This window comes from Dactylosporangium sp. McL0621 (genome assembly GCF_049995355.1).
Taxonomy (GTDB): Bacteria; Actinomycetota; Actinomycetes; order Mycobacteriales; family Micromonosporaceae; genus Dactylosporangium.
Genome location: NZ_CP188259.1, coordinates 9,710,238 through 9,765,387, shown reverse-complemented (window position 1 = coordinate 9,765,387; position 55,150 = coordinate 9,710,238). Strand labels below are relative to the sequence as shown.

Genomic DNA, 55,150 nt, shown 5'->3' with positions numbered 1-55,150 from the left:
AAGAACTTCGCGACGCCGTACGGCGAGTACAACGCGACGGTGCTCGCCAAGACCAAGCTGTACTACCGCTCGCACCGCTCCACCGACGAGGGGTACAACACCAAGGACAGCACCGACGTCTACAACATCAAGGTGCAGAACATCCTCGACACCACGACCCCGGCCCAGGTCGGGCTGTGGATCGACCAGGCGCTGCGGGACAAGTCGTGGCTGGTGCTGGTGTACCACGAGGTCGACGCGACCGCCGAGGACCCGACCTACGCCGTCTCGCCCGCCAACCTCGAGGCCGAGCTGAAGCTGATCCAGCAGAAGGCCATCACGGTGAAGACGGTGGACCAGGCCCTCGACGAGGTGGTACCGCAACTGGCATAGCATGACCGTCGTGGGGTGGATCGCGCGCGGCCTGTGGGGGCTCATCGCCGCCAAGGATCCCGCGGTCCACCCCAGGACCCGGCTCGGCCGTTCGCTGCCGCTCATCGGCGCGATCGGCGGGCTGCTGTCGGGGCTGCTGGCGTTCCAGTACTACAACGGCAACGTCCCCGAGGCCGGCAGCCGCCACTGGATGCAGGTCATCACCTGCTCGGTGCTCGTCGGCGCCCCGATCGGGCTGGTCGCCACCCGGCCGCTGCTGGCCTGGCGCCTCGCGTTCCTCTCGGCCATCTACACCAGCCTCGCCCTGCAGATCCAGCAGGGCACCCCGTGGCCGTTCCAGCCGGTGCAGATCCTCAGCTACCCGCTCATCCTCGCGGTCGTGGCGATCCGGCACCCCCGCGCGATCGTCGTCTGGGTCGGCGTCAGCGCGTTCCTGCTGGTCGTCGTCTACGTCAACCCCGCCAACGTCGCCGGGCTCCTGCTGCTCGTGCTGGCCATCCTCGTCATCGGCGACCAGATCCGCCGCCGCCGCGAGGTGCAGCGCGAGCTCGCGGCCGAGGCCGAGCGCACCGAGATCGCCCAGGCCCGGCGCACCGTCGCCGAGGAGCGCAACCGCATCGCCCGCGAGATGCACGACATCGTCGCCCACCACATGTCGCTGATCGCGGTGCGGGCCGAGACCGCCGTCTACCGCATCGAGGGCGTGCCGCCGGCCGTGGCGGAAGAGCTTCAGGCCATCGCCGGTACCTCGCGCGAGGCCCTCACCGAGATGCGCCGCCTGCTCGGCGTGCTGCGAGACGACTCCGTCCCGCTCACCGAGCCCCAGCCGACCATGGACGAGCTCTCCGGGCTGGTCCGGGAGGCGCGCGCGGCCGGGGTGCAGATCGAGTACTCGCCGGCGCCCGGCATCGAGGTGCCGCCCGGCGTCGGGCTGGCCGCCTACCGCATCGTGCAGGAGGCGTTGTCCAACGCCCGCCGGCACGCGGCCGGGGCGCCCGTCGCCATCGTCATCTTCCGCGACAAGGAAGAGCTGCGGGTCTTCGTGCGCAACGAGCCCACCGGCGGCCCGCCCGCCCCGGAGGGCAAGGGCGGCCACGGGCTCATCGGCATGCAGGAACGCGCCGCCGCCATCGGCGGGACCCTGCGCGCCGGCCCGGCCGCCGACGGCGGCTACGAGGTCGTCGCCACGCTGCCCCTGGGAGAGGCATGATCAAGATTCTCATCGTCGACGACCAGGCGATGGTCCGGCAGGGCTTCGCCGCGCTGCTGGCCGCCCAGCCCGACTTCACCGTCGTCGGCGACGCCCCCGACGGCGAGCAGGGCGTGACCCTGGCCCGGGAGCGGGCGCCCGACGTGGTCCTCATGGACATCCGCATGCCGGTCCTCGACGGGCTGCAGGCCACCCGCCGCATCCTCGGCGTCGGCCCCGGCCTGCACCGGCCCCGGGTGCTCATCCTCACCACGTTCGACCTCGACGACTACGTCTTCGAGGCGCTGCGCGCCGGCGCGTCGGGCTTCCTGCTCAAGGACGCCCCCGCGGCCGAGCTCGTCAACGCGGTCCGGGTGGTGGCGGCCGGCGACGGGCTGCTCGCGCCCTCGGTGACCCGCAAGCTCATCGAGGAGTTCGCGGCCCGCCCCCGCGCGGTCACCCACCAGCCGGCCCGGCTGCGGGAGCTGACCCCGCGCGAGGTCGAGGTGCTGCGGCTGATCGCCCGCGGCCAGTCCAACGCCGAGATCGCCGAGACCCTCGTCGTGGCCGAGCAGACCGTGAAGACCCACGTGAGCCGCGTGCTGCAGAAGCTCGACCTGCGCGACCGCGCCCAGGCCGTCGTCTTCGCCTACGAGGCCGGGGTCGTGACCGCGGGGGAGTAGTACCCCGGTACCCCCGGCCCCTGGCTCCGCGGAGTGACGACCGGGCCGGGTCCGCGGCTCTAGCTTGCGCGCATGTACTCCGTCGAGACGATCATCGCCTGGTACCGCGAGCACGCCGACGCCCTGCGCGCCGCCCGCGAGGAGCAGCGCGAGCTGCTCGCGGCCCGCCCGATGCGCCCGAAGCTGGACGACATCGAGGCCGAGATCAGCTACCTCACCGTGCGGGCGCTGCGCCCGCACACCGTGGTCGAGATCGGTTCGTACCACGGCTGGTCCACGTCGTGGCTGCTGCGCGCCCTGCGCGACAACGGCGACGGCGTGCTGCACACCTACGACCGGGTCGACCACGCCGCGCGCAGCCTGCCCGACGAGCTGACCCGCACCCGCTGGCGGTTCGTGCGCGGCGACGTGCGCGCGGCCGAGCTGCCCGGCGACCCCGGCTTCGTGTTCGTCGACGCCCTGCACACGGCCGGGTTCGCCCGCTGGTACACCGCCGGGCTCTTCGACCATCTCAAGCCGGGCGTGGCCGTGGCCGTGCACGACGTGTACCACGGCCGCCGCCCCTGGCCCGGCAGCGAGGGCGCGGTGCTGCTGCGCTGGCTGCGGGAGCGCGGCATCGCGCACCTCACCGCGTCCCGGCACGGCGACCCGGACCTGCGCGACCACCTGACCGGCGTGAAGCGCCGGCTACGCATGGCGGCCCCCGTGCACGCCGGCACCCATGACCCGATGGCCTTCTTCAGTACCGTGGAGCCAGGCGAATAACGGCTCCGCGGTATGACGATCCGGCCCCGTTCGCATTCCTACCTTCCTCGGCATGAAGCCCAACGGTGCTCAGCTGCCGCCCAAGGCGTTGTCATTGAGAACGCTGCTGCTGCTCCCGGTCGTCGCCGCCGCCCTGACCGTCTTCGGCCCCACGCACGCCCCGGCGACGCCGGCCCCGCTGCCGATCCAGAGCGTCCGGCTCGCCGACGGCCGCGCCCTGGAGATCGTGGGCGACCTGGGCCGCGCGCACACCGTCGTGGTGCTCGTCCCCGGCGTGGACACGACCGCGGCGAACTTCGACCGCGGGCTCGGCGGCGTGCAGCGGCGCGCGCCCGCGTGGCAGGCGCACCAGCTGTACGACGCGATCGGGGACCCGCGCGTCGCCGTCGTGGCCTGGCTCGGCTACCACCCGCCGCACGGCGTCGGGCTCGACGCGGCCCGCGAGGATCTCGCCTCGGCCGGCGCGGCCGCGCTGCGGGAGTTCGTGTCGCGGCTGCCCGGCGAGCGGATCGTGGTCGTCGGGCACAGCTACGGCTCGACCGTCGCCGGGCTCGCCGCGCACCGGCTCGACCCGCGGGTCACCGACATCGTCGCGCTGGGCAGCCCCGGCATGGGCGTCGAGCGGGCCGCGGACCTGCACACCACCGCGCACGTCTGGGCCGGCACCGCGGCCAGCGACTGGACCCGGCGCATCCCGGGCGTGCGCATCGCCGGGGCCGGGCACGGCGCGCACCCCTACGAGGCCGCGTTCGGCGCCACCGCGATCCCGGTCGGCGGCGTCGACGGGCACGACGGGTACTTCGTGCCCGGCACCGAGAGCCTGTCCGCGCTCGCCGGCGTCGTCGAAGGTACCGACGCCGCGGCTCAGCGTTTGTAGCCCTTGAGGGCCGCCTCCAGCCGCGCCTTCGCGTCGGCCGGGAGCTGGCCGCCGTCGGCGAGGGCGGCGCGGACGACCGCGCGGAAGGTCTCGGAGAACTGCGCGTAGTGCGGGGTCACCGGGCGGGTGTGGGCCAAGCGGATCGCCTCGAGCAGCGTCGGGGCGTACCGGTAGCGCCGCACCACCTGGGCGTCGCGGTACACGATCTCCCGGGTGGCCGCGAAACCGCCGCGCTCGAACAGGATCTGCTGGCTGCGCTCGCTGGTGAGGAACTCGATGAGCTGCCGGGCCGCGTTCGGGTGCCGGCTGTGGGCCGACACCGCGAGGTTCTGCCCGCCCAGCGCGCTCGGCCCGGGCAGCCGGGTCACCTCGAACCGGACCGCCGGGCGGGTGTCGGAGGCGCTCGGCGCGGGGCTCGCCGCCGTCGACGGCCGGGACGCGGCCAGGTCGGCCGGCGGGTCCAGGGCCCGGTGGGCGACCGGCCAGTTGCGCATGAACAGCACCTTGCCCTCGGCGAACGCCTGGGTCGCGGCCTGCTCGTCGAAGCTCACCGACTCCGGCAGGATCACCTGCGGCGACGACCGGCTCAGGCCGGCCGCGAGCCGGTTCAGGCCGTCCTGGGCCTCCTTGGAGTCGATGACGACGTTGCCGTCGCCGTCGACCACGTCGCCGCCCGCGCCCCAGATCGCCTCCAGCGCGTTGACGGTCAGGCCCTCGTAGTCGGCGAGCTGGCCGGTGTACCCGGCGCCCGGGCGCGCGCCGCCGCCGGACAGCGCGCCGAAGCCGGTCAGCACCGACTGGGCCGCGGCGACCAGCTGGGGCCAGCTCGTCGGCGGGGTGCCCACGTAGTCGTCGCGGTAGTACAGCAGCCCGGCGTCGGTGTTGAACGGCAGCGCCCAGAGCTTGCCGTCGTAGCGGCACGTGGCCAGCGGCGCCCCCAGAAAGCCCGTCGTGTCGGCGTCCAGTTCGCGGATGTACCCCTGGGAGGCGAACTCCGCCGTCCAGGTCACGTCGAGGTTGTAGATGTCGGCGTCGCCCCGGCCGCCGCCCTGGGCCCGGGCGACCATCTCGCTGCGCTGGGCGTCGGCGACCGCGGCGAGCTCCTCGATGCGGGCCGGGCTGCGCGGGTGCAGCGCGTTCCACTGGTCGACCAGGGCCTGGCGCTGGTTGCCGTACCCGTCGTCGCGCCCGCTGAGGATGACGAGCTCCCCGTCCTCGGCCGCGCCGTCGCCGGTGAACCACGGCACCACGAACGCGCTGACGAGCAGCGTGACGACGACGCCGGCGGCGATGCCGAGGGCGACGAGCTCGGCCCGGGGCCGCCGCTTCGGCCACGCGGGCCGCCACCTCGGCTTCTTGTCCACTATGGACGCTGCGGATCCGTCAACCGCCATTCGCGGGCTCACCTCCCCAGAGCAGGCCGAACAGGTCCTGCAGGATGTCGCCGATCGAGCCGGTCGCGGCGTCGTAGCACGCGCCGCCGGTGTGCGCGGTGATGTCGCGCAGCCCGAACGCGCCGCAGCTCGCCTCGCCGATCGCGATGACGAACACGCGCACGCCCTTGCCGCGCACGAGGGCGTCGACCCCCGCCGGGTCCACGCCGCTGGTGTCGTTGCCGTCGGTCAGCACGACCAGCCCGGCGATCTGCTCGTCGAGGCCGCGGGCGGCGTCGTCCACCCCGCCGGCGATGGTCTGCAGCAGCGGCGTGTCGCCGCCGGGCTTCACCTGGGCGAGCGCGTCGACGGCGGCCTTGGCCCGCGGTACACCGGCGATGGGCACGTCGGCCCGGCCGAGCGGCACGATGTCGCGGGTGTTCGGGAACACCCGCAGCCCGAACTCGTCGCGGCCGCTCATCAGGTCGAGGGCCCGCCCGACGCCGGCCGAGGCCACCTGGAAGCGCGTCTGGCGGCCGTCGGCGAGGGTCTGCATGGAGCCGGACACGTCCATGGCGAGCAGGACCCGGCCCGGGCGCCGGGCCTGGGAGTACCGCTGCAGCGTCGTCCGGACGGTGTCGGGCGGCGGCGGGCGGCGCTCGAACGCGACCCCGGCGTGCGCGCCGAAGCGGTCCGTGAGCGGGTCGGCCACGTCGAACAGCGGCGGCGGCCGCAGCGCCGAGCGGACCAGCGCGCGCTTGCCGTCGTCGCGGCCCAGCCAGCCCTCGAGGTCGCGGACCGCGGCGGTGGTCGCGGCCGCGGTGGTGTCCCAGCCGAGGCGCACGAGCGGATGGTCGGCGCCGACCGTGTCGGCCGGGTAGAAGGCGACGAGGGCCTGGTCGCGGTCGGGCGGGCCCTGGTCGAGCCCGCACCCGAGGCCCTGGTTGAACCGGACCAGGGCCTGCTCGGTGGTGAGCACCGCGGCCCGGTGCGGGTCGCCGGCACGCTTGCGGCACAGCAGCTCGGTGCTGTCGCCGAGCGGGAAGCCGCCCGCGTCGAGGGAGCGCTCGATGCGCTGCTCGATCGCGCGGGCGCCCGGGGCGTCGGCCTTCGTCCGGTCGTACAGCACCGTCGTGGCCAGCGCCCCCGCCCCCGACACCGACGGGTCCGGTCGCAGCACGTCCCAGCCGCGGCGCACCACCTCGTCCCACAGCTGCTTCCAGGTCAGCTCCGCGCGCCGCTCGACGAGGTCGTCGGGCAGCGCGGCCGCGGGCACCCCGAGCACCACGGGGGAGGCGGCGACGACCCGCTGCTCGGCGATCGGCACCGGCACCGCGAAGCGCGCGGCCGCGTCCCGGGCCGCGTCCACGTCGGCGGTGGAGTCGGGCAGCCACACGTCGGGCCGCGGCCCGATCTGCCCCAGAGCGTCGTTGCTCCAGCCGCTGCCGATCGCCTCGCGGGCGTCGTCGGGGCGGGCCGCGAACACGTACAGCTCGGCGGTCGGGCACCCGTGGTTCGCCGCCGCCGTGGCCGACTCGTAGGCGTCGGCGAGCTGGCGTACCGCATCCAGCTGCTCCTGCGAGGTGAGCACCCGCACCGCGGCGGGCCGCTCGCAGCCGCGCCACCAGCGCTTGGCGAAGTCGACGGCCGGCGGCACGACGTAGCCGACGGCCAGCGCGGTGAGGCACAGCCCGCCGACGAAGGCCAGCACCCGCGGCCGCAGCAGCGTGCCCAGCTTCTGCAGCACGTCGCCGGACCAGTGCAGCAGCGACTCGAACAGGCCGGCGGCGAAGAGCCCGCCGAGGCCGCCGATGATCGAGCCGCCGATGAGCATCGCCCAGCGCGTGAACGACGCCGGCTGGCCCGTGGACAGCTGCTGCAGCGCGATCCCGGCCCCGGTGAACAGCGCGACCAGGATCGACACCAGCGGCCGGGCGGACTCACGGCCGTTCCCGTCGTCCCCCGAGCCGGCCATGGTCTCCATCATGCCCCTCGATGCCCAACCGCGCCGTCTATGCTTCGGCGGTGGTCGACTTCGACGTGCTGGTGCTGGGGGGAGCGGGCGTGGACACCATCGTCCGCGTGCCCGAGCTCGCCCTGCCCGACAGCGACAACCTGCCGGTGCCGCCGATCCGCGACTACGTCGCCCACTCCGGCAACGGCGTGGCGCTCGGGTTCCACGCGCTGGGCCTGCGCACCCGGTTCGCCGACGTGCTCGGCGACGACGAGCAGGGCGCGCTGATCCGGGCCCGCCACGCGGTGCTCGGCCTCGACGGTGTCTTCATCCCGGCGCCGAACGGCACCCCGCGCAGCGTGAACCTCGTCGACGCGGCCGGGCGCCGGTTCTCCTTCTTCGACGGGCGCCACCCGGACGGGTACGTCTTCCCGGAGGACTTCTACCTCCCGCTGGTCGAGAGGGCGGCCCACGTGCACGTCGCCACCCAGCGCACGCCCGCCGTCTGGGCGGCCGCCCGCGAGCTGGGCATCTCGACCTCGACGGACGTGCACGCCTGGGACGGCGAGGCCGGCTGGGCGTGGCCGATGGCGGGCGAGGCGGACCTCGTGTTCCTCTCCTCGGCGGCGGTACCCGACCGGATCGACGACGTCATGCGCCGCATCCTCACCGAGGGCCGCGCCTCGGTCGTGGTGGCCACCGAGGGCGAGGCCGGATGCCGGGTGCTCGCCGAGTGGTCGGGCCCGGCGCCGCTGCGCTTCCCCGTCGCGGCGCTGGAGCGGCCCGCCGTCGACTCCAACGGCGCCGGCGACGCGTTCAGCACCGCCTTCATGAGCCGCTGGCTGCACGGGCGCCCGCTGCCCGAGTGCGCGCTCGCGGGCGCCGTGTCCGGCGCGTTCGCCTGCGGCGCCGAGGGCACCCACCAGGAGCTCATCGCCGAGGCCGACCTGGCCGCCGCGATGGCCCGGGCGGCGCCGTCCTGGGGCCCGCGCTTGTCGGATTAGCGTCGTTCTGTTGGAATTCCGCGGGTGAACGCGATCCTCGGGGGAATGTGGCGGGCATATCTGCGGCGTGTGGTGCGGCTGGGGTTCGCGGCGGCGATCGTGGTCGGCGTCCTGACGGCCGAGAGCAGCATGTGGCTGCGGACGGCGGCCGACGGGCACATCTTCACCGTCGCCGACGTGCCGGCGGCCCCGGTCGTCATGGTGCTCGGCGCCCAGGTGTACGACGACGGGACGCCCTCGCCCTTCCTGGAGGCGCGGCTGGAGCTCGCGCGGCAGCTGTACGCCGCGGGCAAGGTCAAGGCGATCCTGGTCTCCGGCGACCACATGGACTGGGGGTACGACGAGCCCGGCAACATGTGGCTGTGGCTCAACGCCCACGGCGTCCCGGCCGGCCGGATCATCGAGGACCACGCGGGCTTCGACACGTACGACTCCTGCGCCCGGGCCAAGCGCGTCTTCGGCGTCGACAAGATGATCATCGTCACCCAGGCGTTCCACCTGGAGCGCGCCGTGACGCTGTGCCGCCATCTCGGCGTGGACGCGACGGGCGTGGGCGACACGACGATGGCCCGCTTCCGGGCGCCGTGGCTGCAGGCCTCGGCGCGCGAGTACGGCGCGGCGGACAAGGCCGCGTGGGACGTGCTGTCGGGGCGCGACCCGGTGTTCCTCGGCCGGCCCGAGACCTCGGTGCGGGAAGCCCTCGACCAGGGCTGATCCGTGCCCGGTTTCGCCCCCGTCTTCGGGGTTCGCCGCCGACAGGGGATGATCGGGGGCATGACCTCGTTGCTGGGCGTTGCCTCACCCGTGATCGCCGCCCCCATGGCCGGCGGCCCGACGACCACGGCCCTGGTGACGGCGGCCGCCCGCGCCGACAGCCTGGGTTTCCTGGCCGCGGGCTACCGGACCGCGGCGGACCTGGCCGCCCAGCTGGACGAGGTGGACGGGCCTTACGGCGTGAACGTCTTCGCCCCGAACCCGGTCCCGGTCGACCCCGCCGAGTTCCGCGCCTACGCCCGGATCCTGCAGCGCGAGGCCGACGCCTACGGCCTGGACCTGGCGAACGCCGAGATCACCGAGCACGACGACGACTGGTCGGCGAAGATCGACCTGCTCCTGTCCCGCCCGGTCCCGCTGGTCTCCTTCACGTTCGCCCTGCCCCCGGCGGCCACGGTGGCCGCACTGCGCCGGGCCGGCACCGTGGTCCTGCAGACCGTGACGTCCACCGCGGAGGCCCGCGCCGCCGCCGAGCTGGGCTTCGACGGCCTGATCGTGCAGTCCTCGGAGGCCGGCGCGCACTCGGGCACCTTCACGCCGACGATCATCCCGCGCGACGTGCCGCTCACGGACCTGGTGCGCGCCGTCCAGGGCGTGGTCGACCTCCCCGTGATCGCCGCGGGCGGCGTGGGCACCGCCGACGACGTGGTCGCCACCCTGGAGGCGGGCGCCGAGGCCGTGATGGTCGGCACCGCCCTGCTGCGCACGGACGAGAGCGGCGCGTCGGCGGTACACAAGGCGACGCTGGCCGAGGCGGCCACCCGCGCCGTCCGCGCCGAGGCCGGCGACGAGAGCGCCCGGGACGACGCCGGCGACGGGCTCGTCGGGACGGGGATCTGGTCCACCGTGGACACCGTGATCACGCGGGCGTTCAGCGGCCGGCCCGCGCGGGCCCTGCGCAACGGCTTCGTCGACCGCCACGACGGCGAGGCGCCCTCGGGCTACCCCGCGGTGCACTACCTCACGACCCCGCTGCGCCGGGCCGCCGCGCGGGCGAACGACGCCGACCGGGTCAACCTGTGGGCCGGGACCGGCTTCCGCTTCGCCACGGACGGTCCCGCCGCCGACGTCCTCCGGCGGCTCGCCAGCCGGGCCTGACCGTCACGAGGCCAGGCCGCGCTCGAAGGCGTAGCGGACGGCCTGGGCGCGGTCGCGCACGCCGATCTTCGCGAACAGGCGGTTGATGTGCGACTTCACCGTGACCTCGGTGACGTACAGGCGCTCGGCGATCTCGCGGTTCGACAGGCCCGCGGCGATCAGGCTCAGCACCTCGGTCTCGCGGGCGGTCAGGCCCTCCGCGACGGGCGGGGGCGGGGCCGCGGACGAGGACTGCACGGCCGCGGCCAGGAGGCGCTGCTGCACCTTCGGGTCCAGCACCGACTGGCCCGCCGCGGCTGCGCGGATGGCCTGGGCGATCTGGACCCGGCCCGCGTCCTTCGTCAGGTAGCCCAGGGCGCCCGCCTGCAGGGCCGTCAGGATGTCGTCGTCGTCGGCGAACGTCGTCAGGACCACCACCCGGGTCTCGGGGTGCGCGGCGCGGATCGCGCCCGTGGCCGCCACGCCATCCATGCGCGGCATGCGCAGGTCCATCAGCACCACGTCCGGGCTGTGCCGCGCCACCAGCTCCAGCGCCGTCTCGCCGTCCGCGGCCTCGCCCACCACCTCGACGTCGTCGAGCAGGCTCAGCATCAGGGCCAGCCCCTCCCGCACGGCGGTCTGATCGTCGGCCACCACAACCCGGATGCTCATCCGGGCATCCTCACATCCACCAGCCAGCCGTCGTCCGACGGCCCGGCCGCGAACGCCCCGCCGGCGAGCTCGGCGCGCTCGCGCAGGCCGGTCAGGCCGTACCCGGACGACAACCCCGTCGTCGGCGGCCCGGCCGGGCCGTGGTTGCGCACGGTGAGGCGGATCTCGGTCTTGCCGTACTCGAGCCGGACGTCGACCGAGCTGCCCGGCGCGTGCTTGCGGACGTTCGTGAGCGCCTCCTGCGCGGAACGGTACAGCGCCAGGCCCGTCTCGGCGGTCACGTCGCGCGGCTCGCCCAGCAGCGCGAAGTCCGCGTCGGCGGTGAGCTCGCGCAGCAGCTCCGGCAGCGGCACGGGATCGCCGCGCAGGGCGCTCACGGCGCGCCGCGTCTCGGTGAGGCCGTCGCGGGCCAGGCGACCGGCGCGGTCGACGATCACCGCGGCGTCCGCGGCCCGGTCGCGCTCCAGCAGCGCGGCCGCCGTCTCCAGCTGCAGGGACAGGGCGGAGAGGGAGTGGGCGAGCACGTCGTGGATCTCGCGGGCCAGCCTCGCCCGCTCGGCCAGCGCGGCCGCCTTGGCCTGCTCGCCGGCCAGGAGCTCGTTCTGCTCGGCGCGGGCCTCGCGCTCGCGGCGGACGTTGCCCAGCAGGAACAGCAGGAGCATCGCGCCGGCCCAGATGACTATCGACTCCAGCGGGGAGCCGGCGATCGTGTGCGCGACGACCAGCAGGACCGCGCCGGCGCCGGTGAGCACCGCGGCGGTCGTCAGCGGCAGCGACGCGCACGCGATGGTGACCCCGGCGAGGGCGAAGACGGCGCCGTAGCCGCCCGGGCGGGCCAGGGTCAGCTCGAACCCGGCCAGCATGGAGGCGGCGATGGTGTACGGCTGCCAGCGCGGGGCCCCGAACCGCAGCGTCATCGCGGTCCACGCCGCCCCGCCGAACACGATGCCGGCGAGCAGGGCGAGGCCCCGGCCGGAGAGCCCGGGCCGGGGTTCGTCCTGGAACATCGCGATGACCACGATCGTCAGGATGATCAGGGAGCGCAGCTGGCGGTACCGGGCGACGCGGCGCGCGGTGACGAACTCGAACACCGGACCAGTCTGCGCCATGCTCAGACCCGGCCGATGAAGTCACCGCGGCGGGCGGCCCGCCGGGCGCCCTGCGGTGCGAACGGGGCGCCGGTGGCGATGGCGCGCCGGCCGACGATCGCGGCCTCGCCGAGGAAGCTCAGGCCGAGCACGAGCAGCAGGCCGGCCGAGAGCACCGCGGCGTCGGCGTGCAGGGAGCGCCCGGCGAGCGTCTGGCCGACCCGCAGCACGATGAGGGCGACCCACACGCCGATGGTGACGAGCGTGTAGCGGTACCACACGTGGCCCTGCTGCACGAACACCTTCACGGTCAGGCCCCGCACGATGCCGCCGATCACCGCGAGCACCGCCCCGGCGCCGAGCACCGCGCCGTCGATGACCGGGTGCTTGGCCGCGGTGGCGAAGTCGACCTGCGCGAGGGTGTAGCCGCCGGCGACGATGAGCAGCAGCGGCGGGACGATCAGGCGCCGGGCCTCGAGCGGCTCCCCGATGTACCGGCGGACCATGAGCAGGACGATGACGGCGACGGCGATCAGCAGCGTGGTCGTGTTCATGGCGAGAACGGTATTGATCGGCGTCCGCGAGCGCCGCCACCCACGGGTGGAGCCCCGGGTGGAGATTAGTATCCAACCCGTGGCGGAGTGGATCATCCAGGAGCGGCCGTGGGACGACCCGGCCGGGGCGGCCCTGCGGGCCGAGCAGGTGGCGGAGCTCGACGCGCGGTACGGCGGCGAGGAGCACGAACCCGGCGCCGCCCCGAGCGCGGACGACGTCGACGTCTTCCTGGTCGCCGAGCGCGACGGCGCGCCGGTCGGCTGCGGGGCGCTGCGGCGGCTGGACGGTTCCAGCGCCGAGATCAAGCGGATGTACGTCACCCCGCCCGCCCGCGGCACCGGTGTCGCCACGGCGCTGCTGCGCGCCCTCGAACGCCACGCGGCCGGGCGCGGCTGGCCGCGGCTGCGCCTGGAGACCGGCACCGAGCAGCCCGACGCGCGGCGGTTCTACGAGCGGGAGGGGTACCGCCAGATCCCGCTCTTCGGGGTTTACCAGGGCTCCGAGCTGTCCGTCTGTTACGAGCGCACGATCAGCTGAGCCCGGGCCAGCGCGCGGGCGTGGTGCAGCTCGCCGGCCCGCCGCAGCGCCGCATCGGCCCAGGTGGTGTCGCCGGTCGCCAGGGCCCGCAGGCGGAGCAGGTCCGGCTCGGCGAACGCGCTCTGCCCGGTCAGCCCGGCCTCGAGCGCGGCGGTCGCGACCGCGGCGGCCTCGTCGCGCCGGTCGAGCGCGAGCAGGGCGTCGGCGTAGAGGGCCTCGAGCCGCCCGAAGCGGCGCATGGCGTCGCCGAGGTGCTCGCGCGCGGCGGCCATCCGCGCGAGCCCGGCCGGGTCGCCGGTGCGCACCTCCGCCCAGCCCAGCACCAGCCCGGCGAGGCTGCGGTACTCCCGGTGCCCGCCCCGCTCCGCCAGCCCGAGGGTGTCCCGGGCCGCCGCCGCGGCCGCCTCGGGATCGTCGCGGTCGGCGGCCACGACGGCGGTGAAATGCGCGACGTACATGTCCAGGAACAGCTCGCCGACCCGCGCCGCCCGCGCCCGGGCCGCGCGGAGGTGGGCCTGGGCCGTGTCGTCGTCGCCGAGCATGCCGCAGGCGATCGCGGCCGGGGCCAGCGCGCCGATGACCGGGTCCCAGTTGACGATCGGGAACACCGGCAGGTCGCCGCCGGGCAGCGCGTCGAGCGCGTTCTCGAAGTGCGCGTAGGCCCGCGGCAGGTCCGGCACGGTCAGCGCGGCGTGGCCCTCGTGCACCTCGGCGACGACCGCGGCCCACGGGTCGGCGGGGCCGTGCGCGGGGGAGCGGGCGACCGACACGGCCCGCCGGACATCGCCGGCGGCGGTGTGGAAGGAGGCGTACCCCCACAGCGCCGGCAGCACGTCGAGCACCGGCCGTCCCCGCAGGCGCAGCAGCAGCGGCTCCATGGCGGCGTACTGCTCGGCGGCGACCGGCGCCAGGTACCCGTCGCTGGCCTGGCGCATGTACGCCAGCCGGATGCGCAGGTCGAGCTCGGCGACGTCGCGCCGCTCGCCCGCCGGGGCGCGGCGCAACAGCTCCAGGCCCTCGTCGAGCAGCTCCGAGGCCTGCTCGTGCGCGGTGCGGTCGTACGCCTCGCGGGCCGCCGCGGCCAGGGCCGGCACCACGTCGTAGGGCGAGAGCACCGGCAGCGCGGCCCGCAGGTGCCCGGCCAGCTGGGCCGCGGTGCCGAGGCCGGTGTCGCGCAGCGCCTGGGCGGCCCGGGCGTGCAGCCGGGCCCGGCGCAGCGGCCCCTGGTCCTGGTACGCGGTCTGGCGCACCAGATCGTGGGAGAACCGCAGCAGGCCGGGGTCGTCGGTGGCGGTCAGCAGCCCGGCGACGACGGCGGTGTCGAGCGTGTCGAACAGGTCCAGCTCGTCGATCTGCACGACGTCGCGCAGCACCGGCACGGCCACGTCGCGCCCGAGCACCGCGGCGACCGCGAGCACGGCGTTTACCTGGCCGGGGAGCTTCGCCAGCCGGCGGCGGAGCACCTCCTGGACCCGCACCGGCACGTGCTCGGGCGACAGGGTGTGCTCGGCGACGAGCACGCGCAGCAGCTCGACGACGAAGAACGGGTTGCCGCCGGTGCGGTCGGCCAGCATGTCGACGGTCGCCTCGGGTACCTCGCCGCCGGTGACCGAGCGCGCCAGCGCGGCGATGCCGTCGGGGCCGAGGCCGTCCAGCGGCATCCGGACCGCGGCCGGGCCGGCGACCAGCTCGGCGAGCACGCCGGCGAGGGGCGCGTCGGGGGCCAGCTCGGCCTCCCGGTACCCGACGGCCAGCAGCACCCGGCGGCCCCGCAGCGCCTTGGCGAACATGGTGAGCAGCACCGTGGAGGGCGCGTCGAGCCAGTGGGCGTCGTCGAGTACCAGCACCAGCGGCACGTTCCCGGCGAGCCGGCCGAGGCCGTCGACGATGCCGCGCAGCAGCCGGGAGCGCGCCATCTCGGGGTCGGCGATCCGCTCGGCGGCCGGCAGGGCCAGCACGTCGGCGAGGGTGGGGTCGAGGACGGCGGGCAGGTTGCCGTAGGGCGCGAAGGCCTCGGCCAGGGCGGCGGCCGCGGGCTCGCTGCTCGCGATGGCGCACAGGATCTGGGCCCAGGGCAGGAACACGGGCGGCGCCTCGCCGTCGACGCCGGAGCCGGCGCCGACGAAGCCCCGGGCGCGGGCGGCGACCTCGCGCAGCAGGGCCGACTTGCCGATGCCGGGGCTGCCGGAGACGAGGAGCAGCCGGCCGTGGCCCGCGGCGGCCTCGGCGAGGAGGCGGTCGACGGTGCGCAGCTCGGGGTCGCGGCCGACGAGCTCGTCATCGTCGTCGATTTCTGACATGCTCCGCGTATCGGAAATGTCCGTAACGCCCGGAGGAAAGGGCGACGCGGTGAGGGGTTCCGCGGTGGCGATGGCGGTGACGGCAGGAGTGGTGGTGGGCGCGGCTGGGGCTGCGGCGGGAGCGGTGGTGGCGGCGGAGGGCGGGGTGGCGAAGGTGGCGGGCGCGGCGGCGGGTGCCGTGGAGGTGGCGGTGGCCGAGGCGGTCGGCGCGGCGGTGGGTGCCGCAGCGGATGGCGTGGCCGCCGCGGTGGGTGCCGCAGTGGGTGGCGTGGCCGCCGCGGTGGTGGGTGCCGCTTCCAGGTGCGGGGCCTGGCGCAGGATCTCCTGGGCCAGCTGCTGCAGCGCCGGCCCGGGCTCGATGCCCAGCTCCTCCGTGAGGCCGCGGCGCGCGCGGGCGTACGCCGACATCGCGTCCGCCTGCCGGCCGCCGCGGTACAGCGCCAGCATGAGCTGCCCCCACAGCCGCTCCCGGTAGGGGGCCTCGGCCAGGGCGGACTCGGTGCGGTACACCACCTCGGGCGCGCGGCCGAGGGCGAGCAGGGCGTCCGAGTGCCGTTCGATCGCGGTCAGCCGCAGTTCGACCAGGCGGCTGCGTTCGGCGCGGGCCAGGGCCGACTCGCCGAGCTCCGGCAGCGGGTCGCCGCGCCAGAGGTCCAGGGCCTCGCTCAGCGCCGGCAGGACCTCCGCGGGCTCGCCGGTGCGCTCCACGGCGGCGGCGAAGCGGGCGGCGTCGACGGACTCGGCCGGCACCTGCAGCACGTAGCCGGGCGAGCGGCTGACCAGCACCGCCGAGCGGTCCCGGGCGGTGCGGCCGGGCTCGAGGGCGCGGCGCAGGCGGGAGACGTACGCCTGCAGGGACGCGATCGCGCGCTCCGGCGGCTCGTCGGCCCACAGTTCGTCGATGAGGCGCTGCACGGAGACGACCCGGCCGGGCTGGGTGGCGAGCATCGCCAGCACGGCGCGCTGCTTCGGGGTGCCGGTGTCGACCGGGGCGCCGGCGTTTTCGACCTCGAGCGGGCCCAGGATGCGGAACTGCAGCATGCGGGCCCCCGATCCTGACGTGCGCCGCGCCGAGCCTACGGGCCGGTCCGGCGCACGGGGAGCCCGCGGGCTCGATGAGCACCTGAACGGCGCGGCCGCGGCGCCCACCCGGCGCGGCAAGTCCAACCAAACGGGGTGTTGCAGAATGGGCGGCGTGAAGGTGCTCGGCACGACGATGCACTGCCTGGACACCGGTGGGGACGGCCCGCCCGTGCTCTTCCTGCACGGCAACCCGACCTCGTCGCAGCTGTGGAGCGGGGTGCTCGAGCACGCCGACCTCGGCGGGCGGCGGGCGGTGGCGCCCGACCTGATCGGCATGGGGCGGTCCGGCCGGCCCGACCTGGAGTACCGCCTCGCCGACCACGTCGAGCACGTCGACGCGCTGCTCGACGCGCTCGGGCTCGAGCGGCCGGTGCTGGTCGGGCACGACTGGGGCGTGGCGATCGGCATGGAGCTGCTGCGGCGCCGGCCGCAGGAGATCCGGGGCTTCGCGTTCATGGAGGGCCACCTGCGCCCGCTCGCCGGGTGGGAGGAGTTCGACGAGGGCGGCCGGGAGGTGTTCCGCCGGCTGCGCACCCGGGGCGAGGGCGAGCGGATGGTGCTCGACGAGAACTTCTTCATCGAGGCCGTCGCGCCGCAGTACGGCGAGCACTACCCGGACGCGCGCTCCCGCCGGCCGCTGCTGCAGTGGGCCCGGGAGATCCCGATCGCGGGCGAGCCCGCCGACACGGTCGCGCTCATGGCCGCCGGCTGGGCGCACCTGCGGGAGAGCCCGGTGCCGAAGCTGCTCGTGCACGGCTCGCCGGGCGTGGTCGTGACCGCCGAGCGGGTCGCGCTGTGCCGGGCCGAGCTGCCCGCGCTCACCGTCGCCGGCGTGGGCGACGCGGGGCACTTCCTGCCCGCGGACGCGCCGGAGGCGGTTGCCCGGGCGCTGGGCGACTGGCTCCGTACATTTGACGAATGAGCGCAGTGGAAGAGATCGGGCGGGCCGGCTACGTCCGCCTGACCACGTATCGCAAGGACGGCACTCCGGTCGCGACGCCGGTGTGGCACGCGCTGCACGACGGCGAGGTGTTCATCGTGTCCAACCTCGACGCCTGGAAGGTCAAGCGCATCCGCAACAACGGGCAGGTCGAGCTCACCCCGTGCAACGTGCGCGGCACGGTGAAGCCGGGGGCGCCGACGGCGTCCGGCACCGCGCGGCTGCTCGACGAGGCGGGCACGGCGCAGGCGCGGCGGTACATCGCCGGGAAGTATTTCCTGTCCCGGGCCGGCAACTTCTTCGCGCGGGTGCTGCGCCTGCGCAAGCCGCCGGTCATCGGGATCGCGGTGACGATATGAAGAAGGGCCCGGGCGACGCGCGGCCCGGGCCCCTCCTTCAGAGACTGCTCAGCTCAGCGTGACGGCCGTGTCGTCGATGACGAACGAGGTCTGCAGCGAGGAGTCCTCGGTGCCGCTGAACTTGATCGTGACCGTCTGGCCCGCCAGAGCGCTGATGCTGTAGCTCTTGAGCTGGTAGCCGGAGGCCTTGTTGAGGTTCGACAGCGTGGCCACGGTCGTCGAGCCGGCCGTGATGGTCAGCTTGTCGTAGGCCACACTGGTGGTCGTCTCGGCCGTGTCGATGTGGACGTAGAACGAGAGCGTCGCTGTACATCCGGCCGGGATGGTCACCGATTGCTGAATCGCCTCGGTGTGGGTCGAGCCGTACCCGTCGAGCCACGAGCTGTAGGTGCCGCCGTGCGCGGCCTCGCCCGAGCTGGCCCACTGGCCGATGCTGCCCGTGGTGCCGGTCCACGACGTCGCGCCGGACTCGAAGCCGGGGTTCGCCAGCTTCTGGCCGGAGCAGCCGCCGGTGGGCGGCGTGGTGGTCGGACCACCGGTGGTGGGCGGCGGCGTGGTGCCGCCGGTGCAGGTCGGGTCGGCCGACTGCGCCGGCACGGACACCGCGTCCCACGCGGCCTTGACCGTGTTGAACTGGGTGCAGCTGCCCGGGAACAGGTTCTTCGCCGCGGTCAGCGTCCAGGTGCGGTACTTCAGGTACGACGACGACGAGGTCTTCATCAGCATCGCGTTGTACATGATCTTGATGGCGTTCTGGATGCCCAGCGGGTTGGTGACCGTCGAGCCGTTGCAGGTCGAGCTCGCGGGCTGACCGTTGCCGGACGAACCCTGCGCCATCAGGTAGAACCAGTGGTTACCCGGGCCGGCGGCCGCGTGGACCTCCTCCGACGGGATGCTGCTGGAGTAGCAGTTGTCGTCGCCGAGGGCCGACGGGTTGTACATGTTGCGGATCGGGCCGCTGCCGACGAGGTTGACCTCCTCGCCGACCAGGTAGTCCGGCGGGTCGTTCGGGTTGTTCGCGAACCACTCGGTGGCCGCGCCGAACGTGTCCGCGACGAACTCCTGGGTGTTGCCGTTCGAGATACCGCCCGGCGTGTGGTCGTCGATGCCGTGGCCGTTCTCGTGGCCGACGACGTCGGCGGAGGCGATCCACTGACCGGCGGTGTTCTTGCCGATCTGGACCTGGGTGCCGTCGTAGTACGCGTTCTGGTCGTTCAGGCCGACACGCAGCGGCCAGCCGCCGCCGGAGCCGTCGAAGCCGTTGCGGCCGAGCCACGAGGACAGCATCGAGATTTCCTTCTGCGCGACGTAGAGCGCGTCGACGCAGCCGGTCTCCCGGTTGGTGCCGGTCCCGTTGCCCCACACGTCGTCGGTGCCGGAGAACGTGGTGTTGTTCGCCGCGTCCTGACACGACAGGCCCGTGATGGACGGGTCCTTCATGCTGTACGTGCTGCCCGACTGCGTGGTGTTGATCGTCACGGAGCCGTTGATCCAGCCGGTGCCGGTGCCGTCGACCACGTGCTCGGTGGACTTGAGCAGGGCGCCGGTGTTGGCGTCGACGTCGACGGTGAGCCGGCTGGCCCCCTCGGCGCCCGTGCCGGACAGCGTGGTCTCGTAGGCGAGCTTCGCCGACCCGTCGAGCGTGTACACGACCAGGCTGGTGCCCTCGACGTTGTTGACCGTCTTGAGCTGCTGCCGGGCGACCTTCTCGGCGGAGGCCGAGGTGATCGACGGGGTCGTCGAGATGTTGCCGATCGCCTTGGTCTGCGACACGGACGTGTACTGCGTCGCGCCGGCCTTGTCGGTGACGACGACGAAGTCACCGCCCCTGACGTGCAGGCCCTTGTAGGTACGGTCGTACGAGATGTACTTGGCGTTGCCCGAGGCCGTCACCGAGTTCTGCACGTAGCTTTCGTCGGAGCTGGGCTGGATCACGCTCGGCTTGCTCTTGACATACGAGTCGACCGACTGGGCGGCGGCGGCGTTGGACACCTCGACGGCGTCCGTGGAGGCCGAGGCGTTGGTGGCTTGAATGGCCGCGGCCGTGCCGGCTGTGACCAGCCCGACCGCGAACACACCGGCCGCTGTAGCGAACCGTGGGGAGAGCTTCAAGGGTGCCTTCTTTCAGCAACGACCCAAACCCACCGGGGAATGTTTGACGGGGCAGGCCGGAACCAATGGAGGTCACGCCGCGTCGAAGCGTCTGAGGGCCGGTGTGCGCGCCGTACGGAGGCCCGCGTCGACATCGACTTGCGGCGATGCGAGGACGATCACACACTTCGGAAGAGTTGGACAAGGGTCGATGCCCTTTCGGCACCCTCGCCCCCACCCTGTACTTCGGGCAGCGAAACATCCCGGAAATCTCGCGCTCCGTAGATCGAACGCGGGCTTTACCGCTACTGCGGGTTAACTTTTAACTGTCTAACCGGATGGTAGGGTGCCCCGGTGGAGCCGGAGCCGATCGACGCGGTGGCCGCCGTCGTCTCGGCATCCGGGATCGCGAGCCGCCGATTGCGCGATCTGATCATGGCGCTCGCCGGCGGGCCCGCCACCCTCGACGACCTCGTCCGCGATCATGCCGTCCCCCGCCGCACCGCCGAGGCGCTCCTGCGTGCGGCCGGCGCGGACCTGCGCAGCGAGCGCGGCAGGGTGTCCCTGGAGCCGTCGATCCGGCAGCGGTACCACGAACGCTTCGCCGTCGCCGCCGAGGCCGACGTCACCGGGATGGCCGAGCTCATCGCCGGCGCGCCCCGTCCCGACCAGGCCCTCGACCACGTCTCCGCCACCGCCGCCACCGCCGAGCGCCGCGCCCGGTGGCTGGCCCGCACCTATGACCTGGCCGGCGCCCGGCTCGTGTGCATCGGCGACCACGACCTCACCTCGCTCGCCGTGCGCAAGGCGCTGCCCGGCACCGAGGTCACCGTCGTCGACGTCGACGAGCGGCTCCTCGAGTACATCGACGGCCAGGGCGCGGGCATCGCCTGCTACCACGCCGACCTGCGCTTCGGCCTGCCGCCGGCGGTCGCCGGCACCGCCGACGTCGTCTTCACCGACCCGCCGTACACGCCCGAGGGCGTGCAGCTCTTCCTCGGCCGCGGCGCCCAGGCGCTGCGCGACCGCACCAACGGGCGGCTCGTCATGGCGTACGGCTTCAGCCCCCTGACCCCCGCCCTCGGCCTGAAGGTGCAGCGGGCCGTGCTCGACCTCGACCTGGTCATCGAGGCGATGCTGCCGGCCTTCAACCGGTACCACGGCGCCCAGGCCGTCGGCAGCGCCAGCGATCTCTACGTCTGCCGCCCGACCACGCACACCTGGCAGGTCCTCGACCGCCGCCTCGACAAGCTCGCCGGCTCGGCCAACATCTACACCCACGGCGAGCAGTCGCTCGAGGGGGCGGCGGCCCGGGGCCCGGCCCGCATCCTCGGCGGCGGCCCGCTCCAGGCGGACGAGCTCACCGTCGACCTCGCCGGCGACCCCGGCCCGTGGCTGGCCCGGGTGCTGCTCGCGCTGAACGTCCCGCGGGTCACGCTGCTCGTCGCCAACAACCACCCCGACCTGCGCGACGAGTCGGCCCAGGCCGCGCTGCGGGAACTGGTCGGGGCCAAGTACGACCTGCGCCTGCGCCGCAGCACGCCCGGCCCGAAGCAGGCGATCGTGGAGGCGGAACTGCGCCCGGCCGGGGGCGTCGCCGGATGGCTGCTCACGCACGTCCATGGCAAGATCGGCAATGTGCTGCGCGACGCGCTGATCCGTGCCGACCCGAGTCTGACCAGGGCCGCCGCCCAGGAGCGGGCGGCCGAGCTCGTCGGGCGCCCCGAGTACCTCGACGCGCGGCTGATCGACCTGCCCCGCCACCTGATCGTGCCGCTCTTGGCGTGAGTGGTCCGGAGCGGAGGGGCCACTCACCGTGGGCACAGGGTTGTCGCGCTGGCGCCGGAGCTTGCGGAGGCGTCGGCGTGAGTGGTCCGGAGCGCAGCGGAGGGGCCACTCACCGTGGGCACAGGGTTGTCGCGCTGGCGCCGGAGCTTGCGGAGGCGTCGGCGTGAGCGATGCCCTCTGGCGGAGCCGCGACTTCGCCGTGTTCATGGGCGTGCAGACGCTGTCGGCGTTCGGCGACGCGTGCACGTTCGCGGCCGTCCCGCTGCTCATGCGCACCGGGACCGTCTCGATCACCGACCTCGGCTGGATTCGCGCCCTGTCGGCGGTGGCGACCCTGCTCGCCGGCGTCTTCGCGGGCGTGATCGCCGACCGCTTCGACCGGCGCCGCGTGCTGCGCCGGTGCGACCTGGCCCGGTTCGTGCTGCTCGGCGCCGTCCCGCTCGCGTGGCTGGCCGGGCCGCAACCGTGGCTGCTGTACCTCGTCCTGCCCGCCGCCGCCGTGTTCTCGATGGTCTTCCAGGTCACCTACGTGGCCGTGGTACCCGCACTGGTGCCCGCCGACCGCATCGCCGAGGCCAACGGGCTGCTGTACGGGGCGTACTCGGTCGCGTACCTGGCCGGCCCCGCCGTCGCCGGCCTCGTCTCCCAGGGCGCCGGCCCGGTCTACGCGATCGGCCTCGACGCGATCTCCTTCGCGCTCTCCGCGGCCGGGCTGTTCCTGGTGAAGCTGCGGGGGCCCGGATCCGCGGGCCCCGAGCGCGGCCTCGGCGCGGGGGTGCGGTTCATCCGCCGCCACCCGGTGATGCTGCCGCTGACCGTGCTCCTCGCGGTGCTGATCTTCTTCACGTCGAGCCTCAACGACGTGATCGTGTACCACCTCATGAGCGGGCTCGGGCAGCCGGACGCGGTCATCGGCCTGGTGCTGACGGCGGGGGTGCTCGGCTCCACGTTCGCCTCCGCCGCGGTCGCCCCGCTGCGCCGCCGGGCCGGCTTCGGGGCCACCTGGATCGGCGCGTTCGGCCTGTGCGGGCTGGTCGTGGCCGGGATCGGCCTCGCGACCGACGTGCCGCTCATCGCCGTGCTCGCGGCCGCGGTGACGCTGTGCACGGGCATCGCCGGGATCTCCTCGGTGTCGCTGCGCCAGGAGGTCAGCCCGGGCCACCTGCTCGGCCGGGTCACGGCGGCGTTCTGGACGCTGCAGCTCGTGCTCGCCCCGGCCGGCGACGCGGCGCTCACCTTCTCGGCGAAGCATCTCGGCGTACCGGTGACGCTCGGGGTGGCCGGCGCCGCCGTCACGGTGACCGCCCTGGCGGCCCTGTTCACCCCGATAGGCCGGCGAACAGCCGCTCCGCCGCCGCCCGCCACATAGCGACCAGGTCCGTGCCCGCCGGGTCGCGCAGCCACTGCAGCTGCAGCCCGTCCATCGTCGCCATGATCTGGTGGGCGAGCGCCTCCGGGTCGGCGCAGACCGGCGCGGCCAGCGCGGCGAGGGAGTCGAGCACGGTGCGCTGGCGGGCGGCGAAGTAGTCGTGCGCGGGATGGTCCGGGGCGAGGGACTCCGCGGCCAGCACCGCGAACAGGCGCACGATCTCCGGCTGGCCGGCGTTGCGGCGCACCAGCGCGGCGCACAGCTCGCGCAGGTCGCGCGGGTGCGGCTCGCCCACCTGGGCGGCGCCCGGGTCGCGCGGGTGCGGCTCGCCCACCTGGGCGGCGCCCGGGTCGCGCGGGTGCGGCTCGCCCACCTGGGCGGCGCCCGGGTCGCGCGGGTGCGGCTCGCCCACCTGGGCGGCGCCCGGGTCGCGCGGGTGCGGCTCGCCCACCTGGGCGGCGCCCGGGTCGCGCGGGTGCGGCTCGCCCACCTGGGCGGCGCCCGCGTCGCGCCGGTGCGGCTCGCCCACCGAGCGGGCGTCCTCGGCGTCGCGGTGCTCCAGCACGGCGACGAGCAGGCCGTCCTTCGAGCCGACGTGGTGCAGCAGCCCCGGCACGGTCAGCCCGCACTCGTCGGCCACGTCCTGCATCGACAGGCCCCAGAAGCCGCGTTCGGCGACCAGCGCCGTCGCCGCGGCGATGATCTGCTCGCGCCGCTGCCCGGCCGGCAGCCGCGAGCGCTCGCGCCGTGCCAACTCCCGCCACCTCCCTTGTCGCCCGGGGTCGTCCGGTCTACGTTACGCCTTAATTACTACTTACTAGGTACTCAGTAAGGGGTCGACATGGAGATCGAGGAGCAGGCCGCGCTCACCAGCGGCGCCGACTTCTGGCACACCACGGCCGTGCCCGGCGTACCCGCGATCATGGTCAGCGACGGCCCGCACGGCGTGCGCAAGCAGGTCTTCGGCGAGGGGCACGGGCTGCTGGACAGCGAGCCGTCCACCTGCTTCCCGCCCGCGGTCGCGCTCGGCTCCACCTGGGACGCGGACCTCGCCCGGCGGGTGGGGGAAGCGCTCGCCGCGGAGTGCCTGGCCAAGGACGTGGCCGTGCTGCTCGGCCCCGGCATCAACCTCAAGCGCGCCCCGCTCGGCGGCCGCAACTTCGAGTACTTCTCCGAGGACCCGATCCTCACCGGCGTGCTGGCCACCGAGTGGGTCGCGGGCCTGCAGAGCCGCGGCGTGGGCGCCTCGCTGAAGCACTTCGCGATCAACAGCCAGGAGACCGACCGCATGCGGGTCAGCGCCGACGTCGACGAGCGCACCCTGCGGGAGATGTACCTGCGCGCCTTCCAGCGGGTCGTCGAGCGGGCGCGGCCGTGGACGGTGATGTGCTCCTACAACCGGATCAACGGGGTGTACGCCAGCCAGCACCAGTGGCTGCTCACCGAGGTGCTGCGCGGTGAGTGGGGCTACGAGGGCGTGCTCGTCTCCGACTGGGGCGCGGTCGTCGACCGGGTCGAGGCGGTCCGCGCGGGCCTCGACCTGACCATGCCCGGCCCCGACGACGCCGGCGACCGGGCGCTCGCGGCCGCGGTACACGACGGAACCCTGCCCGCCCCGGCGCTCTCCACCGCCGCCGGGCGGGTCGAGGCCCTCGTGCGCAAGGCCCTCGCGGCCGCCCGTCCGGGCGCGACCTTCGACGCCGCCGAGCACCACGCGCTCGCGCGGGAGGTCGCGAGCCGCGGCATCGTCCTGCTGCGCAACGAGGGCGGCCTGTTGCCGCTGGCGCCGGGCGAGGCCGCGATCGCGGTGCTCGGGGAGCCGGCGCGCAGCCCGCGGTACCAGGGCGGCGGCTCTTCGCTCATCAACCCGACGCGGCTGGACAACGCGCTGGACGCCATCACCGCGCTGGCCGGGGCGCCGGTGCACTTCGCGCCCGGCTACGACGACGTCGACGCGGCCGTGGCGCTGGCCCGCGCGGCGTCGGTCGCGATCGTGTTCGCCGGCACCGAGGAGGAGACCGAGGGCTCCGACCGCACGGGCCTGGAGCTGCCGGCCCGGCACCTCGAGCTGATCGAGCGCGTCGCGGCGGCCAACCCGCGCACCGTCGTCGTGCTCTCCAACGGCGCCGTCGTACGCACGGCGCCGTGGGACGCGGCCGTGCCCGCGCTCGTCGAGGGCTGGCTGCTCGGCCAGGCCGGCGGCGCCGCGCTCGCGGACGTGCTCTTCGGCGTGGTGAACCCGTCCGGGCGGCTGACCGAGACCATCCCGCAGCGGCTGGAGGACCACCCGGCGTACCTGGACTTCCCGGGCGAGCAGGGCCACGTGCGCTACGGCGAGGGGGTGCACGTCGGGTACCGCGGCTTCGACGCCCGCGACCAGGACGTCGCCTACCCGTTCGGGTTCGGGCTGTCCTACACGACGTTCGCGTACTCCGGCCTGGCGGTGTCCACCGTGGACGGTGCGCTGGAGGTGCGCCTGACGGTCGCCAACACCGGGGACCGCGACGGCCGCGAGGTCGTGCAGGTGTACACGTCCCTGGGCGCCTCCCGCGTGCGCCGCGCGGCGCGCGAGCTGAAGGCCTTCGCATCGGTACCCGTGGCGGCCGGCGCCGCGGCCGAGGTCGTCCTCCGGGTCGAGCTCGCCGACCTGGCCTACTGGGACGTCGAGGTCGGGCGGTGGGTCGTGGAGGCGGGGGAGTACACCATCGCCGCCGGCTCCTCCTCGCGCGACCTCCGGCTCTCCGCCACGGTCGCGGTGGACGGCGACGACGAGCGCCGGGTACTCACGGCCGAGTCGACGATCGCCGAGTGGTTCGCCGACCCGCGCGGGGCCGCGGCCCTGGGGGAGGCGTTCGCGGCGATGGCGGCGGGGGGCGGCGACACGATGGCCCAGGGAATGGCCGACCCGGCGATGTTCACGCTCATGGCGAGCATGCCGCTGGCCCGGGTGGCCGCCTTCGCCGGGGACGCGTTCGGCCCGGACACCATGGCGGCCCTGCTCAAGGCCGCGAACTGAAGTTCCGCACGTACCGCCGCTGCCACGGGGTCTCGACGGCGCGCGGGTGGTAGAGCCGGCGGACGTAGGCCACGGCCTCGTCCGCCGGCACGCCGTCGAGGATCGCGATGCACGCCAGGGCCGTCCCGGTCCGGCCGCGCCCGCCCCCGCAGGCGACCTCGACCCGCTCGTCCCCCGAGCGCCGCAGCGCCGCGGCGAACGCGGCCGCGGCCGCCGCCCGGTCCGCCGGCAGCCGGAAGTCGGGCCAGCGCACCCAGGTCGCGTCCCACCCGACCACCGGTGGCTTCGCGACCAGGTAGAGCCCGAACTCCGGCGCCGTGGCGGGCGGCCCGTGGCGCAGCCCCCGCCCGCGGATCGCCCGGCCGGAGGGCAGCCGCAGCAGACCCTCCGCGCCTTCGCTCCAGGCCGTCACGGCTTCGGGCGGAAGCTCGCGAAGACGATGTCGAGGTCGGACCGGGCGCTGCCCCAGTCGCTCTCGGAGGTCGACCACCAGATGCCGTACGCCTGGTGGTCCGACGTCACCACGCCGCGGTTGTTCACGTGCTGGCGGCCGTTGCTGCCGTAGGTGAACTCCCAGTCGGCGGCGACCACGAAGTAGTTGGGGACGCTGTCGATGTGCACGCGCGTGTAGTTCTTGTAGTAGCTGCCGCCCCGCTCGCCCTCCTGCGCCGTCCAGTCGGCGACGGGGTCCATCTTCGGGTGGCTGGACTGGTCGATGCCGAGCAGGCGGCCGTTGCCCTTGAAGTACACGATCGAGCCGTCCTGCGACTTGCTCCAGCCCTGCGGCACGTACACGGAGAAGCCCGTCGGGTCGTGGTAGTCCGTCCAGCCCTGGGGCAGCGGCGGGAGCGTGCCCGAGGCCGTCCCCGCCTTCGCCGGCTGCTCCGTCGGGCCGGCCCCGTTCCCGTCGTTGCCCGCGGGCGCCGAGCTGCCCTGGCCGGTCCCGGCCGCGGACGTGCCCGCGGCGGCGCTGGGCCCGGGGGCGGCGCCGGCCGCGGTGGTCTGGGTGGCGCCGGTGCCCTGGGTCCCGGGGTCGCCGTCGTCGCTGCGCACGGTGAACCAGACCAGCGCCGCCACCACCAGCACGGCGGCGGCGCCGCCGAGGAGGAGGCCGGTGCGCCGCTGCTCGGACTCGGTACGCGGGGGCGGCGCCACCACGGCCGCGGACCCGGCCGCGCGCGGGGGGACGGGGTCGGCCTTGGCCGGCGCGGACGCTCCGACGGGGATTCGGCGCTCCTCGACCTTGGTCGGCGCGAACGTCTCGGATTCCGGCTCGGGCTCGGCCTCCGCTTTTGCTTCCGCCGTTTCTTCCGCTACCGCCTCGGTCTCCGGCTCTTCCTCGACCTCCGCGGCCGGTTCTGCTTCCGTGGCCGGCTCGACTACTGCGGTCGGGTCTTCGGTCGGCTCGTGATCCGTCGCCACCGGTACCCAGGTCGCGGCCTCCGGTGCGTCGACGTCCGGTTCCGGGTGCTCGTCCTCCGCCGCGGTGCCGAACACCGGGCCCTCGACCACGCCGGATTTATCGGAAACGCCGGTATCGACCGGCTGCTCCGCTTGCTCCTGCACCACGGGCTCGGCGGCCAGAGCGGCGGCGACGGGCGCCGCGGCAGCGGCTGCCGGCGTGGCGGCCGGGGCGGCGGCGGGCGCGGCGGATGGGGAGGCGGCGGCGGGCGCGGGCGCGGAGGCGGGCGCGGACGCGGAGGCGGGCGCGGGCGCGGAGGCGGGCGCGGACGCGGAGGCGGCGGCGGGCGCGGCGGACGCGGGCGCCTCGGACGCGGACGCGGCGGCCGGGGGAGTGGCCGCGGCGGGGGGCGTGGCGCGGGTGGCGGGGCGGGCCGGGGGCGTGCGCTGCGCGGGTACGACCGGTGCCGGCGTCTCCGCACGGCCCCACCCGCCCAGCCACGAGCGCTTCTTCCGCGGCGGCTCCGGCGGCAGCAGGGCCCGGCGCAGCAGCTCGTCGGTCTGGGCGAAGTCGGCCCGCGCCCGCGGGTCCTTGCGCAGCAGCGCGCGCAGCACCGGGACGAGCGGGCCCGCCCGCAGCGGCGGGTCGGCCTCCTCGGACGCGAGGGCGGTCAGCGTCTCCATGGCCGAGCCGCGGCCGAACGGGGAGCGGCCCTCGACCGCGGCGTACAGGGTGGCGCCGAGCGACCAGAGATCGCTCGCCGGGCCGGCGATGCCCTCGCGGGCCCGCTCGGGCGCGATGAACTCCGGCGAGCCGAGCACGAGGCCGGTGCGGGTCACGTGGCCCTCGCCCTCGACGCGGGCGATGCCGAAGTCGGTGAGGACCACGCGGCCGTCCTCGGCGAGCAGCACGTTGCCGGGCTTGATGTCGCGGTGGTCGACCCCGACCCGCTGGGCCGCGCGCAGCGCGTCGAGCACCGCGAGGCCGATCTCGGCGACCCGCCGCGGGGGCAGCGGCCCGTCCTCGCGGATGACCTGGTCGAGGGAGCGGGACTTGACGTACTCCATCACGAGCCACGGCTGCCCCTCGGCCGCCAGCACGTCGTAGACCCGCACCACGTTGGGGTGGCTCAGCCGCGCCGCCGCCCGCGCCTCGCGCAGCGTGCGCTCCATGGCCACGTCCCGGGCGCTGTCGAGCAGCTCGGGGGGCAGGACGATCTGTTTGACCGCGACGTCGCGGTGGAGAGTCTCGTCCCGGGCGCGCCAGACCCGCCCCATACCACCGACTCCCAGGGGTTCAAGGATTCGGTAACGGTTGGCGACAACGGGGGGCGCGGCGGTCATGCAACATTGTGTACCCGAAGGATCTCCGGAGCACGCGCACCCCTCGCCGGTGTGTGGCGCCGGACAGATATCCGTCCCCTCATGAGCCGGGGCCTCGGGCCGATCTGCTGACAGTGCGCGTCCGGATGCTCGCCTACCGTGGTTGCAGATCGGTTGCTCGCAGGTCATGGAGGGGTGTTCGGGTGGAGCTCATGCTCTTGGCGTACGGCATCGGCGGTCTCGCCGTGTTCGGGGCGGCCTTCCTGCCGGGCAACACGCCGCTGTACCGCGTGGTCTGCCTGATCCTCGGCGCGGTGATGACGGCCTGGGCGGCCAAGGTCGTGCTGCTCGGCGGCCTCGTCCACGTCAACGCGTTCGTGCTGCTCGCCCCGCTCGTCCTGCTGATCCGCGGCGGCATTGGCACCGTGCGCTACGCCATCGCCCGCCCGGCCCGCCCCGGCCACCTGCCCGCGCCGCGCCCGCACCCGGCGGCACGCCAGTTCGGCGGCGCCGGCTCCTACCAGCCGCACCCGCCGACCGCGTATGCCGCCTACCCGGCGGCCCCGGCCGCTGGCACGGCCGAGCCCGTCTACGCCGCCTACCCCGCGGCCCCGGCCGCCGAGCCGGCCGCTCGCAGTGCCGTGCCCGTCTACGCCGCCTACCCCGCGGCCCCGGCCGCCGAGCCGGCCGCTCGCAGTGCCGTGCCCGTCTACGCCGCCTACCCCGCGGCCCCGGCCGCCGAGCCGGCCGCTCGCAGTGCCGTGCCCGTCTACGCCGCCTACCCCGCGGCCCCGGCCGCCACGCGCGCCGCCGAGCCCGTCTACGCCCGCGCGGCCTTCGCCAGCGAACCGGTCTACGCGTCCCCGATGGAGAACCCGCAATTCGCGCAGCCCATGCGGCCCGGCGCGCACGCGGCGCAGCCGGCCGGTCACGTTCCGCGCCAATCCGGGCCCCGCGTGCTCGAATCGGTGGATCCGTCCGCCGGAAGGGCCCGGCACCGGGCGTCCTGATCGGGGCAAAGGCCGTATAAAGATCGGCATGACCCCGATGCGGGAGCCGACCTTCCTGATCCTGACCGCCCTCGCGGCGCGGCCGCTGCACGGGTACGCCGTGATCCAGGAGGTCGAGCAGCTCTCGGCCGGCCGGGTGCAGCTGCCGGCCGGCACGCTGTACGCCGCCCTCGACCGCCTGACCGCCGAGGGTCTGGTCGCGCCCGAGGGCTCGGAGATCGTCGCCGGGCGGCACCGGCGCTACTACCGGCTTACCGAAAGCGGCGCCGCGGCGCTGGCGGCCGATGCCGAGCGCCAGCGCCGGAACGCCGCGGCGGCCGCGAAGCGGCTGCGTCTGCGGGCGGCTGATGCCCGCTGACGCGGGTCCCGTCAACGGGTCGGGCCGGCCCATTGGTTGCGCATTGTGTCCATCCTCTCGGTTCTCGCATGCCGGACGGTGCGAGGCGTGGTCCGCCGACCCGTACCTTCGCCCAGCCCCCTGACGCCGCGCTGAAACCACGACACCGGCCCGCCGTCAGTGACTCCGACAAATACGAAGTGTCGGATATGTCGCGGCGCGCCAGCGCCCGACATATCCGGAAAACCCGAGATACCAGAGAAACCTCGAGGTACCAGAGAAACCCCGAGGTACCAGAGAGACCTTGAGATACCAGAAAAACCCGAGGTGCCGGAAGAAGCGGTGTGCGGGCCAGGTGAACCCCGGCCCGCACACCGAACGACAGAACCTCAGACCGCCGCGGCCAGCGTCACCGAGAAGCGGGCCCCCTCGTCCGTCCACCAGTCGCGGACCGCGAACCCGGCCGCCGCCAGCTCCGCGGCCAGCCCCTCGCGCCGGAACTTCGCCGACACCTCGGTGCGCAGCTCCTCCCCGGCCGCGAACGTGATCTCGAGGTCGAGCGCCCGCAGCCGTACCGTCATGGGCGCGAGCGCTCGCAGGCGCATCTCGATCCACTCGTGCTCCGCGTCCCACACGGCCACGTGCGCGAACGCGTCCGGGTCGAAGTCGGCGTCCAGCTCGCGGTTGAGTACGTGCAGGACGTTGCGGTTGAACTCGGCCGTCACGCCCGCGGCGTCGTCGTAGGCCGGGACGAGCACCGCCGGGTCCTTCACCAGGTCGGCGCCGAGCAGCAGGAACTCGCCCGGGGCCAGCCGGGCGCGCAGGGCGGCCAGGAACGGGGCCCGCTCGGTCGGCGTGAAGTTGCCGATCGTGCCGCCCAGGAACGCGACCAGCCGCGTCCCGGCCTCGGGCAGCACCTCCAGGTGGCGCACGAAGTCGGCGACGATCCCGTGCAGGTGCAGGTCGGGGTACTCGCGGCGCAGGTCGGCGAGGGCCTGGCGCAGCGCCGCCCCGGACACGTCCAGAGGGGTGAAGGAGCCGAGCGTGCCGTGCTCGCGCAGCGCGTCGAGCAGCAGGCGCGTCTTCTCCGAGGAGCCCGAGCCGAGCTCGATGAGCGTCTTGGCGCCGGTGATGCGCGCGACCGCACCGGCCCGTTCGGCCAGGATCTCGCGCTCGGCGCGCGTCGGGTAGTACTCCGGCAGCCGCGTGATCTCCTCGAACAGCTCGCTGCCGCGGGCGTCGTAGAAGTACTTCGGTGGCAGCCACTTCGGGCTCGCGGTGAGCCCGCGGCGGGCGTCCTCCCGCAGGCCCGCGGCGAGGTCGGCGTCGGTCAGGTGGATTTCGAGGTCAACGTCCGTCAGTGTCACGAGACAGCACCTTCCAGTGCGATGACCGTCACGGCCGGAGGGGCCGCGACGAGCAGGGACAGGTCCGGTACGGCGGTCCAGGCGGGGTCGGGGGACAGCGGCTCGGAGGCGACGAGCACGCCGTCCACGGTGGACAGGTACGACAGCGAGTGGCCCCAGGTGGTGGCCGCGATCGTCGCGCCGTCGGTGAGCAGGAGGTTGAGCCGCGAGCCGGGGGCGGCCGCGGCGACGTCGGCGACCACCCCGGCCAGCGCCTTGTCCGGCGCGAGCCCGGCCTGCAGGCGGGCGCGCACCAGCGCCCACAGCAGGGCGCTGTCGGTCGGGGCGTCCAGGGTCAGCAGGTCGCGGACGGGCAGCGCGGCGGCGAGCCCGGCCACGCTGTCCGGCCAGCCGGTCACCTTGCCGTTGTGGCTGAACAGCCACCGGCCGTCGGTGAACGGCGCGGCTGCCGTCTCGGTGACGGGCAGGCCGACGGTCGCCGAGCGGACCGCGGCCAGGATCGCGCCGGAGCGGGTCGTGGCGGCCAGGGCCGGCAGCCCAGCATCCGTCCACAGTGGAACGCTCCGGCGGTACCGGACCGGCGGTTCGTCCGGGTTCGGAAACCAGGCGACGCCGAACCCGTCGGCGTTGATGGTGCCGCCGCCGCGCATGTCCGCCGGGGCCCACGACTGGCGCTCCAGCGAGTGCGGCGGCGTGAACAGCAGGTCCGCCAGCGGGATCGGCGGCCCCAGGTACGCCACGTGCCGGCACACTAGGCGAGCTCCGCGGGCGTGGCGTCGCGGGCGGTGCGGAAGCCGCTGAAGATCTGCCGCCGGATCGGGTAGTCCCAGTTGCGGAACGTGCCCCGGCAGGCGGCCGCGTCGGTGCCGAACGAGCCGCCGCGCAGCACCTTGTACTCGGGGCCGAAGAAGACCTCGGAGTACTCGCGGTACGGGAACGCGGTGAAGCCCGGGTAGGCGGCGAAGTCGCTGTCGACCCACTCCCACACGTCGCCGATCAGCTGGTGCACGCCCAGCGGGGAGGCGCCCGCGGGGTAGGCGCCGACCGGGGCCGGGGCGAGGTGGCGCTGGCCCAGGTTGGCGTGGTGCGGCTCGGGGTCGCCGTCGCCCCACGGGTACCTCCGTGAACGCCCGGAACCGGGGTCCCACCGTGCCGCCTTCTCCCACTCGGCCTCGGTCGGCAGCCGCCGGCCCGCCCACGCCGCGTAGGCCGCGGCCTCGTGGAACGACACGTGCACGACCGGGGCGTCGGGGGCGATCGGGCCGGTCCGGCCGAACTCGGTCGCCAGCCAGCCGCCCGGGTCGCGGCTCCAGTGCAGCGGCGGGTTGGCCCCGGTCTCGTCGAGGAACGCGGCGTACTGCGCGTTGGTCACCGGCGCCTTGTCGATCCAGTACGCGGGCACGTCGACGGCGTGCGCGGGCCGCTCGTTGTCCAGTGCCCACGCCTCGGTCGAGGTCCCCATGGTGAACGGCCCGCCCGGCACCAGCACCTCACCGCGCACGTCCACGGTGGCCGGCGGGGGCGGCGGCGCGGCGAGCACCGGGTCGCCGGCGCGCAGCTGGTGCGTGGCGAGCATGGTCTCGTCGTGCTGCTGCTCGTGCTGCACGATCATCCCGAAGGCGAAGGCGTCCTCGGTCAGCCGCCTTCCCTCCAGGTGTACCCGTTCCAGCACGTCGAGCGCCTTGTCGCGCACGGTCGCCACGTAGGCCCGCGCCTCCTTCGGCCCGAGCAGCGGCAGCGCCGGACGGTCCTTGCGGGCGTGCTTGAAGGCGTCGTAGAGGTGGTCGATGTCGGCGCGGACCGGCTCCCGGCCGCCGACGTCGCGCACCAGCCACAGCTCCTCCTGGTTGCCGATGTGCGCGAGGTCCCACACCAGCGGCGACATGAGCGGCGAGTGCTGGCGCACCAGGTCGCCCTCGTCCACCGCCTCGGTGAGCCCGGCCGAGCGGGCCCGGCTCCGCTCGAGCTGCTGTGCGACGCGCTCCCGCAGGTCAGCCATTGCGTGTGCTCCCTTCCAGGACGTCTTCGATCAGGTGCGGCGGTAGGTCCAGCCGCGCCAGGGCGAGCTCGCGCACGGCCCGGGCGGCCCGGGCGAGCACCGGGTCGGCCATGCCGTCGCGAGCCGCCTCCACCCAGCGCCCGGCGGCCGGCGCGCACAGGTCGAGGACCCGCGAGACGGTGCCGGGGTCGTCGAGCAGGGCGTGCAGCAGCGCCGCGGGCGCGAACCAGCCGCGCCCGGGCTGGGTGTCGAGGTAGCGGATCTCCAGGTACCCGCGCGGGCGGACCGGCGGGAAGAGGGTGCTCAGGTGGTAGTCGAGGTCGGCGAAGGTCGGCCTCGGGTCCAGGGCGCCGCCGATCCAGTCCGCGAACGTCACCCCGGACGGGGCGTCCCAGGCCCCGCCGGGCCGCCGGATGCACAGCACCTTGGCGTCCAGGGCGTAGCCCGCCCAGTCGGCCGCCGGGCGCCCGCCGGTGCCCACGGCGCGGGTCCGGGACGGGTCGATGCCGCGCCAGGCGCGCTGGCGGGCCGAGGCCCAGCCGGTGTCCTCACCCGCGAAGTGCGCCGAGTTGGCGAACAGCGCCATGAGCGGCGGGCCGAGCGCGTGCACCGCGGCCCAGCGCTCGGCGAGCTCGTCCTCCGGGCCGGGGTCGAGGCAGACCTGCAGGCCCGCGGTCGAGCACATCATGATTTTTCCGGATTCGCCGCGGCGGTCGAAGGCCGCCGCCATCGCGTCGTACCGGGGGGTGGAGAGCAGGCGCCGCGGTTCGCGGTGCGGATCGGCGCCGGTGTCGCCCAGGATCAGTCCGGCGCCCGCCAACAGGGCGGTGAGCTGCTCGATCTCGGCGCCGACGCCGGCGTGCAGCTCGATCAGGGAGGCGTACGGCCGGCTGGAGATCTCCACCTGGCCGCCGGGCTCGAGGGTGACGGCGCCGCCGTCGCGCAACGGGAGCGCCGGGGAGTCGGCCCGCAGGGTCGGCGGCGCGTGGTCGCCGAGGGCCTGACAGAGCCGGGCGGTGTCCAGCGGGGCCGCCGGATCGCCGCGTTCGTGAACGGTGAACTCGAGTTCGACACCGACCGCCGCGGGTGGTCCGGTCTTGAAGCAGATCGATGCAATGTAGCCCTCGGCCTGCTCGATCTCGGCGATTACCGCGTCGTGGTCGGCGGCCGTGCGGGTGCCCTGCAAGGTCGCCATGAGAGCCGACGGTACCTCGGGAACCCTCGATCGGCGAGCGCAGACGTTGAACAAACGGTTACCGAACGACTACGGCAGGACGTCAGCGCAACAGCCGGTACAACTTCAGTGTCTCCCGGGTGACCGACTTCAGGCCGGGCACGCGGGCCAGCGCGACGAGCCGGTCGATGAGCGGCACCGCGCGGTCGATGAGCAGCCGCGTCTTGGCCTGGTCGGGTGACGTGTCGTGTACCCAGTAGAGGGTGATGCCCATCTGCGCGAGCCAGAGCAGCTCGGGCAGCTCCGGGCGCAGCTCCGCGTCGATCTTCGTGGTGGCGCCCTCGACGACCTCGCGCAGGACCGCGATCGACCGCTCGCGGGCCGGGGCCGACTCGCCGCTGAACGGGCTGAGCGGCGACCCCGGCTCCACGGCGGTCTTGATGAACTTGCCGGCGAACGCGTGGTACGGCGTCATCGTGTCGAGCATGCCGGTCAGCGCCACCCGCAGCCGCTCGTCGAACGGGCCGCCCTTGGCCAGGGCGCCGGCGACGGCGGCCGCGGTGTCCTCCTGCACCGTGGCGTAGAACTGCTGCACCAGGTGATCCTTGGAGGGAAAGTAGTAGTAGGCGTTGCCGACCGACACGCCGGCGGCCTGGGCGATGCCCCGCATGGTGGTCTTGTCGTACCCCTGGTCGCGGAACAGCCGCACCGCCGTGTCCACGATGAGCCGCTTGGTCTGCTCGCCCCGGCCCGTCTCAGGTGTCGCAGGTTTCACCACAGTCCTGACGATATCCGCGCAGTGATCCGGCCGACTGGGCCACCCGCCGGGCCAGCGGCCGCAGGCCCGGCTGGGCGAGGCGCGCCGCCAGCCCCCGATATCCGTCCAGCGCCCAGAGGCAGACGAGCCAGGCCGCATCCCCGACGTACACGCCGCCGTCGTCGGCGACCACGGTGATGTCGGCGAGGGTCTCCGCCGGGTCGAGCGCAGGATACCGGCGGCGCGCCTCGTCCGATCCCGCCGCGACGAACTCGAGCGGGACGATCTGGGCCCGGCTCGCCAGCCACGAGCGTGCCGTGCGGCAGAGCCCGCAGCCCTCGTCGTAGAGCACGGTGAGCGTGGTGATCATCGCGGCGGCGGGATCTCTTCGGGGCCCGGGCGCCGGTTCGCCGGGGGCCGCGGGGTCTCCGGACCGGGCCGCGGCGGCGCCAGGGTGCGCGTCGGCTCGATCGGGGGCGCGGCCTGCTCCAGCAGCCGGCGGCGGCGGAAGCGGCTGAGCACGAACAGGTTGGCGAAGTGCACGCCGCCGAGGACGAGCAGCACCAGGCCGAGCTTGGCGGCCAGGGTCTCCATCGCCCCGCTGCCGCCGGCGACCGGCCCGGTGACCTTGAGCGCGATCGCCACGAAGCCGAGGTTGAGCAGGTAGAAGCCGACCACGAGCAGGTGGTTGACCGACTCGGCGAGGCGCTCGTCGGCGAAGGCGTCGTCGAGGAACACCTGCCCGTTCTTGAACAGCGTGCGGGCGACCCAGATCGTCAGCAGGATGCTGATCAGCAGGTACGCCAGGTAGGTGGTGAGCTTGAGGTCCATCTCCGGCCTCCGCCTATTTGAACGTGTTCAATAAGACGGTAGCGCTGTTCTTGAACGTGTTCAACTGTGCGCCCAGTCACGCCGCGGTGTAGCGCACCCACTCCCCGCCGGCCTCGCCCACGACGAGGGTGCCGTCGGACGCGGCGAGGGCGATCGAGCCGTCGTCGAGCGGGCCGGCCAGGTACGCGTCGGCCAGCGGGGCGGGCAGCGGGGTGAAACCGCCGCCGCGCCATACCCCGACGCCGGGGCCGGGCAGCAGCATGACGAGCCCGCCGCCGTTCGCCGGGCTGATCGTGTCCGCGTTCGCCACGATCGGCAGGTCGGGCTCGGCGAGCGCGCCGTCCGGCGTCAGCCGCCAGACCCGGGTCGGGTTCGCGGCGATCGCCCAGGCATCGCGCCCGTCCGGCGAGACGCGCACGAAGGCGCCGAACCCGATGTTCGGCCCGGCCGCGCGCCACGTCCGGCCGGCGTCGGGGGAGTACTCCACCGTCGTCTCCAGCCCGGTGTGGGTCAGCCGCCAGGGCCCCCGGCTCGTCGGCGGCTTCGGCCGCTCGTCGGTGTCCCCGGTGGACATCGCGTCCTGCGGGTTGAGGGCCCGGTACGTCCGGCCGCCGTCCACCGTCGCCCACCAGGCCAGGTAGGGGTCGCTGACGCCGACGAGGAACGAGTCCGCCCCGCGCAGCATCAACGACGCGTGCCCCTCGGCCGGCAGGTCCGGCAGCTCGACCGGCCGCCAGGTCAGGCCCGCGTCGTCGCTGCGCCCGAGGAAGCGGGCGCAGCCGCCGCCCGGGTGGCAGTCGTCGAACAGCACCCACCCGTGCGTGCGGTCCGTGAACCGCACGACCATGGTCCCGTGCGCGCCCTCCAGCCGCACCGGCCGGTCCGTGAACGGCGGCCGGTCGGGCGCCACCGCGGGCTGCAGCGCGTTGAGCGACAGGGCGGCGACGAGCGCGGCCCCGAGCCCGGCCAGCCAGAGCGCCCCGCGCCGGCGGGTGCGCCGCCACGTCCGCATCGCCTCCACGGGCACCGGGCGGAACGTGCCGAGATACTCGTCGGCGAACCGCGCGAACTCGTCCTCCACAGTGGTCTCAGGCATGCCACACCTCCGGCGTGAGCTGGGCGGCCAGCCGGGCGCGGCCGCGGGTCAGCCAGGAGCGCACCGTGCCCTCGGCGACGCCCTCCTGCTCGGCGATCTCGGCCACGCCGAGCGCCCCGAGGTGGTGCAGCACGAGCGCGCGGCGCTGGGCCGCGGGCAGCTCCCGCAGCGCGGCGACGAGCGCCACCCGGTCGGGCGTGGGCCCCTCGACGTGCTGCTCCCGCTGCCGCGCGAGGAACCCCAGGGCGGTGCGCAGCCGCCGCAGCCGGCTCGTGGCGAGGTTCCAGGCGACGCGGCGCACCCAGCCGGCGGGGTCGGCGTAGCCGGCGATACGCGGCCAGTGCTCCAAGGCCCGGCAGAACGCCTCCTGGGCGAGGTCCTGGGCCTCGGCGTGGTCGCCGAGGTACGCGTAGAGCTGCACGGCGATGCGCTGGAAGTGCGCGCCGTAGAACTCGCTGAAGGGCGGCTCGGGCATATTGATGTCACGCGCGAGGCGGCCGGATCGCTGCGCCCGCCTTTTCCGCGCTACAGGGTCGCGATCATCAGCGCCGAGACCAGCAGGGCGAGGTGGTGCAGGGCCTGGTCGGCCACGTACATGCCGCAGACCGGGCTCTGCGCCTCGGCGAACTGCGGCGAGCGGGTCGCCTTCAGGATCGCGCGCACCGGCCAGCGGCGGTCCAGCAGGCCGTGGGTCACGGCCGAGAAGACCATCCCCGCGACGACGCCGAGCGGCGAGAGCGGCAGCCGCAGCGCGAGGGCGGTGCCGAGCAGCACCACGGTCACCGTCACGTGGTAGCCGAGCAGGTGCCCCGCCATGGCCCGCCAGGCGGTCGCACCCCGGCCCGCCTTGAGCCCGGCCTGCCGGTCGGTCTGCGTGACGTGGTCGCCGAGGCTGTGGCCCACGAAGAGGGCCAGCAGGGCCACGGCGAACACCACGGAGTGCGTCAGCGTGTCTTCCGACATCGGCCGCTCCTCACATCGACGGGAGTTCCGATCATCCGCCCCGCCGCCGGTCACTTCTACGTCGAACGTGGCAGAACACATGTGTCCTGGGTCGCGTCACCCGCCCGGAGCAGCGCAAATGCGTAACTAATCGGTCAAGTCGGCAGTTGGGTGAAGGTGCGCAGCGACCCGAGTTCGACGACCCGCGTGCTCTACCTGGCCGGATGGGGGCGCAGTGGCAGCACGCTCGCCGAGACCCTCTCGACCAGGTGCCCGGCCTGGTCGGCGTGGGCGAGCTCAAGTTCCTCTGGGAGCGCGGGCTGCTGCAGAACCGGCGCTGCAGCTGCGGTACACCCCTGCGCTCCTGCCTATTCTGGGTCGAGGTGCTCGGCGAGGCGTTCGGCGGGATCCCCGACGACGCGACCGCCCGGGCCCTCGACGCCGCGTCCCGCCGGTTCCGCACCCGCCACCTGCCCGGCCTGCTGCTGAAGCCGACCAGCCCGCCGGACGCCGACCGCCTGCTGTGGTACTACGAGACCCTCGAGCGCCTCTACCGCGCGATCGCGGCCGTCAGCGGCGCCCAGGTCGTCGTCGACAGCTCGAAGTTCCCGTCGTACCTCACGGCGCTGCTCCAGTCGCCCGCGCTGGACGTGCGCGTGGCCCCGAACCGGCCGATGGGACAGTGGTGAAGGCGTGGCTCGTCACGGCCGCCGTCGTGCTCTCGGTCGCGCTCGGCGCCACCCTGACCTGGCGGCACTACGCCGGCCGGGTCGACCCGGCCGACCTGCTCGGCGACACCGGCCGCGACCGCACCGGGCCGCGCCAGATCGACATCCGGACCGCGCCCAGGCTCTCGGGCGGCCCCTTCGCCTCCGGCGCGGACACCCGCGGCCTCGACGCCGAGCCCGGGCGCAACATCCTGCTCGCCGGCCTGGACGCCCGCCCCGCCGAGGACCGGTCCACCGCGCGCGCCGACACCGTGATCATCGTGCACGTGACGGAGGCGGACGACCGCGCCTACCTCATCTCGCTGCCCCGCGACACCCGCGTCACGATCCCCGGCCATGGCCCCGACAAGCTCAACGCGGCCTTCCAGTACGGCGGCTTCGAGCTGCTCGCCCGGACCGTCCAGCAGCTCACCGGCCCGGTCTTCGACGCCGGCGCGATTATCGACTTCGCCGGCCTGCGCAAGGTCGTGGACGCGGTCGGCGGCGTCGCCATCGCCGGCAAGGTCACCTCGGCGGGCGTGCTGGCGAACCCGCTGGCGCTGAACCGCGCCGTGACGGCGGTCGGCGACTCGCTGACGTTCGACGGCAACGGCGCGCCGGTGACCGACTGGATCGTCCGGCTGCGCGCGATCGGCCCGGACGACCTGACCCTCCTGAGCACGAACGCGGGCCGCTTCAACACCGAACAACGCGACGGTCGCGACTACGAGAACCTGGACCCGGCGACGGCCGACCTCTTCACCGCGGCGCGCGACGACCGGGTGGGCGAGTTCGCCCGCCGGCACCCCGATCGGGTCATCACGCGGTAGGGGCGCTCCACCAGCAGGCCTGCGTGATGTGCCCGAAGCCGAGCGACTCGTACAGCGGCCGGCCCATCCGCGAGGCCGTCAGCGTCATCGGGCGGTCGTCGAAGCGGCGCAGCACGGCGTGCATCAGGGCCCGGCCCACGCCCCGGGAGCGGAAGGCGATGCCGGTCGTCACCCAGTACACCCCGACCGCGCCGGGCTCGGGCACCGCCACGCACGCGCCGGCCACCTCGCCGTCCAGGTCGGCCAGGTAGAACTCGACGTCGGCGAGGATGCTCTCCGGGAAGACCACCCCGCGCGCGTACGGCTGGAAGTTCTCCAGCGCGAAGTCCTCGACCACCAGCCGCTCCGCGACCGCCAGGTCGGCGGCGCCCTCGACGCGGCGCACGGGCAGGCGGGGCTCGTCGACGGGCTTATCCGGGCACCGAATCATCACCGGCAACTGCCGCACGGCCAGTCCCCGGTCCGTCAGGTCCACCGCCCCGAACACGTCCTCGACGACGACGCGCCCCTCGCCCGCGACCAGGTCCGCGAAGTCCTCGGCGCCGCAGGGGCCCAGCGTGAGCACGCGGCGCCCGTAGCGCTCGTCGCCGAGCACGGCCACCCACCCGTCACCGGACCGCGTCTCGTAGTCGCGGGCGCGGGCCACCCGGGCCCAGAGCGAGGCCGCGTTCCCGGCCGCCGTCGTCAGGGCGTCTGCGTCCATCCGCGCAGACTACTTTGGAGTGTTCTGTGCGGCCGCTTTGGAGTGTTCTGTGCGGCCGTTTTGGAGTGTTCTGTGCGGCCGTTTTGGAGTGTTCTGTGCGGCCGCGCTCCCGCGGCTCGTCGAGCCGCACGTGCACTTCCGCTCGGCGCCAGTGAGCTGCTCGTGGACGCTCTCGGCGAGCGCGGCCGGCACACCCGGACGTCCGTGGCGGTACCGGGCCCGCCGTTCAACGGGGCCGTCGAGGTCCAGGTCGTCTTCGGGGCCGGTGCTAAAGTGGAGGTCGACCTCCGATAAAGGGTGGGTGCATGCAGACGGAGCCGGGTGTGCGGCGGCCGCAGCGGGCGGACGCGCGGCGCAACTTCGACGCGCTCATCGTCGCCGCGCGCGACGCGTTCGCCGAGCACGGCACGACCGCCTCGCTCGAGGAGATCGCGCGGCGCGCCGGGGTCGGGATCGGGACGCTGTACCGCAATTTTCCCACCCGGCAGGACCTGTTCGACGCGGTGTACCTCGGCGAGCTCGACGCGCTGTGCCGCGCCGCCGAGGACGTCGCCGGCCTCGAACCGTGGGAGGCCCTGGCCGCCTGGCTGCGCCGGTTCGTCGGCTACGTCGCGACCAAGCGCGCCATCTACGAGGAGATCAACCGCGACTCGGAGATGGTGCGCGGCGCGCGCGAGGCGATGTACGCCGCGTTCGAGCCGCTGCTCGCCCGGGCCCAGGAGTCGGGCGCCGCGCGGCGCGACGTCAGCACCGACGACCTGCTGCGGCTGGTCTCGGGGCTGACCGCCGGGGGGTACGTCGACGACGCCCAGCGCGAGCGCGTGCTCACGGTCGCCCTGGACGGCGTGCGCGCCCGCTAGGGGCTGTATCGAAGTGGGGGTCGGAGCGAGGCGAGGCTCAGGCGTCGGCTGGGGCCGCGCCGGGCGCGCCCCGATACCGGGGTTGTATCGGGGTGTGACCGGGGTGGTTCCCGGCGGCGTCTGAGTCCGCCGCAGCCCGGCCATCCACTTCGATACAGCCCCTGGTTCCGCCTGGTTAGTCGATCATCGTGCGCGGGTAGGCAGGCACGCATGGAGATCGATCTGCTGCACAGGCCGGTCGTCGATCTGGCCGGGCTGCCCATCGGTACGGTCGACGGCGTCGAGACGGTGCTCGGAGATGGCGGCACGCGGGAGATCGCGGCGCTCGTCGTGGAGCCGCGGCGGGGCGTCTTCTCCCGCGGTACCGCCGCCAGAATGAGGATCTCGTGGGACCTCGTGGCCTTCTGTGACCGCCGCATCACCCTCATGGTGCGCAAAAACCGTCTGCGCGTGTCCTGAGTCCTGGAACCTCGCGCATCACCTCACCGGACGCGGACACCAGGCGGGTAGCCTGGTCCGACGCGCGCTTCGAACCGTGATCACGGGGTAGTGGTCGCCGGTCCGGGGCAGAGAGCTCGACTGGATGAGGTGCATCGCAGATGTCCGACCTGGCGCAGATCGGCGTGACCGGTCTCGCGGTGATGGGCCGCAACCTGGCCCGGAACCTGGCCCGCAACGGTTACACCGTCGCCGTGCACAACCGCTCGTACGAGCGCACGCGCCGGCTCGTCGACGAGTTCGGGCAAGAGGGCACGTTCGTGCCGAGCGAGTCCATGGCCGACTTCGTGGCCTCCCTCGCCCGCCCGCGGGCCGTCATCATCATGGTGAAGGCCGGCGGCCCCACCGACGCCGTCATCGACGAGCTCGTGCCCCTCCTGGAGGAGGGCGACATGATCGTCGACGCCGGCAACGCGCACTTCGCCGACACCCGCCGCCGCGAGCAGGGCCTGCGCGAGCACGGCCTGCACTTCGTCGGCACCGGCGTGTCCGGCGGCGAGGAGGGCGCCCTGCTCGGCCCGAGCATCATGCCGGGCGGCTCGCCGGAGTCGTACCAGAAGCTCGGCCCCATCTTCGAGAAGATCTCGGCCAAGGTCGACGGCACGCCCTGCTGCTTCCACGTCGGCCCCGACGGCGCCGGGCACTTCGTGAAGATGGTGCACAACGGCATCGAGTACGCCGACATGCAGCTCATCGCCGAGGCGTACGACCTGCTGCGGGCCGGCCTCGGCGCCACCCCGGCCGAGATCGCCGACATCTTCCGCACCTGGAACACCGGCGACCTCGAGTCGTTCCTCATCGAGATCACCGCCGACGTGCTCTCCCAGATCGACGGCGACACCGGCGAGGCCTTCGTCGACATCGTGCTCGACCAGGCCGAGCAGAAGGGCACCGGCCGCTGGACCGTGCAGAGCGCGCTCGACCTGGGCGTGCCGATCACGGGCATCGCCGAGGCGACCTTCGCCCGCTCCCTGTCGGGCCACGCCGACCAGCGCGAGGCCGCCCGCGCCGCCTTCGGCACGGACGTCGCGTCGCTGCCGGTCCCCGACCGCGACCAGTTCATCGAGGACGTGCGCGCGGCCCTGTACGCGTCGAAGATCGTCGCCTACGCCCAGGGCTTCGACCACATCCAGGCCGGCAGCGAAGAGTTCGGCTGGAACATCGACCGCGGCCGTGTGTCGACGATCTGGCGCGGCGGCTGCATCATTCGCGCCCGGTTCCTCAACCGCATCCGCGAGGCCTACGACGAGACCCCCGGGCTCAAGAGCCTCATGGTCGCGCCGTACTTCGCCGACGCCGTCAACGCGGGCGTGCCGGCCTGGCGCCGCGTCGTGGCCGCGGCGGCCACGGCGGGCATTCCGACCCCGGCGTTCTCGTCGTCGCTGGCGTACTTCGACGGCTTGCGCGCCGAGCGCCTGCCGGCCTCGCTGATCCAGGGCCTGCGCGACAACTTCGGAGCGCACACGTACCGGCGAACCGACCGCGAGGGCACCTTCCACGTGGAGTGGGCGGGCGACAAGAAGGAACACAGCGCGTAGTGTTTGCTTGGATGCTTTGCGTATTGAGGGCCGTTGATCGGTTAGGATGGCCGTGGTACGGTGAATAAAGCGGAACGCCACCGTCGCCGGGGTTGCGTCCGTGTTGATTTGGGCCCCCGATTCGCAGCTGTTGCGGGTCGGGGGTTCGGCATTTCGGGGCTGTCGACGTGTCGGGGGTGGGTCGCGGGTGCGGGGTGCGGGGTGCGGCGACCCGGGAGCGAGTGCGGTGGGTGGGGTGCCGAGTGTGAGTGCGGGGTGCCGGTGCGGGTCGCGGGCGCGGGTCGTGCGTGCGGTGGGTGCGGGTCGCGGGCGCGGGTCGTGCGTGCGGTGGGTGCGGGTCGCGGGCGCGGGTCGTGCGTGCGGTGGGTGCGGGTCGCGGGTGCGGTGGGTGCGGGGTCGTGGGTTGCGTGTGGGGTCGCGGGAACCGGGTGGGTTCGTCGGGGCAGTGGGACTGTCGCGGCTCTGGGATAATGGATTGAGCGGGCGGTCGCCTGGCTCGCGGTGGTGCCGCTGGGCTTCGGTGCGCATGCAGCTGTGGTCAACGCGTGCAGTTTGCGGTCGAGCGGTGCGGTCAAGCGGTGTGGTCAAGCGGGTGGTCAAGCGGGTGGTCAAGCGGTGTGGTCAAGCGGGTGGTCAAGCGGTGTGGTCAAGCGGTGTGGTCAAGCGGTGTGGTCAAGCGGTGTGGTCAAGCGGTGTGGTCAAGCGGTGTGGTCAAGCGGTGTGGTCGGCCAATGCGGGTGCGGCGGGGTCCGAGTCCGAGTCTGAGTTCGGGGGCTTGATCGCGCGGTCGTGTCTGGCCTGGCTCAGGGCTACCAAAGCGCCCGCAGCCGCGGCCGTCGTTGTCAGCCAGAATGCCGTTGCGTACGCGCCGCTGTGCAAGGGCAGGGTCAGCAGGGCTACCGTGACCGCGCCCGTTAGGTACTGGGCCGTTGTCATCGTTGCGCCGGCCGACGACTGCTGGGCCGGTGGGACCTCGCGGGCGCCCAGGACGAACATCGACGTGTAGATGACGCCGTGGGCGGCGCCGCTTACCAGCAGGCCCGGTAGGACGCCCTGGAAGTAGCCCGTGTTCGCGGTCAGGGCCAGCCAGGCCAGGGACGCCGCGGCCGCCGTGAAGGCGCCGGCCAGGGTCGGGGCTGTGCCGAAGCGGCGTATCAGGCGGGCCGTCGCCGAGCTGCCCGCTGTGACCAGGGCGGCCAAAGGGAGGAACGCCAGGCCGGCCTGCAGAGGTGTGTAGCCGTCGCGGTTCTGCAGCATCAAGGTCACCACGTAGAACTCGGAACCTACGCTCGCCATGTACAAGGCGGCGGACCATGAACCCGTGCGCAAAGATCGCGGCGAATGACTGGCGGGACTCGACGCTTGATCGGCCGGCCCGGACGCGTAGCCGGCGAGCTGGGTTTCGTCGTCCTCGATGCTGGTGCGGTAGTTCTTGGTCCAGTAGCTGATGCCGCGTTCGCGGTCGTATTCGGTGACCATGTGGCCGCCGATGAGCGCGACGGCGAACCCGACGAGCGGCGCCCCACCGGCGGCGGCTTCGCGTCGGCGAAAACCTTCAAGCCGACCTCGCCGAGGAAACCTCGATGTCCGAAAAATCGTGATAAAAGCGAAAAAGACCAGCGAGCCGGTCAAGGCCAGCAGCGTCGGCCACGAGCGCCAGCCGCGCGCGCCTCCCTCGGTCAGGCCCAAGGCCAGCAGTACCGCCGCCGCCGTCGACAGCAACGTGCGCGTCAGCGGGGCCGGCGTCCCACGCGTCCGCGCGGTCGACCACAGCCAAGCCCCAGCCCCCGCGGCGCACGCCGCGACCACCGGCACGTTCACCAAGAAGGTCCAGCGCCAGCTCAGCCGCGTCAGCGCGCCGCCCAGCACCACGCCCGCGGCCAGCCCCGAGGCGCCCACCGCGCCCCACACCGACAGCGCCCGCGTCCGCGCCGCACCCGTGAAGCGCGCGCCGATCAGCCCCAGGATCGCCGGCTGCAGCAGCGCCGCCGCCAGGCCCTGCACGGCGCGGGCGGCGAGCAGGGCCGGGCCGGACGACGCCAGACCCCCGGCCAGGCTCGCCAGGCCGAAGAGCAGCGTCGCGGCCAGGAAGAGGCGGCCCGCGCCCCAACGGTCCGACAAGCGGCCGCCGAGCAGCAGGAAGCCGGCGAACGGCACCGCATACGCGCTCACGACCCACTGCGCCGCGGCCAGCGAGAGCCCGAGGTCCCGCGCGATCGCCGGCAGCGCGACGTACACGATCGAGAAGTCGAGGGCGAGCAGGAACTGCGCCGCCGAGAGCACCGCGAGGATCATGCTCGCCATCGTCCGACCCTCACATTAGTGTGAAGGTCAATGCGTATCGGCGAACTCTCCGCCCGCACCGGCACGCCCGCCCGGCTGCTGCGGTACTACGAGGAGCAGGGACTGCTCACCCCCGAGCGCCGGGCCAACGGGTACCGGGACTACGGCGAGCACCTGGTCGACCGGGTGCAGCAGATTCGCGGGCTGCTCGAGTCCGGGCTGCCCACGCGTCTGATCAGAAACGTGCTGCCGTGCCTCGACAACCCCTGTAGCATCACGATCTCCGACGCCGGGCCCGAGGTCGTCGCCCAGCTGCGCTACGAGCGGGACCGCATGGACGCCCGGATCGCCTGTCTCAGCCGCAACCGCGATGCCATCGATGCGTACCTGTCCAAAGTGACGTCGAAAGTGATCCAGCCCATGAGCGAGCCCGTCGTCACCCTGGCCACCGCCGAGCACCGCGACGCGGTCGTGGCCACCTTCGTTGCCGCGTTCGCCACCGATCCGGCCATGCGCTGGTTCATGCCCGACGACGCGACCTACCCGGCCGAGGCGGCCGCGATGGCGGGTGCGCTGTTCGACCTGCGCGCCGGGCACGGCACGGTGTGGGTCGCCGACGGGGGAGCCGCGGTCGCGATGTGGGACGCGCCGAAGTCCCCGGGCGGCGACGGGGTCGAGCACCCGCCCCAGGCCGGCCGCTTCGGCCTCTACCAGTCGATCGTGCACACCAAACTGCCCAGAACGCCGCATTGGTACCTGGGGGTGCTGGCGACCCACCCCGACCACCGCGGCCGCAAGCTCGGCCGGACCGTGCTGGCGGCCGGGCTCGCGCGCGCGAAGGCCGACGGGCTGCCGGCCTACCTGGAAACTTCGAACCCGAAGAACGTCGAGGTGTACCGCTCCGTCGGCTTCGAGGTCGTCCGGGAGCTCCACGTCGACGAGCTCCCGGTATGGATCATGTCGACCGCGGCGGCTCTTTCTTAGCCGGGCCCCCGAGCAGGTCCTCGAACGACGTCGTCAGCGCGAACGGGTCGGCGACCTCGACCGGCCCCCGCTCGGACACCAGCGCGGCCAGCTGCGCACCCGCGCGGCGCACGCGCTCGTGCAGGGTGTCGCGCCCGCCGGCGGCCCAGTCCTCGGTCGCGGCGAACACCGCGGTCGGCGCCACGACCGCGTGCAGGTAGACGAACATGGGCCGCAGCGCGTGCTCCAGCGCCAGCGAGTGCCGGGCCGTGCCGCCCGTCGCGCCGAGCAGCACCGGCTTGTCGCGCAGCACGTCGTCGCCGAGCACGTCGAAGAACGACTTGAACAGCCCGCTGTACGACGCGTTGAAGATCGGCGTCACGGCCACCAGCCCGTCGGCGCCGGCCACCGCGTCGACGACCTCCTTGAGCGCCGGGGAGGGGAAGCCGGTCAGCAGGTTGTCGGTGATGTCGTGGGCCACGTTGCGCAGCTCGAACACGCGCACCTCGGCGTCGAGGCCCGCGCTGACGGCGGCGGTGAGCCGGTCGGCCAGCAGCCGTGAGGACGACGGCTGGCTCAACCCGGCGGTGACGGCGACGATCGAGCGGGTGCTCATGGTTATGCGTCCACCTTCTGCAGAGCCTTCAGGGACTCGTGCGTCGGCGCGTCCGGCACGTGCGCGGGGCGGCCGATCGCGAACTCCTTGCGCAGCACCGGCACGACCTCCTCGCCGAGGATGTCGAGCTGCTCCAGCACCGTCTTCAGCGGCAGGCCGGCGTGGTCGAGCAGGAACAGCTGCCGCTGGTAGTCCCCGACGTACTCGCGGAAGCCCAGCGTGCGGTCGATGACCTCCTGCGGGCTGCCGACGGTCAGCGGGGTCTGCGCCGAGAAGTCCTCCAGCGAGGGGCCATGGCCGTAGACGGGAGCGTTGTCGAAGTACGGCCGGAACTCGTTCTTGGCGTCCTGCGAGTTCTTGCGCATGAACACCTGGCCGCCGAGGCCGACGATGGCCTGGTCGGGCGAGCCGTGGCCGAAGTGCTCGAACAGCCGCCGGTACAGCTCGACCATGCGCTGGGTGTGCTCCTTGGGCCAGAAGATGTGGTTGGCGAAGAAGCCGTCGCCGTAGTACGCGGCCTGCTGCGCGATCTCGGGCGTGCGGATCGAGCCGTGCCAGACGAACGGCGGGACGCCGTCCAGCGGGCGCGGCGTGGCCGTGAAGCCCTGCAGCGGCGTGCGGAACTCGCCCTCCCAGTCCACGACGTCCTCGCGCCACAGCCGGCGCAGGAGCGCGTAGTTCTCGACGGCGAGCGGGATGCCCTTGCGGATGTCCTGGCCGAACCACGGGTACACCGGGCCGGTGTTGCCGCGGCCCAGCATGAGGTCCACGCGGCCGTCGGCCAGGTGCTGCAGCATCGCGTAGTCCTCGGCGATCTTCACCGGGTCGTTGGTCGTGATGAGGGTGGTCGCGGTGGACAGCAGCAGCCGCGAGGTCTTCGCCGCGATCCAGCCGAGCATGGTGGTCGGCGACGAGGGCACGAACGGCGGGTTGTGGTGCTCGCCCATGGCGAACACGTCGAGCCCGACCTCCTCGGCCTTGAGCGCGATCGTCGTCATGGCCTTGACCCGCTCGGCGTCGGTCGGCACCCGCCCCGTCGTGGGGTCCTGCGTCACGTCACCGACGGTGAACACACCGAACTGCATCTCGAACGCCACCTTCACTGCGGACCCGGGCGGTTCCCGGCCTCTGCGCGCTACAACATAGCTGACGAGTCAAACATTCCGCCAGTGAACAATCAACTTCCGTGACTTCCCAGCGCGGCGCCGAGCCGGGCCACGCCGTCCTCGATCGCGCGCTCGCTCAGGGATGCATACCCGAACAGCAGGCCCGGCGGACCGGTCCCGGCCAGGTAGTACCGGCGCAGCCCCGCGATCGCCACGCCCGCCGCGGCCGCGGACTGCTCGGCCGTGGCCTCGTCGAGCCCCGGCGGCAGCCAGGCCACCAGGTGATGCCCGGCCGCGATGCCGGCCGGGCGCAGCCGCGGCAGGTGGCGGGCCAGGGCGCGCAGCAGGGCGTCGCGGCGGCGGCGGTACACGGGGCGCATCCGGCGCAGGTGCCGGTCCAGCTCGCCGGCGGCCAGGAAGTGAGCGAACGCCAGCTGGTCGATGGCGGGGGAGCCCCGGTCCGCCCGGAGCTTCGCCTCGACCACCGGGCCCACGAGCCGCCGGGGCAGCAGCATCCAGCCCAGCCGCAGCCCCGGCGCCAGCGTCTTGCTGGCCGAGCCCAGGTACGCCACGCGGTCCGGGGCCAGGCCCTGCATGGCGCCGATCGCGGCCCGGTCGTAGCGGTACTCGGCGTCGTAGTCGTCCTCGACCACCAGCGCGCCCGTGCGCCGGGCCCAGCGCACCACGCCCGCGCGCGCCTCGGCCGGGAGCACCCCGCCGGTCGGCCACTGGTGCGAGGGGGTGAGCACGAGCGCCTGGGCGTCGACGCCCTCCAGCGCCGCGATGTCCACGCCGTGCTCGCCGACGGGCACCCCGGCCGGCCCCAGCCCCGCGGCGGCCGCGAGGGGCCGCACGTCGTCGTTTGACGACGGGTCCTCCACCGCGATCGGGCGCCCGTCCCGCCCGCCGGCGGCGAGCACGGTCACGAGCAGCGCGACCCCCTGGGCGTACCCCGAGCAGATCACGATGTCGCCGGGGTGCGCGACGGTGCCGCGGACCCGGTTCAGGTACGCGGCCAGCGCGGAGCGCATTTCGGGGTCGCCCTGCCCGCTGGTGTACCCGAGCCGCTCCGCCGGCGCCTCGGTGAGCACCCGGCGCAGGCTGCGCAGCCAGGCCGCCCGCGGGAAGTTCGACACGTCGCTGCGCCCGTAGTTGAAGCTCACGACGGGCGCCGCGGGCGCGGGCGCGGGCGGCGGCTCGGCGGCCGGTGCGGTCTCCGCGCCGGCGTTCACCCGGGTGTATCCGCCGGAGCGGCTGGTCAGGTACCCCTCGGCGGAGAGCTGCTCGTAGGCGGCCACGACCACGCCCCGCGACACGCCCAGCGAGGCGGCGAGGACACGGCTCGGCGGCAGCGACCCGCCCACCGGCAGCCGCCCCGCCCGCACCGCGGCCCGGATCGAGGCCTCCAGCTGCCGGTGCAGGGCGACGCCGGAGTCGCGGTCGAGCGCGTCCAGCAGCAGGTCGGTCGCGGCGCCACCGGAATTGGTCCTCGACTCGCGCACGGGATCGGACCTCTCATGCAGTACCAAATTCGAAGAGGCTTTCAGCATGACGACGACGGCGCAGAAGCTCAATGTGCTCACCGCGGGCGACCCGGGATATGACGAGGCCCGCTCGATCTGGAACGCGATGGTCGACCGCCGCCCGGCCCTGATCGTGCGGGCGGCGTGCGAGTCCGACGTGGTCGCGGCGGTGCGGCTGGCCCGGGAACGCGGCCTGGAGCTGGGAGTCCGCTGCGGCGGGCACAACGCGGCCGGGTTCGCGGTGCCGGAGGGCGGGCTGATGCTGGACCTGACCCGGCTCGCCGCGGTGCGGGTCGACCCGGCCCGGCGCCGCGCCCGGGTGCAGGGCGGGGTGCTGCTCGGCGCGCTCGACACCGCCGCCCAGCGCCACGGCCTGGCGACCACGGCCGGCAACGTGTCGCACACCGGCGTCGGCGGGCTCACGCTCGGCGGCGGGATGGGCTGGCTGGCCCGGCAGTACGGGCTGGCCTGCGACAACGTGGTGTCGTACCGCGTGGTGACGGCGGCCGGCGAGGTGCTGACCGCGTCCGCCCGGGAGCACCCGGAGCTGTTCTGGGGCCTGCGCGGCGGGGGCGGGAACTTCGGCGTGGTCACCGAGTTCGAGTTCCGGTTGCACCCGGTCGGGACGCGGGCCCTCGTCGCGGAGTACGCCGTCGACCCGTCCGGCGCCGCCGCGGCGCTGCGGCACTGGCGCGACCTCGCGGCCGTCGCGCCCCGGCCGGCGACCCTCGAGGCGGTCTCGCCGGGCGACGGCTCGGTGCGCCTCGGGTTCGTCTGGGCCGGCCCGGGCGATCCGGCCGGGCTGCTGGCCGAGATGCCCGCCGCGACCGTGCGTGAGGTGTCGTACCTGCACCTGCAGACGCGCGACGACACGACGGGCGGGCACGCGTACCGCCGCTACTCCAAGGGCCACTACCTGCGCTCCCTACCCGACGCGGCCGTCGACGCCTTTCTCACGCCCGGACCGGCTTCGCGGAGCCTGCAGACCTACGGCGGCGCCATCGCCGACGTCGCCCCCGCGGCGACGGCGTTCGCGCACCGGGACACGCTGTTCGAGTTCGGCACCGGCCTGCGCTGGACGGACCCGGCCGAGGACGCCGAGCGCACGGCCGTCGCGCGGGCGACGGGCGCGCTGCTCGCCCCGTACGCGTCCGGCGTCTACGTCAACGTCCTCAACGACGAGGGCGAGGCGGGCGTGCGGCGCGCCTACCCGGCCGCGCAGCTGGCGCGCCTGACCGCGGTGAAGGACGCCTACGACCCGGACAACGTCTTCCACCTCAACCACAACATCAGGCCCTCGGTTCGCCCCTGAGCAGGCCCAGCAGCTCCCGCACGGCCCGGACCCGCGGCCCGAACTGCGGGTCGAGCGCCATGAGCAGCACCGCGACGGCCCACACGGCGGCCACCGCGGCCGCGCCCCGGCCGAGCTCGTCCCACGGCAGCAGCCCGGCCCGGTGCAGCAGGACCACGGCGGCCGCCGGTACCAGCGCGACGGCGACCGAGCGCAGCACCGCGAGCGTGGCGAAGACCCGCCGCCGCACCGGCCGCGGCTCCGCGTCGACGATCCCGGCGAGGCTGCCCAGCCGCCCGGTCGCGACGGCCCCGGCGCAGGCGAGCAGCTGCCGCCGCAGCGTGGCGACGGTCTCGGCGTCGGGCAGCGCGACGGCGACCTCCTGCGCGCGCAGCCCGGCCGCGATGCGCCGCAGCCGCCCGCGCAGCTCGGCGTCGAGGTCGGCGGCGGGGAGGGCGAGCGCCGCGGCGTACCCGTGCTCGAAGACCTCGGCGAGCTGCTCCAGCCCGCGCGCGACCGCGCGGCGGGGCCCGGCGGTCCCGAGGTCGCCGGAGTCGAGGAAGGGCAGCAGCCGGTTGAGCAGCTCGGCCGCCTCGATCTCCGGGTGCCGCCGCATCCGCCGCCGGTCGACGACCCGTGCGGCCAGCACGACCACGGCCACGGCGAGCAGGAAGCCCAGCCACTGCACGAGCCCGGCCCGCAGCACGACGACCGGGAAGAGGGCCGGGCCCAGCGCCGGCCCGCCCGGCACGACGGCGAGGACAGCGCCGAGCCCGGCCGCGGCGAGCACCGGCATCCACATCCCGAACCGCGGCAGGTACCCGGCGGGCCCGACGAGGACCACGAACGCCAGGAGAATCGCGGCGCCCTGCGTCATCCACGGGACCCCGGCGGCGGTCAGGAGCCAGATCGGCAGGGTCAGTTGCCCGCGCTCTCGTAGCGGCGCAGGCCGCGGGTGAAGATCCAGCCGGCCACGGCCAGGCAGTACACCGCGACCAGGGGCGTGAGCAGCCCGACCCAGGCGCGGCCGTGGCCCAGCACGTAGCTCACCGGGAAGAAGCTCACGAACGCGAACGGCAGGGCGAAGCCCAGGGCGGCCTTGAGCGCCCACGGGTAGACCGAGAGCGGGAACCGGGCCAGGTCGCCGGCCTGGTGGACCGCCATCGCGAAGAGCGGGCTCGGGCTCTGCATCCAGAACGAGGCCGCGTTCGTGGCCAGGTTGATCGCCACCTTGATGGCCATCGCGGACAGCAGCACCACGAGGCCGAGGGCGATCCTTGCGGGGGACCAGGCCACGTCCACATGGGACAGTGAGAAGCCCAGCATGAGGCCGCCGGTGACGAGGTTGGACAGGCCGTTGATGCCGACCTGGACGCTGCTGACCTGCAGGACCACCGGGAACGGGCGCACCATCATGTAGTCGATGTCGCCCTGGTTGATCATCCAGGACAGGCTCCACATGCCCTCGAAGAACAGGGAGCCGACGCCCTCGGCCACGGCGACCATGCCGAACATCGCCACCACGGCCCAGAAGTCCCAGCCGTTGATGGCCGGCACCTTGGCGAAGATGGCGGCCAGGAAGACCACGTTGACGACCTGCATGACGACCGTGCCGGCCATCATCACCCAGAAGTCGCCCTGGTACTCCAGCAGTGAGCGCAGGTGCGCGCCCAGCAGCCGCCGGTACAGCCGAAAGATCCGCATCTCATCCCCCGTGGACGGTCAGTTGGCGCAGGGCCCGGCCGAAGAGGGCGCGGGCGGCGTACCACAGCAGCAGGAGCCAGCCGAGCTGGACCGCGACGAGCAGCAGGGCGTGGCGGCCCGAGGCCTGGCCGACGAAGATGAGCGCCGGCGTGGACGTGAGCCCGGCGAACGGCGACCACTGCGCGGCGGTGGCGAGCCAGCCGGGGAAGTACGCCAGCGGCACCAGCGCCCCGGAGAGCAGGCCGGTGATCGCCTGGCGGGCCCACAGGACCCCGACGAAGTTCTGCGTCCAGAAGCAGGCGAGCGTGGAGACGTACACCACGATGAACTTCAGCGGCACGAGCAGCACCATGCTGACCGCGAACAGGGCCAGCTCCGGCCCCGGGGGCAGGTCCGGCGGGCCGCTGACCACAATGGACACCCCGGTCACGAGGGCCACGACGGCGATCTCGATCCACACGCCGCCGATCGCCTCCCACAGCCGGGCCCGCTGGTAGTCCACCGGCTTGACCAGGTCGAGCGCGACGAGCCCGGACTGGATGCGGTGCGACATGCGGAAGTCGACGAAGGTGCCGACGAGCGCGCCGGAGGCGAAGGCGACGAGCAGGTAGCTGCGCATGTGCGGCCAGTCGTAGCCGCCGACCTGGGCCGCGCCGTCGCCCAGGAGCACCTTCCAGACCGCGAGCAGCGCGACGAGCTGGAAGGCGACGCCGCCGAGGGAGAGCAGGAAGTTGCCGCGGTACGCCAGCGCCGACAGGGCGGCGGCGCGGGCGTGCGCCATATAGGCCCTCACGCCGTCACCTCCGCAGGCGCCGGCGCGAGCAAGCTGTGCCTCTGATGAGCGGCCCCTCCGCTGCGCTCCGGACCGCTCATGCCGCGTCCAGCTGCAGCTCGCCGGAGTACACCCGGCGGATGACGTCCTCGATGGAGGGCTCGTCGACGTTGAAGTCGACGAGGTTGGTCAGCGGGGCCAGGGCCGTGACCGCCTGGCCCGCGGTCATCGCGAACCGGTCGAAGCGGACCGAGAAGTGCAGCGGCGTCTCGCCCGGCTCCACGGTCGCGCCGGGCAGGGCGGTGCGCAGGGCCTCCAGCGGTACCGCCGAATCGGTCTCCACGTTGAGGATCCGCTCGCGCGCGAAGGCGTCCTTCACGGCGTCGAGGTCGCCGTCGAAGATGATCCGGCCCGAGTCGATGATGACCAGGCGGCGGCAGAAGCCCTCGATGTCGCCGAGGTCGTGGCTGGTGAGCATGACCGTGGTGCCCTCGTCGCGCACCGAGCGGAAGAACTCGCGGACGCGGTCCTTCACGGCGAGGTCGAGGCCGATGGTGGGCTCGTCGAGGTACACCACCGGCGGCGCGTGCAGCAGCGCGGCGGCGAGGTCGGCGCGCATCCGCTGGCCCAGCGAGAGCTTGCGCCCGAGCACCGGCAGCACGTCGCCGAGGTCGAGGACCTCGTCGAAGCGGGCCAGGCGCTGGCGGTACGTGCCGTGGTCGATGCCGTAGATGTCGCGCAGCACGGCGAGGGACTCCGAGACCGGCAGGTCCCACCACAGCTGGGTCCGCTGGCCGAAGACCACCCCGATGCGGTGCGAGACCGCGATGCGGTCCTTGCGCGGCGACAGCCCGTCGATGCGGACCTCGCCGGTGGTCGGCACGAGAATGCCGCTGAGCAGCTTGACGGTCGTCGACTTGCCGGCGCCGTTGGGCCCGACGTAGGCCACCGCCTCGCCGGCCTCGATCGACAGGTCGACGTGGTCCACCGCGACCTTGTCGGTGAAGCGCCTGGTGAAGAGGTGTTTGACGGCCCCCCGTAGGCCCGGATCCTTGTCCGGCCTTCGGAAGACCTTGGTCAGCTGACGTGCCTCCACGATTGCCACCGACGGAGACTAACGGACATTTTTCGATACCCGAACTAAATATCCGCCTGCCTGGTGAGCAGCGCCGCGAGGCCTTCGGCGCTCGCCCGGTCGAGCGGTTCGTGGGAGATCATGAGGCGGTACCACAGCACGCCGTACGCCTGCTCGACCAGCAGTCCGGGCCCGGGCACCCCGTGCCGCTCCAGCAGTCCCCGCAGGGCCTCGCGGCGGCGCCGGGTGAACTGCTCGAGCATCTCGCGCGCGGCCGGGTCGGACTGCGCGAGGCCGGCCGCGGTGGCCAGGAACGCCCGCCCCCGCTCGGCCCCGGCGAAGGAGCTGACCAGGAACGCGGTGAGGTCGCCGGGCAGCGTGCCGTCGCCGGTCTCGACGACGTCGGCGCGGGCGCGCTCCAGCAGGGCGTCGAGCATCACCGCGTACTTCGACGGCCACCAGCGGTAGATGGTCTGCTTGCCCACGCCGGCCCGCGCGGCGATCGCGTCGACGGTGACGGCCGCGCCGCCGGGCTCGGCGATCAGGGCCGCGGCGGCGTCGAGGATGTCCTGCCGCGC

General features: G+C 74.0%; 54 protein-coding genes (2 of these 54 only partly in view). 24 read left to right on the top strand and 30 right to left on the bottom strand.

Features of this window, described 5'->3' with window-relative positions; all coding sequences use genetic code 11:
* From ACPPVO_RS46315 to ACPPVO_RS46295, 5 genes are all read left to right on the top strand, one after another.
* On the top strand, window positions 1–372 hold the end of the coding sequence (locus tag ACPPVO_RS46315) for a polysaccharide deacetylase family protein (RefSeq protein ID WP_426505150.1). Its footprint begins 1,614 nt before the window's first position; only the last 372 of its 1,986 coding nucleotides appear in the window; the start codon falls outside the window, past its left edge; its stop codon occupies window positions 370–372.
* A 10-nt stretch (window positions 373–382) separates the two neighbouring features.
* A complete protein-coding gene (locus ACPPVO_RS46310) occupies window positions 383–1,582 on the top strand; it encodes a sensor histidine kinase (RefSeq protein ID WP_426505148.1) in 1,200 nt (399 codons plus the stop codon).
* Window positions 1,579–2,244, top strand: coding sequence for a response regulator (locus ACPPVO_RS46305; protein WP_426505146.1), 666 nt, complete (start codon window positions 1,579–1,581; stop codon window positions 2,242–2,244). Before ACPPVO_RS46310 ends, ACPPVO_RS46305 begins: the two co-directional genes overlap by 4 nt.
* A 72-nt stretch (window positions 2,245–2,316) precedes the next feature.
* Window positions 2,317–3,009, top strand: a complete 693-nt coding sequence (locus ACPPVO_RS46300; protein WP_426505145.1) for a class I SAM-dependent methyltransferase — start codon at window positions 2,317–2,319, stop codon at window positions 3,007–3,009.
* Window positions 3,010–3,061: 52 nt separating this feature from the next.
* A complete protein-coding gene (locus ACPPVO_RS46295; protein ID WP_426505143.1) occupies window positions 3,062–3,886 on the top strand; it encodes an alpha/beta fold hydrolase in 825 nt (274 codons plus the stop codon).
* Here ACPPVO_RS46295 and ACPPVO_RS46290 read toward each other — a convergent pair.
* Together ACPPVO_RS46290 and ACPPVO_RS46285 are read right to left on the bottom strand one after the other, a co-directional pair.
* Window positions 3,874–5,280 carry an extracellular solute-binding protein gene (locus ACPPVO_RS46290; RefSeq protein ID WP_426505141.1) on the bottom strand — a complete coding sequence of 469 codons (1,407 nt, stop codon included), beginning with the start codon at window positions 5,278–5,280 and terminating at the stop codon, window positions 3,874–3,876. The genes ACPPVO_RS46295 and ACPPVO_RS46290 overlap by 13 nt on opposite strands.
* The gene (locus tag ACPPVO_RS46285) at window positions 5,270–7,234 is read right to left on the bottom strand and encodes a vWA domain-containing protein (protein WP_426505139.1); all 1,965 of its coding nucleotides are present in this window, start codon (window positions 7,232–7,234) and stop codon (window positions 5,270–5,272) included. The genes ACPPVO_RS46290 and ACPPVO_RS46285 overlap by 11 nt, the downstream gene beginning before the upstream one ends.
* Window positions 7,235–7,254: 20 nt before the next feature.
* Here ACPPVO_RS46285 and ACPPVO_RS46280 point away from each other — a divergent pair, with 20 nt between their 5' ends.
* From ACPPVO_RS46280 to ACPPVO_RS46270, 3 genes are read left to right on the top strand one after another with little or no spacing between them, the layout of a single operon-like run.
* Window positions 7,255–8,217 (top strand): carbohydrate kinase family protein, encoded by a 963-nt coding sequence (locus ACPPVO_RS46280; protein WP_426505137.1) that lies wholly within the window; start codon window positions 7,255–7,257, stop codon window positions 8,215–8,217.
* A gap of 24 nt (window positions 8,218–8,241) precedes the next feature.
* The gene (locus ACPPVO_RS46275; RefSeq protein WP_426505135.1) at window positions 8,242–8,931 is read left to right on the top strand and encodes a SanA/YdcF family protein; all 690 of its coding nucleotides are present in this window, start codon (window positions 8,242–8,244) and stop codon (window positions 8,929–8,931) included.
* A 60-nt stretch (window positions 8,932–8,991) separates the two neighbouring features.
* Window positions 8,992–10,089: a nitronate monooxygenase gene (locus ACPPVO_RS46270; protein ID WP_426505133.1), complete on the top strand. Its 1,098-nt coding sequence runs from the start codon at window positions 8,992–8,994 to the stop codon at window positions 10,087–10,089.
* A 3-nt stretch (window positions 10,090–10,092) separates the two neighbouring features.
* Here the strand turns inward: ACPPVO_RS46270 and ACPPVO_RS46265 are convergent, their stop codons facing one another.
* Genes ACPPVO_RS46265 through ACPPVO_RS46255 form a run of 3 tightly spaced genes read right to left on the bottom strand, consistent with a single transcriptional unit; the run spans window position 10,093 to window position 12,382 of the window.
* Complete coding sequence (locus ACPPVO_RS46265) at window positions 10,093–10,740, bottom strand: response regulator (protein WP_426505131.1); 648 nt, start codon at window positions 10,738–10,740, stop codon at window positions 10,093–10,095.
* Complete coding sequence (locus tag ACPPVO_RS46260) at window positions 10,737–11,831, bottom strand: sensor histidine kinase (RefSeq protein ID WP_426505130.1); 1,095 nt, start codon at window positions 11,829–11,831, stop codon at window positions 10,737–10,739. The genes ACPPVO_RS46265 and ACPPVO_RS46260 overlap by 4 nt, the downstream gene beginning before the upstream one ends.
* A 20-nt stretch (window positions 11,832–11,851) precedes the next feature.
* Window positions 11,852–12,382, bottom strand: a complete 531-nt coding sequence (locus tag ACPPVO_RS46255; protein WP_426505129.1) for a hypothetical protein — start codon at window positions 12,380–12,382, stop codon at window positions 11,852–11,854.
* Window positions 12,383–12,461: 79 nt separating this feature from the next.
* Between ACPPVO_RS46255 and ACPPVO_RS46250 the strand changes: the two genes are divergently transcribed.
* Window positions 12,462–12,920 (top strand): GNAT family N-acetyltransferase, encoded by a 459-nt coding sequence (locus ACPPVO_RS46250; RefSeq protein ID WP_426505128.1) that lies wholly within the window; start codon window positions 12,462–12,464, stop codon window positions 12,918–12,920.
* On the opposite strand, the gene ACPPVO_RS46245 is transcribed toward ACPPVO_RS46250, so the two are convergent.
* On the bottom strand, window positions 12,899–16,261 hold the full coding sequence (locus tag ACPPVO_RS46245; RefSeq protein ID WP_426505127.1) for a BTAD domain-containing putative transcriptional regulator: 3,363 nt from the start codon (window positions 16,259–16,261) through the stop codon (window positions 12,899–12,901). The genes ACPPVO_RS46250 and ACPPVO_RS46245 overlap by 22 nt on opposite strands.
* 154 nt (window positions 16,262–16,415) lie before the next feature.
* Here ACPPVO_RS46245 and ACPPVO_RS46240 point away from each other — a divergent pair, with 154 nt between their 5' ends.
* Window positions 16,416–17,225 carry a haloalkane dehalogenase gene (locus ACPPVO_RS46240; RefSeq protein WP_426505125.1) on the top strand — a complete coding sequence of 270 codons (810 nt, stop codon included), beginning with the start codon at window positions 16,416–16,418 and terminating at the stop codon, window positions 17,223–17,225.
* Window positions 17,222–17,602, top strand: a complete 381-nt coding sequence (locus tag ACPPVO_RS46235) for a PPOX class F420-dependent oxidoreductase (protein ID WP_426505123.1) — start codon at window positions 17,222–17,224, stop codon at window positions 17,600–17,602. Before ACPPVO_RS46240 ends, ACPPVO_RS46235 begins: the two co-directional genes overlap by 4 nt.
* A gap of 48 nt (window positions 17,603–17,650) precedes the next feature.
* Here the strand turns inward: ACPPVO_RS46235 and ACPPVO_RS46230 are convergent, their stop codons facing one another.
* Window positions 17,651–19,714 (bottom strand): M4 family metallopeptidase, encoded by a 2,064-nt coding sequence (locus ACPPVO_RS46230; RefSeq protein WP_426505121.1) that lies wholly within the window; start codon window positions 19,712–19,714, stop codon window positions 17,651–17,653.
* A 333-nt stretch (window positions 19,715–20,047) separates the two neighbouring features.
* Between ACPPVO_RS46230 and ACPPVO_RS46225 the strand changes: the two genes are divergently transcribed.
* Both ACPPVO_RS46225 and ACPPVO_RS46220 read left to right on the top strand, forming a co-directional pair.
* Window positions 20,048–21,481: a bis-aminopropyl spermidine synthase family protein gene (locus ACPPVO_RS46225; protein WP_426505119.1), complete on the top strand. Its 1,434-nt coding sequence runs from the start codon at window positions 20,048–20,050 to the stop codon at window positions 21,479–21,481.
* 163 nt (window positions 21,482–21,644) lie between these two features.
* A complete protein-coding gene (locus tag ACPPVO_RS46220) occupies window positions 21,645–22,850 on the top strand; it encodes an MFS transporter (protein ID WP_426505117.1) in 1,206 nt (401 codons plus the stop codon).
* Here the strand turns inward: ACPPVO_RS46220 and ACPPVO_RS46215 are convergent.
* Entirely contained in the window at window positions 22,801–23,604 is an 804-nt protein-coding gene (locus ACPPVO_RS46215) for a TetR family transcriptional regulator (RefSeq protein WP_426505115.1), read from the bottom strand. The two genes, ACPPVO_RS46220 and ACPPVO_RS46215, sit on opposite strands and share 50 nt — an antisense overlap.
* 87 nt (window positions 23,605–23,691) lie before the next feature.
* Here ACPPVO_RS46215 and ACPPVO_RS46210 point away from each other — a divergent pair, with 87 nt between their 5' ends.
* Complete coding sequence (locus ACPPVO_RS46210) at window positions 23,692–25,866, top strand: glycoside hydrolase family 3 C-terminal domain-containing protein (RefSeq protein ID WP_426505114.1); 2,175 nt, start codon at window positions 23,692–23,694, stop codon at window positions 25,864–25,866.
* Here the strand turns inward: ACPPVO_RS46210 and ACPPVO_RS46205 are convergent.
* Both ACPPVO_RS46205 and ACPPVO_RS46200 read right to left on the bottom strand, forming a co-directional pair.
* Entirely contained in the window at window positions 25,850–26,278 is a 429-nt protein-coding gene (locus ACPPVO_RS46205; RefSeq protein WP_426505112.1) for a protein-tyrosine phosphatase family protein, read from the bottom strand. The genes ACPPVO_RS46210 and ACPPVO_RS46205 overlap by 17 nt on opposite strands.
* Entirely contained in the window at window positions 26,275–28,545 is a 2,271-nt protein-coding gene (locus ACPPVO_RS46200) for a serine/threonine-protein kinase (protein WP_426505111.1), read from the bottom strand. Before ACPPVO_RS46200 ends, ACPPVO_RS46205 begins: the two co-directional genes overlap by 4 nt.
* A 248-nt stretch (window positions 28,546–28,793) precedes the next feature.
* Between ACPPVO_RS46200 and ACPPVO_RS46195 the strand changes: the two genes are divergently transcribed.
* Both ACPPVO_RS46195 and ACPPVO_RS46190 read left to right on the top strand, forming a co-directional pair.
* The gene (locus ACPPVO_RS46195) at window positions 28,794–29,600 is read left to right on the top strand and encodes a hypothetical protein (RefSeq protein ID WP_426505109.1); all 807 of its coding nucleotides are present in this window, start codon (window positions 28,794–28,796) and stop codon (window positions 29,598–29,600) included.
* 28 nt (window positions 29,601–29,628) lie between these two features.
* The gene (locus ACPPVO_RS46190; RefSeq protein ID WP_426505108.1) at window positions 29,629–29,958 is read left to right on the top strand and encodes a PadR family transcriptional regulator; all 330 of its coding nucleotides are present in this window, start codon (window positions 29,629–29,631) and stop codon (window positions 29,956–29,958) included.
* Window positions 29,959–30,326: 368 nt separating this feature from the next.
* On the opposite strand, the gene egtD is transcribed toward ACPPVO_RS46190, so the two are convergent.
* From egtD to ACPPVO_RS46140, 10 genes are all read right to left on the bottom strand, one after another.
* Complete coding sequence (gene egtD / locus ACPPVO_RS46185) at window positions 30,327–31,298, bottom strand: L-histidine N(alpha)-methyltransferase (RefSeq protein WP_426514814.1); 972 nt, start codon at window positions 31,296–31,298, stop codon at window positions 30,327–30,329.
* Window positions 31,299–31,300: 2 nt separating this feature from the next.
* Complete coding sequence (gene egtC, locus ACPPVO_RS46180; protein ID WP_426505106.1) at window positions 31,301–32,056, bottom strand: ergothioneine biosynthesis protein EgtC; 756 nt, start codon at window positions 32,054–32,056, stop codon at window positions 31,301–31,303.
* A complete protein-coding gene (gene egtB, locus ACPPVO_RS46175; protein WP_426505104.1) occupies window positions 32,056–33,303 on the bottom strand; it encodes an ergothioneine biosynthesis protein EgtB in 1,248 nt (415 codons plus the stop codon). The genes egtC and egtB overlap by 1 nt, the downstream gene beginning before the upstream one ends.
* On the bottom strand, window positions 33,296–34,498 hold the full coding sequence (egtA, locus tag ACPPVO_RS46170; RefSeq protein WP_426505102.1) for an ergothioneine biosynthesis glutamate--cysteine ligase EgtA: 1,203 nt from the start codon (window positions 34,496–34,498) through the stop codon (window positions 33,296–33,298). Before egtA ends, egtB begins: the two co-directional genes overlap by 8 nt.
* Before the next feature lie 82 nt (window positions 34,499–34,580).
* On the bottom strand, window positions 34,581–35,255 hold the full coding sequence (locus ACPPVO_RS46165) for a TetR family transcriptional regulator (RefSeq protein WP_360374095.1): 675 nt from the start codon (window positions 35,253–35,255) through the stop codon (window positions 34,581–34,583).
* Complete coding sequence (locus tag ACPPVO_RS46160; RefSeq protein ID WP_426505100.1) at window positions 35,233–35,604, bottom strand: thiol-disulfide oxidoreductase DCC family protein; 372 nt, start codon at window positions 35,602–35,604, stop codon at window positions 35,233–35,235. The genes ACPPVO_RS46165 and ACPPVO_RS46160 overlap by 23 nt, the downstream gene beginning before the upstream one ends.
* Window positions 35,601–36,065 carry a hypothetical protein gene (locus ACPPVO_RS46155; protein ID WP_426505098.1) on the bottom strand — a complete coding sequence of 155 codons (465 nt, stop codon included), beginning with the start codon at window positions 36,063–36,065 and terminating at the stop codon, window positions 35,601–35,603. The genes ACPPVO_RS46160 and ACPPVO_RS46155 overlap by 4 nt, the downstream gene beginning before the upstream one ends.
* A gap of 76 nt (window positions 36,066–36,141) precedes the next feature.
* A complete protein-coding gene (locus tag ACPPVO_RS46150; protein ID WP_426505096.1) occupies window positions 36,142–37,161 on the bottom strand; it encodes a hypothetical protein in 1,020 nt (339 codons plus the stop codon).
* The gene (locus tag ACPPVO_RS46145) at window positions 37,154–37,636 is read right to left on the bottom strand and encodes an RNA polymerase sigma factor (protein ID WP_426505094.1); all 483 of its coding nucleotides are present in this window, start codon (window positions 37,634–37,636) and stop codon (window positions 37,154–37,156) included. The genes ACPPVO_RS46150 and ACPPVO_RS46145 overlap by 8 nt, the downstream gene beginning before the upstream one ends.
* Before the next feature lie 50 nt (window positions 37,637–37,686).
* A complete protein-coding gene (locus ACPPVO_RS46140; protein WP_426505092.1) occupies window positions 37,687–38,124 on the bottom strand; it encodes a DUF3307 domain-containing protein in 438 nt (145 codons plus the stop codon).
* Window positions 38,125–38,372: 248 nt separating this feature from the next.
* Here ACPPVO_RS46140 and ACPPVO_RS46135 point away from each other — a divergent pair, with 248 nt between their 5' ends.
* Both ACPPVO_RS46135 and ACPPVO_RS46130 read left to right on the top strand, forming a co-directional pair.
* Window positions 38,373–38,792, top strand: a complete 420-nt coding sequence (locus ACPPVO_RS46135; protein ID WP_426505090.1) for a hypothetical protein — start codon at window positions 38,373–38,375, stop codon at window positions 38,790–38,792.
* Window positions 38,789–39,640: an LCP family protein gene (locus ACPPVO_RS46130; RefSeq protein WP_426505089.1), complete on the top strand. Its 852-nt coding sequence runs from the start codon at window positions 38,789–38,791 to the stop codon at window positions 39,638–39,640. Before ACPPVO_RS46135 ends, ACPPVO_RS46130 begins: the two co-directional genes overlap by 4 nt.
* Here the strand turns inward: ACPPVO_RS46130 and ACPPVO_RS46125 are convergent.
* Window positions 39,630–40,343, bottom strand: a complete 714-nt coding sequence (locus tag ACPPVO_RS46125) for a GNAT family N-acetyltransferase (protein ID WP_426505088.1) — start codon at window positions 40,341–40,343, stop codon at window positions 39,630–39,632. The genes ACPPVO_RS46130 and ACPPVO_RS46125 overlap by 11 nt on opposite strands.
* A gap of 162 nt (window positions 40,344–40,505) precedes the next feature.
* Here ACPPVO_RS46125 and ACPPVO_RS46120 point away from each other — a divergent pair, with 162 nt between their 5' ends.
* From ACPPVO_RS46120 to gndA, 4 genes are all read left to right on the top strand, one after another.
* On the top strand, window positions 40,506–40,637 hold the full coding sequence (locus ACPPVO_RS46120) for a hypothetical protein (RefSeq protein ID WP_426505086.1): 132 nt from the start codon (window positions 40,506–40,508) through the stop codon (window positions 40,635–40,637).
* A gap of 11 nt (window positions 40,638–40,648) precedes the next feature.
* A complete protein-coding gene (locus ACPPVO_RS46115; RefSeq protein ID WP_426505084.1) occupies window positions 40,649–41,203 on the top strand; it encodes a TetR/AcrR family transcriptional regulator in 555 nt (184 codons plus the stop codon).
* 210 nt (window positions 41,204–41,413) lie between these two features.
* Window positions 41,414–41,662: a hypothetical protein gene (locus ACPPVO_RS46110; protein ID WP_426505082.1), complete on the top strand. Its 249-nt coding sequence runs from the start codon at window positions 41,414–41,416 to the stop codon at window positions 41,660–41,662.
* A gap of 140 nt (window positions 41,663–41,802) precedes the next feature.
* Entirely contained in the window at window positions 41,803–43,239 is a 1,437-nt protein-coding gene (gndA, locus tag ACPPVO_RS46105; protein WP_426505080.1) for an NADP-dependent phosphogluconate dehydrogenase, read from the top strand.
* Between the two features lie 711 nt (window positions 43,240–43,950).
* Here the strand turns inward: gndA and ACPPVO_RS46100 are convergent.
* Entirely contained in the window at window positions 43,951–45,534 is a 1,584-nt protein-coding gene (locus tag ACPPVO_RS46100) for an MFS transporter (RefSeq protein ID WP_426505078.1), read from the bottom strand.
* A gap of 39 nt (window positions 45,535–45,573) precedes the next feature.
* Here ACPPVO_RS46100 and ACPPVO_RS46095 point away from each other — a divergent pair, with 39 nt between their 5' ends.
* Window positions 45,574–46,506 carry a GNAT family N-acetyltransferase gene (locus ACPPVO_RS46095; RefSeq protein ID WP_426505076.1) on the top strand — a complete coding sequence of 311 codons (933 nt, stop codon included), beginning with the start codon at window positions 45,574–45,576 and terminating at the stop codon, window positions 46,504–46,506.
* Here the strand turns inward: ACPPVO_RS46095 and ACPPVO_RS46090 are convergent.
* From ACPPVO_RS46090 to ACPPVO_RS46080, 3 genes are all read right to left on the bottom strand, one after another.
* Window positions 46,478–47,101 (bottom strand): FMN reductase, encoded by a 624-nt coding sequence (locus tag ACPPVO_RS46090; protein WP_426505074.1) that lies wholly within the window; start codon window positions 47,099–47,101, stop codon window positions 46,478–46,480. The genes ACPPVO_RS46095 and ACPPVO_RS46090 overlap by 29 nt on opposite strands.
* Before the next feature lie 2 nt (window positions 47,102–47,103).
* Window positions 47,104–48,186, bottom strand: coding sequence for an LLM class flavin-dependent oxidoreductase (locus ACPPVO_RS46085; protein ID WP_426505072.1), 1,083 nt, complete (start codon window positions 48,184–48,186; stop codon window positions 47,104–47,106).
* A 92-nt stretch (window positions 48,187–48,278) separates the two neighbouring features.
* Window positions 48,279–49,709: a PLP-dependent aminotransferase family protein gene (locus ACPPVO_RS46080; protein WP_426505070.1), complete on the bottom strand. Its 1,431-nt coding sequence runs from the start codon at window positions 49,707–49,709 to the stop codon at window positions 48,279–48,281.
* A 46-nt stretch (window positions 49,710–49,755) separates the two neighbouring features.
* Between ACPPVO_RS46080 and ACPPVO_RS46075 the strand changes: the two genes are divergently transcribed.
* Window positions 49,756–51,042 carry an FAD-binding oxidoreductase gene (locus tag ACPPVO_RS46075; RefSeq protein WP_426505068.1) on the top strand — a complete coding sequence of 429 codons (1,287 nt, stop codon included), beginning with the start codon at window positions 49,756–49,758 and terminating at the stop codon, window positions 51,040–51,042.
* Here the strand turns inward: ACPPVO_RS46075 and ACPPVO_RS46070 are convergent.
* The 5 genes from ACPPVO_RS46070 to ACPPVO_RS46050 all read right to left on the bottom strand — a co-directional run.
* Window positions 51,020–51,898, bottom strand: a complete 879-nt coding sequence (locus ACPPVO_RS46070; RefSeq protein ID WP_426505066.1) for a hypothetical protein — start codon at window positions 51,896–51,898, stop codon at window positions 51,020–51,022. The two genes, ACPPVO_RS46075 and ACPPVO_RS46070, sit on opposite strands and share 23 nt — an antisense overlap.
* A 41-nt stretch (window positions 51,899–51,939) precedes the next feature.
* Window positions 51,940–52,725: an ABC transporter permease gene (locus tag ACPPVO_RS46065; RefSeq protein ID WP_426505064.1), complete on the bottom strand. Its 786-nt coding sequence runs from the start codon at window positions 52,723–52,725 to the stop codon at window positions 51,940–51,942.
* A 1-nt stretch (window position 52,726) separates the two neighbouring features.
* Window positions 52,727–53,518, bottom strand: coding sequence for an ABC transporter permease (locus ACPPVO_RS46060; RefSeq protein ID WP_426505062.1), 792 nt, complete (start codon window positions 53,516–53,518; stop codon window positions 52,727–52,729).
* A gap of 76 nt (window positions 53,519–53,594) precedes the next feature.
* Entirely contained in the window at window positions 53,595–54,593 is a 999-nt protein-coding gene (locus tag ACPPVO_RS46055) for an ABC transporter ATP-binding protein (RefSeq protein ID WP_426505060.1), read from the bottom strand.
* A 44-nt stretch (window positions 54,594–54,637) separates the two neighbouring features.
* Window positions 54,638–55,150, bottom strand: partial view of a TetR/AcrR family transcriptional regulator gene (locus tag ACPPVO_RS46050; RefSeq protein WP_426505058.1) — the 3' portion only. It continues 39 nt past the right edge of the window; the window shows 513 of its 552 coding nt (coding positions 40–552); the start codon falls outside the window, past its right edge; the stop codon is at window positions 54,638–54,640.

What these genes read in the sequence shown, in the direction of transcription:
- ACPPVO_RS46305 (WP_426505146.1), top strand. Translation starts at nt 1,579, where the DNA reads ATGATCAAGATTCTCATCGTCGACGACCAGGCGATGGTCCGGCAGGGC.
- ACPPVO_RS46300 (WP_426505145.1), top strand. Translation starts at nt 2,317, where the DNA reads ATGTACTCCGTCGAGACGATCATCGCCTGGTACCGCGAGCACGCCGAC.
- ACPPVO_RS46295 (WP_426505143.1), top strand. Translation starts at nt 3,062, where the DNA reads ATGAAGCCCAACGGTGCTCAGCTGCCGCCCAAGGCGTTGTCATTGAGA.
- ACPPVO_RS46290 (WP_426505141.1), bottom strand. Translation starts at nt 5,280, where the DNA reads ATGGCGGTTGACGGATCCGCAGCGTCCATAGTGGACAAGAAGCCGAGG.
- ACPPVO_RS46285 (WP_426505139.1), bottom strand. Translation starts at nt 7,234, where the DNA reads ATGGCCGGCTCGGGGGACGACGGGAACGGCCGTGAGTCCGCCCGGCCG.
- ACPPVO_RS46280 (WP_426505137.1), top strand. Translation starts at nt 7,255, where the DNA reads ATGCCCAACCGCGCCGTCTATGCTTCGGCGGTGGTCGACTTCGACGTG.
- ACPPVO_RS46270 (WP_426505133.1), top strand. Translation starts at nt 8,992, where the DNA reads ATGACCTCGTTGCTGGGCGTTGCCTCACCCGTGATCGCCGCCCCCATG.
- ACPPVO_RS46265 (WP_426505131.1), bottom strand. Translation starts at nt 10,740, where the DNA reads ATGAGCATCCGGGTTGTGGTGGCCGACGATCAGACCGCCGTGCGGGAG.
- ACPPVO_RS46255 (WP_426505129.1), bottom strand. Translation starts at nt 12,382, where the DNA reads ATGAACACGACCACGCTGCTGATCGCCGTCGCCGTCATCGTCCTGCTC.
- ACPPVO_RS46245 (WP_426505127.1), bottom strand. Translation starts at nt 16,261, where the DNA reads ATGCTGCAGTTCCGCATCCTGGGCCCGCTCGAGGTCGAAAACGCCGGC.
- ACPPVO_RS46235 (WP_426505123.1), top strand. Translation starts at nt 17,222, where the DNA reads ATGAGCGCAGTGGAAGAGATCGGGCGGGCCGGCTACGTCCGCCTGACC.
- ACPPVO_RS46210 (WP_426505114.1), top strand. Translation starts at nt 23,692, where the DNA reads ATGGAGATCGAGGAGCAGGCCGCGCTCACCAGCGGCGCCGACTTCTGG.
- ACPPVO_RS46200 (WP_426505111.1), bottom strand. Translation starts at nt 28,545, where the DNA reads ATGGGGCGGGTCTGGCGCGCCCGGGACGAGACTCTCCACCGCGACGTC.
- ACPPVO_RS46190 (WP_426505108.1), top strand. Translation starts at nt 29,629, where the DNA reads ATGACCCCGATGCGGGAGCCGACCTTCCTGATCCTGACCGCCCTCGCG.
- egtB (WP_426505104.1), bottom strand. Translation starts at nt 33,303, where the DNA reads ATGGCTGACCTGCGGGAGCGCGTCGCACAGCAGCTCGAGCGGAGCCGG.
- egtA (WP_426505102.1), bottom strand. Translation starts at nt 34,498, where the DNA reads ATGGCGACCTTGCAGGGCACCCGCACGGCCGCCGACCACGACGCGGTA.
- ACPPVO_RS46160 (WP_426505100.1), bottom strand. Translation starts at nt 35,604, where the DNA reads ATGATCACCACGCTCACCGTGCTCTACGACGAGGGCTGCGGGCTCTGC.
- ACPPVO_RS46155 (WP_426505098.1), bottom strand. Translation starts at nt 36,065, where the DNA reads ATGGACCTCAAGCTCACCACCTACCTGGCGTACCTGCTGATCAGCATC.
- ACPPVO_RS46150 (WP_426505096.1), bottom strand. Translation starts at nt 37,161, where the DNA reads ATGCCTGAGACCACTGTGGAGGACGAGTTCGCGCGGTTCGCCGACGAG.
- ACPPVO_RS46145 (WP_426505094.1), bottom strand. Translation starts at nt 37,636, where the DNA reads ATGCCCGAGCCGCCCTTCAGCGAGTTCTACGGCGCGCACTTCCAGCGC.
- ACPPVO_RS46140 (WP_426505092.1), bottom strand. Translation starts at nt 38,124, where the DNA reads ATGTCGGAAGACACGCTGACGCACTCCGTGGTGTTCGCCGTGGCCCTG.
- ACPPVO_RS46125 (WP_426505088.1), bottom strand. Translation starts at nt 40,343, where the DNA reads ATGGACGCAGACGCCCTGACGACGGCGGCCGGGAACGCGGCCTCGCTC.
- ACPPVO_RS46115 (WP_426505084.1), top strand. Translation starts at nt 40,649, where the DNA reads ATGCAGACGGAGCCGGGTGTGCGGCGGCCGCAGCGGGCGGACGCGCGG.
- ACPPVO_RS46110 (WP_426505082.1), top strand. Translation starts at nt 41,414, where the DNA reads ATGGAGATCGATCTGCTGCACAGGCCGGTCGTCGATCTGGCCGGGCTG.
- gndA (WP_426505080.1), top strand. Translation starts at nt 41,803, where the DNA reads ATGTCCGACCTGGCGCAGATCGGCGTGACCGGTCTCGCGGTGATGGGC.
- ACPPVO_RS46100 (WP_426505078.1), bottom strand. Translation starts at nt 45,534, where the DNA reads ATGATCCTCGCGGTGCTCTCGGCGGCGCAGTTCCTGCTCGCCCTCGAC.
- ACPPVO_RS46095 (WP_426505076.1), top strand. Translation starts at nt 45,574, where the DNA reads ATGCGTATCGGCGAACTCTCCGCCCGCACCGGCACGCCCGCCCGGCTG.
- ACPPVO_RS46090 (WP_426505074.1), bottom strand. Translation starts at nt 47,101, where the DNA reads ATGAGCACCCGCTCGATCGTCGCCGTCACCGCCGGGTTGAGCCAGCCG.
- ACPPVO_RS46085 (WP_426505072.1), bottom strand. Translation starts at nt 48,186, where the DNA reads ATGCAGTTCGGTGTGTTCACCGTCGGTGACGTGACGCAGGACCCCACG.
- ACPPVO_RS46075 (WP_426505068.1), top strand. Translation starts at nt 49,756, where the DNA reads ATGACGACGACGGCGCAGAAGCTCAATGTGCTCACCGCGGGCGACCCG.
- ACPPVO_RS46070 (WP_426505066.1), bottom strand. Translation starts at nt 51,898, where the DNA reads ATGACGCAGGGCGCCGCGATTCTCCTGGCGTTCGTGGTCCTCGTCGGG.
- ACPPVO_RS46065 (WP_426505064.1), bottom strand. Translation starts at nt 52,725, where the DNA reads ATGCGGATCTTTCGGCTGTACCGGCGGCTGCTGGGCGCGCACCTGCGC.